48 protein-coding genes and 2 tRNA genes (2 of these 50 only partly in view) are annotated in these 57,399 nt (G+C 72.0%); 9 read left to right on the top strand and 41 right to left on the bottom strand.

Going from position 1 to position 57,399, the window contains the following annotated elements; all coding sequences use genetic code 11:
- On the bottom strand, window positions 1-1,021 hold the 5' portion of the coding sequence (locus ACIBG6_RS11460) for an ATP-binding protein (RefSeq protein WP_399222343.1). Its footprint begins 326 nt before the window's first position; only the first 1,021 of its 1,347 coding nucleotides appear in the window; it begins with the start codon at window positions 1,019-1,021; its stop codon lies beyond the left edge, outside the window.
- A gap of 75 nt (window positions 1,022-1,096) precedes the next feature.
- Between ACIBG6_RS11460 and ACIBG6_RS11455 the strand changes: the two genes are divergently transcribed.
- Entirely contained in the window at window positions 1,097-1,546 is a 450-nt protein-coding gene (locus tag ACIBG6_RS11455) for a hypothetical protein (RefSeq protein WP_399222342.1), read from the top strand.
- Here the strand turns inward: ACIBG6_RS11455 and ACIBG6_RS11450 are convergent.
- From ACIBG6_RS11450 to hrcA, 4 genes are all read right to left on the bottom strand, one after another.
- Window positions 1,456-2,199 (bottom strand): 16S rRNA (uracil(1498)-N(3))-methyltransferase, encoded by a 744-nt coding sequence (locus ACIBG6_RS11450; RefSeq protein ID WP_399222341.1) that lies wholly within the window; start codon window positions 2,197-2,199, stop codon window positions 1,456-1,458. The two genes, ACIBG6_RS11455 and ACIBG6_RS11450, sit on opposite strands and share 91 nt — an antisense overlap.
- A complete protein-coding gene (locus ACIBG6_RS11445) occupies window positions 2,196-3,278 on the bottom strand; it encodes a nitronate monooxygenase (protein WP_399222340.1) in 1,083 nt (360 codons plus the stop codon). Before ACIBG6_RS11445 ends, ACIBG6_RS11450 begins: the two co-directional genes overlap by 4 nt.
- 163 nt (window positions 3,279-3,441) lie before the next feature.
- Complete coding sequence (dnaJ, locus tag ACIBG6_RS11440) at window positions 3,442-4,581, bottom strand: molecular chaperone DnaJ (protein ID WP_376406000.1); 1,140 nt, start codon at window positions 4,579-4,581, stop codon at window positions 3,442-3,444.
- Entirely contained in the window at window positions 4,582-5,601 is a 1,020-nt protein-coding gene (gene hrcA, locus ACIBG6_RS11435; protein WP_317595083.1) for a heat-inducible transcriptional repressor HrcA, read from the bottom strand. It abuts the gene before it with no gap.
- A gap of 156 nt (window positions 5,602-5,757) precedes the next feature.
- Here hrcA and ACIBG6_RS11430 point away from each other — a divergent pair, with 156 nt between their 5' ends.
- Both ACIBG6_RS11430 and ACIBG6_RS11425 read left to right on the top strand, forming a co-directional pair.
- Window positions 5,758-6,486 (top strand): MBL fold metallo-hydrolase, encoded by a 729-nt coding sequence (locus ACIBG6_RS11430; RefSeq protein ID WP_399222339.1) that lies wholly within the window; start codon window positions 5,758-5,760, stop codon window positions 6,484-6,486.
- Between the two features lie 10 nt (window positions 6,487-6,496).
- Complete coding sequence (locus ACIBG6_RS11425; RefSeq protein WP_399222338.1) at window positions 6,497-7,300, top strand: DUF3097 domain-containing protein; 804 nt, start codon at window positions 6,497-6,499, stop codon at window positions 7,298-7,300.
- A gap of 148 nt (window positions 7,301-7,448) precedes the next feature.
- On the opposite strand, the gene hemW is transcribed toward ACIBG6_RS11425, so the two are convergent.
- The 3 genes from hemW to lepA form a co-directional block, all read right to left on the bottom strand.
- Entirely contained in the window at window positions 7,449-8,681 is a 1,233-nt protein-coding gene (gene hemW / locus ACIBG6_RS11420; RefSeq protein ID WP_399222337.1) for a radical SAM family heme chaperone HemW, read from the bottom strand.
- Between the two features lie 65 nt (window positions 8,682-8,746).
- A complete protein-coding gene (locus tag ACIBG6_RS11415; RefSeq protein WP_399222336.1) occupies window positions 8,747-10,624 on the bottom strand; it encodes an AMP-dependent synthetase/ligase in 1,878 nt (625 codons plus the stop codon).
- Window positions 10,625-10,859: 235 nt separating this feature from the next.
- A complete protein-coding gene (gene lepA, locus ACIBG6_RS11410) occupies window positions 10,860-12,725 on the bottom strand; it encodes a translation elongation factor 4 (protein WP_399222335.1) in 1,866 nt (621 codons plus the stop codon).
- 183 nt (window positions 12,726-12,908) lie between these two features.
- Between lepA and rpsT the strand changes: the two genes are divergently transcribed.
- Entirely contained in the window at window positions 12,909-13,175 is a 267-nt protein-coding gene (gene rpsT, locus ACIBG6_RS11405) for a 30S ribosomal protein S20 (protein WP_317595090.1), read from the top strand.
- Window positions 13,176-13,954: 779 nt separating this feature from the next.
- Here the strand turns inward: rpsT and holA are convergent.
- Window positions 13,955-14,941: a DNA polymerase III subunit delta gene (gene holA, locus ACIBG6_RS11400; protein ID WP_317595091.1), complete on the bottom strand. Its 987-nt coding sequence runs from the start codon at window positions 14,939-14,941 to the stop codon at window positions 13,955-13,957.
- A gap of 98 nt (window positions 14,942-15,039) precedes the next feature.
- Here holA and ACIBG6_RS11395 point away from each other — a divergent pair, with 98 nt between their 5' ends.
- Window positions 15,040-15,303 (top strand): hypothetical protein, encoded by a 264-nt coding sequence (locus ACIBG6_RS11395; protein WP_399222334.1) that lies wholly within the window; start codon window positions 15,040-15,042, stop codon window positions 15,301-15,303.
- A 55-nt stretch (window positions 15,304-15,358) separates the two neighbouring features.
- Here ACIBG6_RS11395 and ACIBG6_RS11390 read toward each other — a convergent pair whose 3' ends face one another.
- The 9 genes from ACIBG6_RS11390 to ACIBG6_RS11350 form a co-directional block, all read right to left on the bottom strand.
- Window positions 15,359-16,225: an arylamine N-acetyltransferase gene (locus ACIBG6_RS11390; protein WP_399222333.1), complete on the bottom strand. Its 867-nt coding sequence runs from the start codon at window positions 16,223-16,225 to the stop codon at window positions 15,359-15,361.
- Window positions 16,226-16,252: 27 nt separating this feature from the next.
- Window positions 16,253-17,521: an MFS transporter gene (locus ACIBG6_RS11385; protein WP_399222332.1), complete on the bottom strand. Its 1,269-nt coding sequence runs from the start codon at window positions 17,519-17,521 to the stop codon at window positions 16,253-16,255.
- A 5-nt stretch (window positions 17,522-17,526) separates the two neighbouring features.
- Window positions 17,527-18,156 (bottom strand): winged helix-turn-helix domain-containing protein, encoded by a 630-nt coding sequence (locus ACIBG6_RS11380; RefSeq protein WP_399222331.1) that lies wholly within the window; start codon window positions 18,154-18,156, stop codon window positions 17,527-17,529.
- A gap of 75 nt (window positions 18,157-18,231) precedes the next feature.
- Entirely contained in the window at window positions 18,232-20,742 is a 2,511-nt protein-coding gene (locus ACIBG6_RS11375; RefSeq protein WP_399222329.1) for a ComEC/Rec2 family competence protein, read from the bottom strand.
- A complete protein-coding gene (locus ACIBG6_RS11370; RefSeq protein ID WP_399222328.1) occupies window positions 20,739-21,494 on the bottom strand; it encodes a helix-hairpin-helix domain-containing protein in 756 nt (251 codons plus the stop codon). Before ACIBG6_RS11370 ends, ACIBG6_RS11375 begins: the two co-directional genes overlap by 4 nt.
- Window positions 21,495-21,864: 370 nt before the next feature.
- The gene (locus ACIBG6_RS11365) at window positions 21,865-22,710 is read right to left on the bottom strand and encodes a DegV family protein (RefSeq protein ID WP_399222326.1); all 846 of its coding nucleotides are present in this window, start codon (window positions 22,708-22,710) and stop codon (window positions 21,865-21,867) included.
- 112 nt (window positions 22,711-22,822) lie between these two features.
- Entirely contained in the window at window positions 22,823-23,533 is a 711-nt protein-coding gene (locus ACIBG6_RS11360) for a hypothetical protein (protein ID WP_399222325.1), read from the bottom strand.
- Window positions 23,534-23,665: 132 nt separating this feature from the next.
- Window positions 23,666-26,548, bottom strand: a complete 2,883-nt coding sequence (leuS, locus tag ACIBG6_RS11355; RefSeq protein ID WP_399222324.1) for a leucine--tRNA ligase — start codon at window positions 26,546-26,548, stop codon at window positions 23,666-23,668.
- Between the two features lie 282 nt (window positions 26,549-26,830).
- Window positions 26,831-26,903: transfer RNA gene (locus ACIBG6_RS11350), tRNA-Ala, on the bottom strand.
- A 124-nt stretch (window positions 26,904-27,027) separates the two neighbouring features.
- Here ACIBG6_RS11350 and ACIBG6_RS11345 point away from each other — a divergent pair.
- Window positions 27,028-28,260: a glycosyltransferase 87 family protein gene (locus ACIBG6_RS11345; RefSeq protein ID WP_399222323.1), complete on the top strand. Its 1,233-nt coding sequence runs from the start codon at window positions 27,028-27,030 to the stop codon at window positions 28,258-28,260.
- Here the strand turns inward: ACIBG6_RS11345 and ACIBG6_RS11340 are convergent.
- Window positions 28,239-28,472 carry a hypothetical protein gene (locus ACIBG6_RS11340; protein WP_024756723.1) on the bottom strand — a complete coding sequence of 78 codons (234 nt, stop codon included), beginning with the start codon at window positions 28,470-28,472 and terminating at the stop codon, window positions 28,239-28,241. The genes ACIBG6_RS11345 and ACIBG6_RS11340 overlap by 22 nt on opposite strands.
- 137 nt (window positions 28,473-28,609) lie before the next feature.
- Window positions 28,610-30,043, bottom strand: coding sequence for an MFS transporter (locus ACIBG6_RS11335; RefSeq protein WP_399222322.1), 1,434 nt, complete (start codon window positions 30,041-30,043; stop codon window positions 28,610-28,612).
- Window positions 30,044-30,144: 101 nt separating this feature from the next.
- Between ACIBG6_RS11335 and ACIBG6_RS11330 the strand changes: the two genes are divergently transcribed.
- Window positions 30,145-31,065, top strand: a complete 921-nt coding sequence (locus ACIBG6_RS11330; RefSeq protein ID WP_399222320.1) for a helix-turn-helix transcriptional regulator — start codon at window positions 30,145-30,147, stop codon at window positions 31,063-31,065.
- Here the strand turns inward: ACIBG6_RS11330 and ACIBG6_RS11325 are convergent.
- The 6 genes from ACIBG6_RS11325 to ACIBG6_RS11300 form a co-directional block, all read right to left on the bottom strand.
- Window positions 31,047-31,119 (bottom strand) — tRNA-Ala (locus ACIBG6_RS11325). The two genes, ACIBG6_RS11330 and ACIBG6_RS11325, sit on opposite strands and share 19 nt — an antisense overlap.
- Window positions 31,120-31,214: 95 nt before the next feature.
- Window positions 31,215-31,868: a histidine phosphatase family protein gene (locus tag ACIBG6_RS11320; RefSeq protein WP_399222684.1), complete on the bottom strand. Its 654-nt coding sequence runs from the start codon at window positions 31,866-31,868 to the stop codon at window positions 31,215-31,217.
- Complete coding sequence (rsfS, locus tag ACIBG6_RS11315; RefSeq protein ID WP_024756719.1) at window positions 31,865-32,329, bottom strand: ribosome silencing factor; 465 nt, start codon at window positions 32,327-32,329, stop codon at window positions 31,865-31,867. Before rsfS ends, ACIBG6_RS11320 begins: the two co-directional genes overlap by 4 nt.
- An 82-nt stretch (window positions 32,330-32,411) precedes the next feature.
- Window positions 32,412-34,133 carry an LCP family protein gene (locus ACIBG6_RS11310; protein ID WP_399222319.1) on the bottom strand — a complete coding sequence of 574 codons (1,722 nt, stop codon included), beginning with the start codon at window positions 34,131-34,133 and terminating at the stop codon, window positions 32,412-32,414.
- A 19-nt stretch (window positions 34,134-34,152) separates the two neighbouring features.
- Complete coding sequence (nadD, locus tag ACIBG6_RS11305; RefSeq protein WP_317595110.1) at window positions 34,153-34,773, bottom strand: nicotinate-nucleotide adenylyltransferase; 621 nt, start codon at window positions 34,771-34,773, stop codon at window positions 34,153-34,155.
- A gap of 51 nt (window positions 34,774-34,824) precedes the next feature.
- Window positions 34,825-34,989, bottom strand: coding sequence for a hypothetical protein (locus ACIBG6_RS11300; RefSeq protein WP_399222318.1), 165 nt, complete (start codon window positions 34,987-34,989; stop codon window positions 34,825-34,827).
- A gap of 223 nt (window positions 34,990-35,212) precedes the next feature.
- On the opposite strand from ACIBG6_RS11300, the gene ACIBG6_RS11295 reads away from it, so the two are divergent.
- Window positions 35,213-36,352: a M48 family metallopeptidase gene (locus ACIBG6_RS11295; protein WP_399222317.1), complete on the top strand. Its 1,140-nt coding sequence runs from the start codon at window positions 35,213-35,215 to the stop codon at window positions 36,350-36,352.
- Here the strand turns inward: ACIBG6_RS11295 and ACIBG6_RS11290 are convergent.
- The 7 genes from ACIBG6_RS11290 to ACIBG6_RS11260 all read right to left on the bottom strand — a co-directional run bounded on the left by ACIBG6_RS11290 (window position 36,337) and on the right by ACIBG6_RS11260 (window position 42,823).
- Window positions 36,337-37,419, bottom strand: a complete 1,083-nt coding sequence (locus ACIBG6_RS11290) for a hypothetical protein (protein WP_399222316.1) — start codon at window positions 37,417-37,419, stop codon at window positions 36,337-36,339. The genes ACIBG6_RS11295 and ACIBG6_RS11290 overlap by 16 nt on opposite strands.
- A gap of 71 nt (window positions 37,420-37,490) precedes the next feature.
- Window positions 37,491-38,057, bottom strand: a complete 567-nt coding sequence (locus tag ACIBG6_RS11285; protein WP_399222315.1) for a hypothetical protein — start codon at window positions 38,055-38,057, stop codon at window positions 37,491-37,493.
- Window positions 38,058-38,134: 77 nt separating this feature from the next.
- Window positions 38,135-39,418, bottom strand: coding sequence for a glutamate-5-semialdehyde dehydrogenase (locus ACIBG6_RS11280; protein WP_329623493.1), 1,284 nt, complete (start codon window positions 39,416-39,418; stop codon window positions 38,135-38,137).
- A 61-nt stretch (window positions 39,419-39,479) separates the two neighbouring features.
- A complete protein-coding gene (locus tag ACIBG6_RS11275; protein ID WP_384145163.1) occupies window positions 39,480-39,983 on the bottom strand; it encodes a hypothetical protein in 504 nt (167 codons plus the stop codon).
- Window positions 39,984-40,121: 138 nt separating this feature from the next.
- Entirely contained in the window at window positions 40,122-41,225 is a 1,104-nt protein-coding gene (proB, locus tag ACIBG6_RS11270; protein ID WP_399222683.1) for a glutamate 5-kinase, read from the bottom strand.
- Between the two features lie 108 nt (window positions 41,226-41,333).
- Window positions 41,334-41,828, bottom strand: coding sequence for a GtrA family protein (locus ACIBG6_RS11265; protein WP_399222314.1), 495 nt, complete (start codon window positions 41,826-41,828; stop codon window positions 41,334-41,336).
- Window positions 41,828-42,823, bottom strand: coding sequence for a glycosyltransferase family 2 protein (locus ACIBG6_RS11260; protein ID WP_399222313.1), 996 nt, complete (start codon window positions 42,821-42,823; stop codon window positions 41,828-41,830). The genes ACIBG6_RS11265 and ACIBG6_RS11260 overlap by 1 nt, the downstream gene beginning before the upstream one ends.
- A 252-nt stretch (window positions 42,824-43,075) precedes the next feature.
- Between ACIBG6_RS11260 and ACIBG6_RS11255 the strand changes: the two genes are divergently transcribed.
- Window positions 43,076-44,656 (top strand): hypothetical protein, encoded by a 1,581-nt coding sequence (locus ACIBG6_RS11255; RefSeq protein ID WP_399222312.1) that lies wholly within the window; start codon window positions 43,076-43,078, stop codon window positions 44,654-44,656.
- Window positions 44,657-44,742: 86 nt separating this feature from the next.
- Here the strand turns inward: ACIBG6_RS11255 and galE are convergent, their stop codons facing one another.
- The 8 genes from galE to ACIBG6_RS11215 form a co-directional block, all read right to left on the bottom strand.
- Window positions 44,743-45,732, bottom strand: a complete 990-nt coding sequence (gene galE, locus ACIBG6_RS11250) for a UDP-glucose 4-epimerase GalE (protein ID WP_399222311.1) — start codon at window positions 45,730-45,732, stop codon at window positions 44,743-44,745.
- A 79-nt stretch (window positions 45,733-45,811) separates the two neighbouring features.
- On the bottom strand, window positions 45,812-46,996 hold the full coding sequence (locus ACIBG6_RS11245) for a glycosyltransferase (protein WP_399222310.1): 1,185 nt from the start codon (window positions 46,994-46,996) through the stop codon (window positions 45,812-45,814).
- On the bottom strand, window positions 46,989-49,772 hold the full coding sequence (locus ACIBG6_RS11240) for a CDP-glycerol:glycerophosphate glycerophosphotransferase (protein ID WP_399222309.1): 2,784 nt from the start codon (window positions 49,770-49,772) through the stop codon (window positions 46,989-46,991). Before ACIBG6_RS11240 ends, ACIBG6_RS11245 begins: the two co-directional genes overlap by 8 nt.
- 134 nt (window positions 49,773-49,906) lie before the next feature.
- A complete protein-coding gene (locus ACIBG6_RS11235; protein WP_399222308.1) occupies window positions 49,907-51,544 on the bottom strand; it encodes a glycosyltransferase in 1,638 nt (545 codons plus the stop codon).
- A 119-nt stretch (window positions 51,545-51,663) separates the two neighbouring features.
- Window positions 51,664-53,103, bottom strand: a complete 1,440-nt coding sequence (gene obgE, locus ACIBG6_RS11230) for a GTPase ObgE (RefSeq protein WP_329623484.1) — start codon at window positions 53,101-53,103, stop codon at window positions 51,664-51,666.
- 129 nt (window positions 53,104-53,232) lie between these two features.
- Complete coding sequence (rpmA, locus tag ACIBG6_RS11225) at window positions 53,233-53,487, bottom strand: 50S ribosomal protein L27 (RefSeq protein ID WP_024756701.1); 255 nt, start codon at window positions 53,485-53,487, stop codon at window positions 53,233-53,235.
- A 13-nt stretch (window positions 53,488-53,500) separates the two neighbouring features.
- Window positions 53,501-53,821 (bottom strand): 50S ribosomal protein L21, encoded by a 321-nt coding sequence (gene rplU, locus ACIBG6_RS11220; protein WP_015033583.1) that lies wholly within the window; start codon window positions 53,819-53,821, stop codon window positions 53,501-53,503.
- 246 nt (window positions 53,822-54,067) lie between these two features.
- Window positions 54,068-57,399: the 3' portion of an Rne/Rng family ribonuclease gene (locus ACIBG6_RS11215; protein ID WP_399222307.1), read on the bottom strand. Its footprint extends 565 nt past the window's final position; the window shows 3,332 of its 3,897 coding nt (coding positions 566-3,897); its start codon lies beyond the right edge, outside the window — the gene reads right to left on this strand; its stop codon occupies window positions 54,068-54,070.

Here is a 57,399-nt window from a genome sequence, read left to right as displayed (position 1 = left end):
CGGCGGCGTCGGGCGGCAGCACGAGGAGCGTGCGGTCGAGGCGGCCGGGGCGGCGCAGCGCGATGTCCACGTCCCAGGGCACGTTGGTGGCGGCGAGCACGAAGACGCCTTCGTTGCCGGCGCCGCTGGCGATGCCGTCGAGCTCGGTGAGGAGCTGGTTGACGACGTTGCGCAGACCGCTGTGGTGCGTGCGGGAACGCTTGGCGCCGAGGGCGTCCAGCTCGTCGAGGAAGACGACGCAGGGGGCCTGGCGGCGGGCCGTCTCGAAGATGTCGTGGATGTTCTTCTCGGAGGCCCCGATCCACATGTCGAGGACGTCGGAGAGCGAGACGGTGAGGAAGTTCGCGCCGAGCTCGCCCGCGACGGCCCGGGCGATGAAGGTCTTGCCGCAGCCGGGCGGCCCGTACAGGAGCAGGCCGCCGCGCAGCGACTTGCCGTACAGCCTGCGCAGTTCGGGGTTGCGCATGGGGGCGAGGAAGGCGGCCTCCAGGCGGTCCTTGACCTCCTCCATGCCGCCGACGTCGGCGAGGCGTACGGAGCCGGGGGCGTCCACGTCCCAGGCGGCGGCGTCCCCGGCGGGCCCGTCACCGCCGTCGGCCTGCGGGTCCTCCAGGAAGCGGGGGCCGACGAGGTCCTGGACCTGCTGCTCGGCGGCGGCCCAGTCGAAGGCGGGGGCGTTGCCAGGGGCGGGGGCCTCGGGTGTCTTGGGCGCTTCGGCCGCCTGAGGCGCGGTCTGCTCTGGGGCGGGAGGCTGCACCGGAGCCGGAGCCGGGGCCGGAGCGGGGGCCGGAGCCGGGGCGGGCGCCGCGGCCGGGGGCATGCCCATCGCCCGCATCATCAGCGCGCGGGCGTCCGCGTCCCCGGGCGCGTGCTGGAGGGCGACCGCTGCCTCCGCGACGGCCTCCTCGTTGCGCCCCTCGGAAAGGAGCAGCTCGGCGAAGTGGAGGCGCAGGGGTACGTCACCGGGAGCGGCGGCAACGGCGGTGCGCAGACTGCGGATCAGAGGGGACTCGTCGGCCATGCGGCCACCCTATGAAGCGCACCGGGGCAGCCGTCCACCGGGTTCGGCAAGAACGCCGTCCCTACACTTCGGCGGATGAGACGCGAAGGCGCGCTGCGCAGGCTGACGGTGGACGGCACGGTGTGGCTCTGGAACGTCCGCCACCGCCACCCCGACTGCCGGACGGTCCTCACCCTGCGCCGCGCGGAACACCGCCACGCGCTGCTCCGGCTGGTCTTCCGGAACGCTCCGGGGCGGGCCGTGGCCGGCTTCCCGATGGGCACCGGCGAGGTCGCGGCCGGGGGCGGCTGGCTCAACCTCAACGAGCCGGGCGTGGTGCGCCGATTCCTCGAAGAGGCCCTGACACGCGGCCTCGTCCCCACCACGAACGGGGAGACGGAGGAGGACGGCTGGCCGCTCTTCGACACGCTGACGGAGGCGGATCCCTCTTCCGCTCAACTCCAGCGGCCGGTGCGCCCCAGGACGAGGGCAGCCGCCGCCGTACCCGCCGTGGACGTGCGCAGGACGCTGCGGCCCAGCCGGTAGGGCTTCGCGCCGGCCGCCTCGAAGGTCGCGAGCTCGTCCGGGGAGACGCCGCCCTCGGGGCCGACGATCAGCACGATCGAGCCCTTCGCGGGCAGCTCGGCCGTGGCCAGCGCGCCGGACGGGTGCGCACGGTCCTCGTGCAGGACGGCGGCGAAGTCGGCGGCCGCGAGGAGGGCGGCGAGCTGCTTGGTCGTCATCAGGTCGGCGACCTCGGGGAAACGCGTGCGGCGCGACTGCTTGCCCGCCTCGCGCGCGGTGGAACGCCACTTGGCGAGCGCCTTGAGGCCGCGGTCGCCCTTCCACTGGGTGATGCAGCGGGACGCGGCCCAGGGCACGATCGCGTCGACCCCGGTCTCCGTCATGGTCTCGACGGCGAGTTCACCCCGGTCGCCCTTGGGCAGCGCCTGCACGACCGTGATCCGCGGCTCCTCCGCGGCGTCCTCGTGCACCTCGTCGACCCGCACGGTCAGCTGGTCCTTGCCCTCGGCGGCCAGCACCACGCACACGGCCCAGCGCCCCCGGCCGTCGGCGAGGACGAGCTCCTCGCCCTCCCGGAGCCGCTTCACCGAGACGGCGTGCCGGCCCTCGGAACCGTCCAGGAGGAAGCTCCCGGGGCCGGGAACGGCGTCGACGACGAAGACGGGTGCGGTCATGAAGCGCTCCTGTGAGCCAGGTCGGAGAGTGCGGTGTCGAGTTCGGCGGCCAGGACCTCGACGAGTTGCCCGGCGGGGAGTTCGCGGGCGAGACGGTGGCCCTGTCCGGCCCACAGGGCCATGCCCTGGGCGTCGCCGGAGGCGGCGGCGGCCTTGCGGAGCGGGGCGGTGAGGTGGTGGACCTCGGGGTAGGCGGCGGGGGCGTACGGCCCGTGCTCGCGCATGAAGCGGTTGACGAGCCCGCGCGCCGGACGCCCGGAGAAGGCCCGGGTGAAGGCGGTCCGGGTGAAGAGCGGATCGGTCAGGGCCCGCTTGTGCAGCGGGTGCGCGCCGGACTCGGGGCAGCCGAGGAAGGCGGTGCCGAGCTGGGCGGCGTCGGCCCCGGCGGCGAGGGCGGCGGCGATCTGCGCGCCGCGCATGATCCCGCCGGTGGCGACGATCGGCAGCGCGACGCTCTCGCGGACCTGGGTGACGAGCGCGAGGAGCCCGGTCCCCGGGGTGTCGTCGTCCTCCGGGTCGTCGCGGTACGTGCCCTGGTGGCCGCCGGCCTCGACGCCCTGGACGCAGACGGCGTCGGCACCGGCCCGCTCGGCGGCGACGGCGTCCTCGGCGGAGGTGACGGTGACGAGCGTGAACGTTCCGGCACGGGCGAAGGCGGCGAGCGTCTCGGGCGAGGGACAGCCGAAGGTGAAGGAGACGACGCGGACCGGATCGTCCAGGAGGATCGCCATTTTGGCGTCGTAGCCGTCGTCGCGGCAGTCGTCGGCCTCCCCGAGGGAGGTCTCGTACCAGGTCGCCTCGCCGGCGAGCTGGTGCCGGTAGACCTCGACGGCGGCGGGATCGGCGTGCGGCCCGCCCTGCGGCATGAAGAGGTTGACGCCGAAGGGGCGTGCGGTGAGCCCGCGCACCTGCTTGATCTCCTGGTACAGGCCTCCGGCCGTCTTGTACCCGCCGGCCAGGAAGCCGAGCGCACCGGCCTCGCAGACGGCTCCGACGAGCTCGGGACAGGAAGCGCCACCCGCCATGGGGGCCTGCACGATCGGATACCGAAAGAGATCGTTCAGTGCGGTGGTGGACATACGGGCATCGTTTCATGACGGCCCCGGCGGGCCGAATCGGTACGTCAGGTCATGGAAGGCGGGCTTCCGGAAGAGGGCCGCCGGAAACGGACGGGCCTCCGGAAGTGGGAAGGGGCGGGACGGCTCGTCGCCGTCCCGCCCCTTCCCTCACGATGCCGTCCGGTCAGGTCCGCCCGTTGAAGGCGTCCTTCAGGCGCGAGAACAGCCCCTGCTGCCCGGGCTGGAACTGCCCGGTGGGCCGCTCCTCGCCGCGGAGCTTGGCCAGCTCGCGCAGGAGCCGCTCCTGCTCCGCGTCGAGCTTTCCGGGGGTCTGCACCTCGACGTGCACGATCAGGTCGCCCCGGCCGTTGCCCCGCAGGTGCGTGACGCCGCGGCCGTGCAGCGGGACCGACTGGCCGGACTGCGTGCCCGGACGGATGTCGATCTCCTCGATGCCGTCGAGGGTCTGCAGCGGCACCTTCGTGCCGAGCGCGCCCGCCGTCATCGGGATGGTCACCGTGCAGTGCAGGTCGTCGCCGCGCCGCTGGAACGTGTCGTGCGGGATCTCGTGGATCTCGACGTACAGGTCACCGGCCGGGCCGCCACCGGGGCCGACCTCGCCCTCGCCGGCGAGCTGGATCCGGGTGCCGTTGTCGACACCGGCCGGGATCTTGACCGTGAGGGTGCGACGGGAACGGACCCGGCCGTCGCCCGCGCACTCGGGGCACGGGGTCGGGACGACGGTGCCGAAGCCCTGGCACTGCGGGCAGGGCCGGGAGGTCATGACCTGGCCCAGGAAGGACCGGGTGACCTGGGAGACCTCACCGCGGCCGCGGCACATGTCACAGGTCTGCGCGGAGGTGCCGGGCGCGGCACCCTCACCCGAACAGGTGGTGCACACGACGGCCGTGTCGACCTGGATGTCCTTGGTGGTGCCGAAGGCCGCCTCGTTGAGGTCGATCTCCAGACGGATCATGGCGTCCTGGCCGCGGCGGGTCCGCGAGCGCGGTCCGCGCTGCGAGGCCGTGCCGAAGAAGGCGTCCATGATGTCGGAGAAGTTCCCGAAGCCACCGGCCCCGAAGCCGCCCGCGCCGCCTCCGCCGGAGGCCGAGAGCGGGTCGCCACCCAGGTCGTAGACCTGCTTCTTCTGCGGGTCCGAGAGGACCTCGTAGGCGGCGTTGATCTCCTTGAAGCGTTCCTGCGTCTTCGGATCGGGATTGACGTCCGGGTGCAGCTCGCGCGCGAGCCTCCGGAAGGCCTTCTTGATCTCGTCCTGGGAAGCGTCGCGGCGCACGCCGAGTACGGCGTAGTAGTCCGTGGCCACTTACGACTCCGCCAGGATCTGTCCGACGTAACGTGCCACTGCGCGTACCGCTCCCATCGTTCCGGGGTAGTCCATGCGGGTCGGTCCGACCACGCCGAGTTTGGCGACTGCTTCGCCGCCCGAACCGTAGCCGACCGAGACGACCGAGGTGGAGCTCAGCCCCTCGTGGGCGTTCTCGTGCCCGATGCGTACGGTCATGCCCGATTCCTTGGCCTCGCCCAGCAGCTTGAGGAGCACGACCTGCTCCTCCAGGGCTTCCAGGACGGGCCTGATCATCAGGGGGAAGTCGGGTCCGAAGCGGGTGAGATTGGCGGTGCCGCCGATCATCAGCCGCTCCTCGTGCTCCTCCACGAGCGATTCGAGGAGGGTCGCGAGCACGGTCGAGACCGTGGCGCGGTCCTCGAGCTCCTCGAAGGACTCGGGGAGGTCCTGCACCAGCTGCGGCACGTCGGCGAACCGGCGGCCGACCACCCGGCTGTTGAGCCGGGCCCGCAGGTCGGCGAGGGAGGTCTCGCCGAAGGGCGCGGGACAGTCGATGACGCGCTGCTCGACGCGGCCGGTGTCCGTGATGAGCACGAGCATCAGGCGGGCCGGGGCCAGCGCGAGCAGCTCCACGTGACGGACGGTCGAGCGGGTCAGCGAGGGGTACTGGACGACGGCGACCTGACGGGTCAGCTGAGCGAGCAGCCGGACCGTACGCCCGACGACGTCGTCGAGGTCGACCGCACCGTCCAGGAAGTTGTGGATCGCGCGCCGCTCGGGCGTCGACAGCGGCTTGACGCCGGCCAGCCGGTCGACGAAGAGCCGGTAGCCCTTGTCGGTCGGGATGCGCCCGGCGCTGGTGTGAGGCTGGGCGATGTAGCCCTCCTCCTCCAGCACGGCCATGTCGTTGCGGACCGTGGCGGGCGAGACGCCGAGTTTGTGGCGCTCGGTGAGCGCCTTCGAGCCGACCGGCTCCTCCGTCCCGACGTAGTCCTGGACGATGGCGCGCAACACCTCGAGTCTGCGTTCGCTGAGCATCGTGCGCACCTCCAGCTGTCGTCGTGGTTCCGGATGCTCCGGTTGCTCCGGTTTTGGCACTCACCCTGCCCGAGTGCCAGCAATCCCCCGGCCAGTGTACGGCGGCGGGCAACGCTCCTGGCAAGGAGGCGGGGGCGCAGCCGTTAGCGTCGCCCCATGGACATCGATTGGGAAGCGTACGGGTGGGAGCGGTTGGCGGACGGAGTGGGCAGGCGCCGGCTGCCCGGCTGGGACGCCACGGTGGGCCTGGTAGTGGGCACGAAGGCGGTCCTGCTCTACGACACGGGCTCGACGCTCGCGGAGGGAGCCGAGCTGCGGGCGCAGATCGCGGCGTTGACGGACGGCCGAAGAGTGACGCACATCGCACTGAGCCACCCGCACTTCGACCACGTCTTCGGCACCGCCGCCTTCGCGGGCGCGGAGGTCTTCGGCGCGGTGGGCGTGGACGAGCTGCTCGGCCGGGCCCGGGACCGGGAGGACCTGCGCAGGGACGCCATGGTGCAAGGGGTCGACGAGCGGGCGGCGACGGAGGCCGCCGACGTCCTCGTGGCCCCGCGGCACGTGGTCTCCGGGGAGTGGACGCTCGACCTGGGCGGCCGGCAGGTGCTCCTGGCGAACGTCGGCCCGGGCCACACCGGCCACGACCTGGCGCTCTGCGTCCCCGGCGAGCGCGAGGTCGTCTTCTGCGGGGACCTGGTGGAGGAGTCGGGCGAGCCGCAGGCGGGACCGGACGCGATCCCGTCCCGCTGGCCGGACGCGCTGGACCGGCTGCTGTCGCTCGGCGGCGAGGAAGCGCTGTACGTGCCGGGCCACGGAGCGGTGGTGGACGCCACGTTCGTACGACGCCAGCGCGAGGAACTGGCACGGCGCTTCTCGGTCGCATAACGTCGCCCGAATGCGCAGCTACGACCCGGACCTGACGCCCGCATGGAAGCGCTCGGCGCCCGTCCCGGAGATCCCGGCCGACCACGACCTCGTCGTCGAGGAGGTCACCACGGGCTTCTGCGGGGCGGTGATCCGCTGCGAGGCGGGCACGGTGACCCTGGAGGACCGCTTCGGCAAGCACCGCGTCTTCCCGATGGAGCCGCGCGGCTTCCTCCTGGAGGGCCGGGTGGTCACCCTGGTCCGCCCTGCCGCGTCATCGCCGGTACGCCCCACCCGCACGGCTTCGGGCTCGGTGGCGGTCCCGGGCGCGCGGGCGAGGGTGGCGCGGGCGGGCCGGATCTACGTGGAGGGCCGGCACGACGCCGAACTCGTCGAGCGTGTCTGGGGCGACGACCTCCGGATCGAGGGCGTGGTCGTCGAGTACCTGGAAGGCATCGACGACCTGCCGTCGATCGTGGCGGAGTTCGCCCCCGCCCCGGACGCCCGCCTGGGCGTCCTGGTGGACCACCTGGTCCCGGGTTCGAAGGAGTCGAGGATCGCGGCGACCGTCACGTCCCCGGACGTCCTGGTGGTGGGCCACCCGTACATCGACGTCTGGGAGGCCGTGAAGCCGTCCTCGGTGGGCATCAGCGCCTGGCCGAGGGTCCCCCGCGGCCAGGACTGGAAGACGGGCGTCTGCCGCTCCCTGGGCTGGCCGCCGAACACGGGCGCGGCATGGCAGCACATCCTGTCGAAGGTCACGACCTACAAGGACCTGGAACCGGAACTCCTGGGTGCCGTCGAGCGACTGATCGACCACGTGACCGTGCCCTGACCTCCGGTCGGCTCGTTGCGCCGACCGACGCCCGGCCCCTTCTCCGCACTCAGCGGAGGTGTTCCGTCGATCAGTTCGTCCGCACGGCCGAGCAGGTCTCAGTCCCCGCGACGGCGGGGGTACGGCTACCGCCGGCCGTCCCCCTGGCTCAGTCCACCAGGTCCCGCACGACCGCGTCGGCGAGCAGCCGACCCCGCAGGGTCAGAACCGCCCGCCCGGCCTCGTACGACGAGGGGTCGAGAAGCCCGTCCCCCAGCGCCTTCCGCGAGGCGTCGAGTCCGGCCGGCTTGAGGATCGACAGCTCGACCCCCTCCCGAAGCCGCAGCTCGAGCAGGACCCGCTCCACCCGCCGGTCCTCCTCCGAGAGGAGCTCCCGCCCGGCGCCGGGCGACTTCCCGGCCCCGAGGGCCGCCGCGTACGTACCGGGGTGCTTCACGTTCCACCACCGGACGCCGCCCACGTGGCTGTGGGCGCCCGGCCCGGCACCCCACCAGTCGGCGCCTCGCCAGTACAGCTCGTTGTGGAGGCAGCGCCCGGCCTCGGAGGTGGCCCAGTTGGACACCTCGTACCACTCGAATCCGGCCTCGGCGAAGACGGAGTCGGCGATCAGATACCGATCGGCGTGCACGTCGTCGTCGGTCATCGGCACCTCGCCGCGCCGGATGCGGCGCGCCAGCTGCGTCCCCTCCTCCACGATCAGCGCGTAGGCGCTGACGTGGTCGGGCCCGGCGCCGATCGCCGCGTCGAGCGAGGCCCGCCAGTCGTCGTCGGTCTCCCCCGGCGTGCCGTAGATCAGGTCGAGGTTGACGTGCTCGAACCCGGCCGCCCGCGCCTCGGCGACGCACGCCTCGGGCCGCCCGGGCGTGTGGGTCCGGTCGAGGATCTTCAGGACGTGCTGCTTGGCGCTCTGCATTCCGAAGGAGATCCGGTTGAACCCGCCCTCCCGCAGCTCCGCCAGGTACGCGGGGTTCACCGACTCCGGATTCGCCTCCGTCGTCACCTCGGCGTCGTCCGCGAGCCCGAACTCGTCGCGGATGGCCCCCAGCATCCGTACGAGGTCGCCGGCGTCGAGGAGCGTGGGCGTACCGCCGCCGACGAACACCGTCCGCACCGGCCGGGGGTCGTCCCCGAGCACCTTGCGGGCGAGCCGGATCTCCTCGGCGACCTGACCGGCGTAGTTGTCCCGGGAGGCGAGCACGCCCCCGGCACCGCGCAGCTCGCTCGCGGTGTACGTGTTGAAGTCGCAGTACCCGCAGCGCGTCGCGCAGTACGGCACGTGCAGGTAGAACCCGAGGGGCCGCTCGGCCGCCCCTTCCAGGGCGTGCGCGGGCAGCGCCCCGGTCTCGGGCACGGTCTCACCATCGGGCAGTACGGAAGGCATGAGCCCATTGTCCCGTACCGCCCGAGGTAAACGGTCTGCCTGTGGACAACCGAGGTCCACGCAGGTCAGGACTCGCGAGACCCCGCGTACATCTCCTCGATGAGCTCCTTGTACTCCCGCTCCACCACCGGCCGCTTCAGCTTCAGCGACGGCGTCAGCTCGCCGTGCTCGATGTCGAGGTCGCGCGGCAGCAGACGGAACTTCTTGATCGTCTGCCAGCGCTGGAGGCCCTCGTTGAGGCGGTCGACGTAGCCCTGGATGAGCTTCTGCGTCTGCGGGGCTGCGACGACGTCGGCGTACGACTTGCCCGCGAGCCCGTGGTCGGCGGCCCAGCCGAGGATGGAGGGCTCGTCGAGGGCGATCAGGGCGGTGCAGAAGTTCCGGTCGGCGCCGTGGACCAGGATGTTCGAGACGAACGGGCAGACGGCCTTGAACTGGCCCTCGACCTCGGCGGGCGCGATGTACTTGCCGCCGGACGTCTTGATCAGGTCCTTCTTGCGGTCGGTGATCCGGAGGTAGCCGTCGGCGGACAGCTCGCCGATGTCACCGGTGTGGAACCAGCCGTCGGACTCCAGGACCTCGACCGTCTTCTCCGGCAGGCCGTGGTAGCCCTCCATGACGCCGGGGCCGCGCAGCAGGATCTCGCCGTCGTCGGCGATCCGGACCTCGGTGCCGGGGAGCGGCTTGCCGACGGTGCCGGTGCGGTAGGCCTCGCCCGGGTTGACGAAGGAGGCTGCGGAGGTCTCCGTGAGGCCGTAGCCCTCCAGGATGTGGATGCCGGCGCCGGCGAAGAAGTAGCCGATCTCGGGGGCGAGCGCGGCGGAGCCGGAGATGCAGGCGCGCAGGTTGCCGCCGAAGGCCTCGCGGATCTTGCTGTAGACGAGGACGTCGGCGACCTTGTGCTTGGCGGTGAGGCCGAAGGGCGCGGAGGCGGTGCCCGTGCGGCGGAAGTTGTCCTGGCTGGCCTTGGCGTACTCGCGGGCGACCTCGGCCGCCCACTGGAAGATCTTGTACTTGGCGCCGCCGGCGGCGCGCGCCTTGGCGGCGACCCCGTTGTAGACCTTCTCGAAGATGCGGGGCACGGCCGCCATGTAGGTCGGCTGGACCACCGGCAGGTTCTCGATGATCTTCTCTACCCGGCCGTCGAGGGCGGTGACGTGACCGACCTCGATCTGGCCCGAGGTGAGGACCTTGCCGAAGACGTGCGCGAGCGGCAGCCACAGGTACTGGACGTCGTCCTGGGTGACGAGACCGGTGGCGGCGATGGCCTTGGCCATGTACGACCAGTTGTCGTGCGGGAGGCGGACGCCCTTGGGGCGGCCGGTGGTGCCCGAGGTGTAGATGAGGGTGGCGAGCTGGGTGGCGGTGATCGCGGCGACCCGCTCCTTGACGGACTCGGGGTGCTTCTCCAGGTACGCGCGACCGCGTGCCTCCAGGTCGGCGAGGGAGAGGACCCAGTCGCCGTCGGTCTCCACGCCCTCGGCGTCGATGACGATCACGTGACGGAGGTCGGGCAGGTCGGCGCGGCGCTCGACGGCCTTGGCGAGCTGGGCCGCGTCCTCGGCGATGAGGACCCGGGACTCGGAGTCGGAGAGGATGAACGCCGACTCCTCGGCGTTGGTCGACGGGTAGACCGTGGTGGTCGCGGCGCCCGCGCACATCACGCCGAGGTCGGCGAGGATCCACTCCACCCGGGTGGAGGAGGCGAGCGCGACCCGCTCCTCGGACTGCACGCCGAGGTCGACGAGGCCGGCGGCGATCGCGTAGACCCGCTCGGCGGCCTGCCCCCAACTGAGCGACTTCCAGTCGTCGGGACCGGTACCGGACGCGGCGGGAACCGGGTACCGGTAGGCCTCCGCGTCGGGAGTCCGCTCGACGCGCTCAAGGAAGAGGGTCGCCACGGAGGGCGGCCGGTTCTCGATCAGGGTCTGTGTGTCGCTCACGACGTCCTCCGGGCGGCGGCGGTGCCTGCTGGCGGTGCGTAACTACGTAACCGTCTAACCGTCTACGTAACTAACTGGCGAGTAACCTTCGATTCGGGATCAGAGTAAAGGCCCGAGGACCGGCGCGTAAGAGCTTGCAGGGCCCCGCTTCATAACGAACGGGTCCACGCGCCGACGGCGCGTGGACCCGTTAGATGCACAGAGCAGCTACTCGCTGCGCTCCCCTGCGGCCCGGCTACTTCTTCTTGCTGGAGGACTCGTCGCTCGACAGGACGGCGATGAAGGCCTCCTGCGGCACCTCCACCGAGCCGACCATCTTCATGCGCTTCTTGCCTTCCTTCTGCTTCTCCAGCAGCTTCCGCTTACGGGAGATGTCACCGCCGTAGCACTTGGCGAGGACGTCCTTGCGGATGGCGCGGATGGTCTCGCGGGCGATGACCCGGGAGCCGATCGCGGCCTGGATCGGCACCTCGAAGGCCTGGCGCGGGATGAGCTCGCGCAGCTTGGCGACGAGCCGCACACCGTAGGCGTACGCGGCGTCCTTGTGGGTGACGGCGGAGAACGCGTCGACCTTGTCGCCGTGCAGCAGGATGTCGACCTTGACCAGGCTGGAGGCCTGCTCGCCCGTGGGCTCGTAGTCGAGGGAGGCGTAACCGCGCGTCTTCGACTTCAGCTGGTCGAAGAAGTCGAAGACGATCTCGGCGAGGGGGAGGGTGTAGCGGATCTCGACCCGGTCCTCGGAGAGGTAGTCCATGCCGATCAGCGTGCCGCGACGGGTCTGGCACAGCTCCATGATCGCGCCGATGAACTCGCTGGGAGCGAGGATCGTGGCGCGCACGACGGGCTCGAAGACGTCATCGATCTTGCCCTCGGGGAACTCACTCGGGTTGGTGACCGTGTGCTCGCTGCCGTCCTCCATGACCACGCGGTAGACCACGTTGGGGGCGGTGGCGATGAGGTCGAGCCCGAACTCGCGCTCGAGCCGCTCACGGATCACGTCGAGGTGCAGGAGGCCCAGGAAGCCGACGCGGAAGCCGAAGCCGAGGGCGGCGGAGGTCTCCGGCTCGTAGACGAGCGCGGCGTCGTTGAGCTGGAGCTTGTCGAGGGCCTCGCGGAGGTCCGGGTACTCCGAGCCGTCCAGCGGATAGAGGCCCGAGAACACCATCGGCTTGGGGTCCTTGTAGCCGCCGAGCGCCTCGGTCGCGCCCTTGTTCAGGGAGGTGATCGTGTCACCGACCTTGGACTGACGGACGTCCTTCACACCGGTGATGAGGTAGCCGACCTCGCCGACACCGAGCCCGTCGGACGCGGTCATCTCGGGAGACGAGACGCCGATCTCGAGGAGCTCGTGGGTGGCGCCGGTCGACATCATCTTGATGCGCTCGCGCTTGTTGAGCTGGCCGTCGACCACTCGCACGTACGTCACGACGCCCCGGTACGAGTCGTACACGGAGTCGAAGATCATCGCGCGGGCGGGCGCGTCGGCGACGCCGACCGGGGCGGGGACGTCCCGGACGACCCGGTCGAGCAGCGCGTCGACACCGACACCGGTCTTCGCGGAGACCTTGAGGACGTCCTCCGGCTGGCAGCCGATGAGGTTGGCGAGCTCCTCTGAGAACTTCTCCGGCTGGGCGGCCGGCAGGTCGATCTTGTTCAGCACGGGAACGATGGTCAGATCGTTCTCCATCGCCAGGTACAGGTTGGCGAGCGTCTGCGCCTCGATGCCCTGGGCCGCGTCGACCAGCAGGACCGTGCCCTCACAGGCCGCGAGCGAACGCGAGACCTCGTACGTGAAGTCGACGTGCCCCGGGGTGTCGATCATGTTCAGGATGTGCGTGCGACCCTCACCCTGCCCGTCGGTCGGGGCCCACGGCAGACGGACCGCCTGGGACTTGATCGTGATGCCGCGTTCCCGCTCGATGTCCATCCGGTCGAGATACTGGGCACGCATCTGCCGCTGGTCGACCACACCGGTGAGCTGGAGCATCCGGTCGGCGAGCGTGGACTTGCCGTGGTCGATGTGCGCGATGATGCAGAAGTTGCGGATCAGAGCCGGGTCGGTACGGCTCGGCTCGGGCACGTTGGTAGGAGTCGCGGGCACGCAGGGTCTCGTCTCGGGGCGATGTCGGATCGATACGTAGGCTCCATGGTCCCATGCCCGCCGCCCTGCGCCCGGTTTGGGCGGCCCCGAGAGTGACTGATACTGTGGACAGCTGTGCCTCGTGTGCCCTCTCAGCTGCGAGTCACACTCCAGAAGGAACATCGAACCTGTAAAGGCTCTTTCGTGGCGAACATCAAGTCCCAGATCAAGCGGAACAAGACCAACGAGAAGGCGCGCCTGCGCAACAAGGCCGTCAAGTCGTCGCTCAAGACCGCGATCCGCAAGGCCCGTGAGGCTGTCGCCGCCGGCGACCTCGAGAAGGCCACCGTTGCCACTCGCGCCGCCTCGCGTCAGCTCGACAAGGCTGTCTCGAAGGGTGTCATCCACAAGAACGCCGCCGCCAACAAGAAGTCGGCGCTGGCGATCAAGGTTTCCTCCCTCCAGGGCTGAGCTCTGATGTAACCGGTCGTACGGGACCCAGCGGGCCCTCTCTCCCGCTCCCGCCCGACCACCAGGACTCGCACGCGGACGCGTTCGCCACGCGGGTGCGAGCCCACCCAGCTGTACGCCGAAGGCCCCGCCGCCTCCACCCCAGGAGCCGGCCGGGGCCTTCGCCGCACCCCCACCCCTACGCGCAGCCGCCCCCGGGCGCGGGGCCACGGCACGCGCAGCCGCGACGGGGGCGGGGACGCGGCCGTACGAACGCCACGCGAAGCCGCCGTGAAGTGCACGCACCCCGGAAACCCGGGCGAAGCCGCAGCAGGACCCAGGCAGAGGCCGGACCAGCGCGGCAGCCAACCCCGGCTGGCCACATACCGCCACGAAGCCACGGCACGTGGCGCAGCCCAACGGTGCACGGCGCGAAACCACGGCATGGGGCGCAGCCCAACCCGGGCGCCATACCGGCGCGGAGCCACGGCACGGGCGCAGCCCAGTTGTGCGCGGCGCGAAGCCGCCGCAGGGGTTCGGGGCGCAGCCCCATCGTGCGCGGCGCGAAACCGGCAGGGGGGGGCGCAGCCCCATCGTGCGCGGCGCGAAACCGGCAGGGGGGGCGCAGCCCCATCGTGCGCGGCGCGAAGCCGCCGCAGGGGTTCGGGGCGGAGCCCCGGGGACCTCAGCCCCACCAGCCCCCGGCAGGGTTTCGGGAAGGGGCGGGGTGGGGGAATCAACCGTCCCGGCGCAACGCACCCGCACCCGCACCCGGCCCCGCACCAAGACCCACCGCCCCCCTACCTCCGCAGCCGCGCCGCCCGCGCCACCGCCACCACCGCCTTCTCCAGGGCGTACTCCGGGTCGTCGCCCCCGCCCTTCACCCCCGCGTCCGCCTCCGCGATCGCCCGCAGCGCGAGGGACACCCCGTCCGGGGTCCATCCCCGCATCTGCTGCCGCACGCGGTCGATCTTCCACGGCGGCATGCCCAGCTCCCGCGCCAGATCCGCCGGCCGCCCGCCCCGCGCCGACGAGAGCTTGCCGATCGCCCGTACGCCCTGCGCGAGCGCGCTCGTGATGAGCACCGGCGCCACTCCGGTCGAGAGCGACCAGCGCAGCGCCTCCAGGGCCTCCGCGGCCCGCCCCTCCACGGCCCGGTCGGCCACGTTGAAGGACGAGGCCTCCGCGCGGCCGGTGTAGTAGCGCCCGACGACCGCCTCGTCGATCGTCCCGTCGACGTCCGCCGTCAGCTGCGCGCACGCGGACGCCAGCTCCCGCAGGTCGCTGCCGATCGAGTCCACCAGCGCCTGGCACGCCTCCGGCGTCGCCGCGCGCCCGAGCGCCCGGAACTCCTGCCGTACGAACGTCAGCCGTTCCGCCGGCTTCGTCGTCTTCGGGCAGGCCACCTCCCGCGCCCCCGCCTTGCGCGCGGCGTCGAGCAGGCCCTTGCCTTTCGCGCCGCCTGCGTGGAGCAGGACGAGCGAGATGTCCTCGATCGGGTCGTCGAGGTAGGCCTTGACGTCCTTGATCGTGTCGGCGGAGAGGTCCTGCGCGTTCCGCACGACCAGGACCTTGCGCTCGGCGAAGAGCGAGGGGCTGGTCAGCTCCGCCAGCGAGCCGGGCTGGAGCTGGTCGGAGGTGAGGTCGCGCACGTCCGTGTCGGCGTCGGCGGCCCTCGCGGCCGCCACCACCTCCTGGACGACACGGTCGAGGAGCAGGTCCTCCTGCCCCACCGCGAGCGTCACGGGGCCGAGGAGGTCGTCGGGGGAAGTCTTTCTGGTGGCCATCGCGATCCAGCATCCCACGGGCCACCGACAGCCCTGCCCGACAACCGTGCCCGACAATCCCACCCGACAACCGCACCCGTCGGCTACGCCCGACAGCCATGCCCGAGAATGACCGAGTGAGCGAACGACGACACGTACTCGTACTCCCCGACCGCGACGCCGCCGAGGAGGTCGCCGAGGAACTCTCCGACCGTTTCGGCGTGGCCGAGGCACCGCAACTCGTCCGGGACGCCCTGGCCGGTGAGGACGACGCCGAGGACGCCCAGTGGCTGGTGGTCGTCGAGGACCCGGAGGGCCGACTCGACGCGGCGGCGCTCGACGAGTTCGCCGCCGAGCACGAAGGCTGGCTGGAAGCCCCGTAACGACGCGCGCTTCGGCACGATCCGGCCGTTCGGCGATTCGTTCAGCGACTCCGCATCAAGGATTCGGCTGCGCGACGACCGGCAGCTCGTCGAGCGCGATGCCGAACAGATCCCGGTACGCGCCCCGCACCTCCTCGTCCCCGTCGAGCACCCGCTCGACGCGCTCCCCGTGGGCGCGGGTGATCAGCTTCCGGTCGCTGAGGGTGATCCGTCCCTCCTCCGTGAGGAGGGAACAGACGAGGGACCGCGGGAAGTGCGAGTCGGGCGAGGTCCGGTGGTACCAGGCCCCGGCCGTGAAGTCCGCGAGCTCGCGGGGCCGCAGCTCCAGCCGGTACTGCGGCTTCCCGTCCCGCAGCACCTCCAGATCGCCGTCGGCCGCCTCCTGCACGCGGAACCGGCCGCCCGGGTCCTCCTGGTCCCCGCGCTCGTCGAAGGCCAGCGGGTAGTGGCTGTGGTCGCCGAAGCCGACGTCGGCCAGCCACCGCTCCCCGTCGGCCGTCTCCACGAGGAGCGCCATGTGGTCGTACGGGATCCCGAGCTTCCCCTCCTCGTCGACGACGCGTGCCTGGAGCAGTGACACCCGGTAGCCGAGCTCCCGCAACAGGACCGCGAACGTGGTGTTGATCTCGTAGCAGAAGCCGCCCCTGTGGCCGCCGACGACCTTGTCGACCAGCGCCTTCTCGTCCAGGACGATGTCCTCGCCAAGGTGGATCGAGAGGTTCTCGAAGGGCACGCTCAGCAGGTGCCGCACATGCAGTTCGCGCAGGGCCTCGGCGTCAGCGCGCAGGGGCCGCCGCGCGCCGATCCGCGCCAGATAGGCACCCGCGTCCGGGAGCGCGGGCGCGACGAGGTCAGGCGCGGCAAGGCCGGGCGCAGCCGCGGTGGGGGCCGTCGGGGCAGGGGCATCCGTTGCGTCACTCATGCGGCCAGTCTCCCTCCTCTCGCGGCATCACAACGCCCCCACCGGGGTCGACTCCTCACCCCTCGTGGGCAGTTCGCGCATCCGCGCCAGCGGCGAGGGCAGCAGCCAGAGCACGGCGAAGACGGCTCCTGCGGTGGCGATCCACAGCGTCGGGCGCAGCCCGATCGCGGTGCCGAGCAGGCCTCCGGCGAGTGCGCCGAGGGGACGGAAGCCGTGGTTGAGCGTGCGATACGCGCCCATGACCCGGGCCCGTATCGCATCGGGGATCGCCGCCATCTGGAACGATCCCGCCGCGATGTCCACGATCATCACCCCGGCGCAGGAGAGGAACTCCGCCGCGAAGAGCACGGCCACCACCAGCGGCAGCGGCCCGTCGGCCAGGGGTATCAGGAGCAGGGGCAGCGTGAACCCGAGGAAACCGGTCACGAGCGAGGCGCCGACGCCGATCCGCCGGACGACCGCTCCGCTGCACGCCGCTCCGATGAGACCGCCCACCGCACCGGCGCCGAGGATCAGGCCGAGCAGTCCGGCGCCGATGCCGAGTTCGGCGGTCGCGTAGAGCACGAAGAGGGTGTGGAACATGTAGTTGAAGAACTGGACCGTGCCGGAGGCGGAGAACAGCGCGCGCATCGAACGGTCCCGGACCACCCAGCGCATCCCCTCGGTGAAGTGCCCCTTGGCCACGGCGGCCGGCGGAGGTTCGACCGCCTTGACCCGGGCCAGGTAGCCGGCCGACACCACATAGGTGAGGGCGTCGGCGACCAGGGCGAAGGGCGCGGTGAGGACTTGTACGAGGACGCCGCCGATCCCGGGTCCCGCGAGCCAGGACATCGAGCGGCTTCCGTTGACCAGCGAGTTCGCCTGTACGTACCGCTCGGTGGGGACGAGTGCCACGAGGAGCGTGGCGTTGCAGACCTCGAAGAGCACCGTGAGCGCGCCGATCCCGAAGGCCACCGCGTACAGCTGACCAAGTGTCAACGCGTCGAGCGCGTACGCCACCGGGAGCGTCAGCATCAGCGCCGCCCGCCCGAGGTCGGCGACGATCATCACGCGTCTGCGGCGGGCCTGCCGGTCCGCCCAGGCGCCGAGCGGCAGGTTGAGCAGGAGGGCGGGGAGGAGTTCGGCGGTCTTGAGCCAGCCCATCTCGGCGGCGTCCGCGCCGAGGATCAGGACGGCGGCGAGCGGGATGGCGATGAGCGAGATCTGGTCCCCGACGAGCGAGACGGTCTGCCCGGTCCAGTAGCGACGGAAGGTCCGCTCGCGCAGCAGTGCCGGTATGCGTTCCACGAGGGCCATCTCGCTCACTCCTCTTCGGGTTCTTGGCGGTGGGGGACGTCCTGCTCCAGGTAGGCGATCCGCAGGACGCTGACGGCCCGGGCGCCCTCGGGCCTGAGGGACGGGTCGGACTCGCGCCCCTCGAAGGCGCGGAGCAGCTCCTCGATCCGCTCGCCGAGACCGGTCAGCTCCTCAGGAGTGAGGTAGAGCAGGTAGTCGCTGAACTGCTCGGCCTCCCGCCACTCCCTCGGCAGCGTGTGCCGGCGCTCGATGGCCCGGGTGACGCGCTCGAAGTAGCGCTCGGTGACGGCGGCCGTCAGGGCGCCGGCGGCCTCCGCGACCGTGTCGTCCTCGCTGTACTCCGGCCACTCCGTGTACCGGGCGGTGGTCCGCCAGGGCTTCTCCCGCCCCCGGCCCCCCGGCGCCTCCTCCACGAGGCCGTACTTGGCGAGTATCCGCAGGTGGTAGGAGCAGCTGGCCACGGACTCGCCGGTCAGTTCGGCGGCCTTGGTGGCGGTGAAGGGGCCGCTGCTGCGCAGCAGTCCCACCAGGGACATCCGCAGGGGGTGGGCGTAGGCGCGCAGGGCGCGCGGGTCGGTGAGGCGGATGCTGCGGGGCTGCTCGCCCTCGGGTCGCGGTTCGCTGATCTCCGGCATAATGAAAAGCTATCTTTAGAAAGACTTCTTTACAAGGACTTCTTTACATCGACTCGCCTCCCTCACTCCGATGGCTCACCCTCCCCTCGGTACGGCCACGAGCCCGCGCCCCGCACCCACCACCGCGATCGCCCCGTCCTCGTCCGTCCGCAGCACCCGCGCCCCGCCGGCCCGCAACGCCTCCACGGTCCGGGGCGACGGGTGTCCGTACGGGTTGTCGCGCCCTGTCGACACCAGCGCGAGGCGCGGCCGCGCCGCCCACATCAGCCCCGGGTCCTGGTGCGCGGACCCGTGGTGGGCGACCTTGAGGACGTCCACCGGGCCCAGCCCAGGACTGCTCCTCAGCAACGCGCGCTGAGCCGGTGGTTCGAGGTCGCCGAGGAGCAGCAGACTCACCCCTCCGGCAGCACGGACGAGGAGCGTGACACTGGCGTCGTTCGCCCCACCGGCCGACCCTCCGCCCGACCCGCCGGAACCCGCCGGCGGCCACAGCACCCGCCACTCCAGGACCCCGATCCTCCGCTGCTCCCCCGATCCCGCACGGATCAACGGCACCCCCGCGGCGGCCGCGATCCGCCGCACGAACGCGGCCTGGGCCGGCGGTTCTTCGAGCCCCGTGGTCTGGATCGCCCCCACCGACCGCCCCCGCAGCACCCCCGTCAGCCCTGCCACGTGGTCGGCGTGGAAATGCGTGAGCACCAGCAAAGGCACCCGCCGCACCCCGAGCTCCCGCAGACAGCGGTCCACCGGTACGGGATCGGGGCCGGCGTCCACCACGACGGCCGCGTCCCCGCCCGCCGCCAGCACCGTCGCGTCCCCCTGCCCCACCTGGCACATCGCGAACACCCAGCCCGGCGGCGGCCACCCGGTGGCCCACCGTGCCAGCGGCACGGGCCGGACGACCACGAGGAGAAGCAGCCCGGCGACGAGCGCGACGGCCCACCCCCGGTGCGGCAGTCTGCGCGCCCCGAGCAGCACGAGCCCCGTGAGCAGCGCGAGGACCAGCCCGCCCCACCACCCGCCGGGCCAGGCCAGCTGGGCTCCCGGCAGCTCCCCGCCCGCGCGGGCCACCCCCGCGATCCACCCGGCCGGCCATCCCGCCACCCACGCCACCCCCGCCGCGGCCGGCTCCCACACCTGCGCCAGGGCCAGCGCGGCGAACCCGAGCACTGTCGCGGGCGCGACAGCCAGTTCGGCGAAGAGGTTCGCGGGAATCGCGACCAGACTCACCCGGGCGGCGAAGACCACCACGACCGGCGCGCACACCGCCTGCGCCGCGAGGGCCGCCGCCAGCGCTTCCGCGAGCCGCCCAGGCACCCGGCGCCGCCGCAGCGCCTCACTCCACCGCGGAGCGACCGTCAGCAGGGCCCCGGTGGCCAGGACCGAGAGCAGGAACCCGTAACTCCGCGCCAGCCAAGGGTCGTAGAGCACCAGAAGCAGGACGGCGGTGGCCAGGGCCGGGATCAGCGATCTCCGACGCCCCGTGCCGATCGCCAGGAGGACGACGAGCCCGCAGGCCGCCGCGCGCAGCACGCTCGGATCGGGTCGGCAGACGACCACGAAGGCCAGCGTCAGCGCTCCCCCGGCCACCGCGGTCGCCCGCAGCGAAAGACCGAGCCGGGGAGCGAGCCCGCCCCGCTCCACCTGGTGCGCCCGCCCGGGCCGCCCCACGAGCAGCAGCAGCACGACGGAGAGATTGCTGCCGGAGACCGCGAGGAGATGGGTGAGGTCGGTGGCCTCGAAAGCGTCCCGCAGTTCGGGGCCGATCCTGGAGGTGTCCCCGACGACCAGCCCGGGCAGCAGGGCCCGCGCGTCCGGAGCGAGCCCCTCGGTCGCTCTCCGCAGCCCGGCCCGCAGCTCGCCCGCCGTGCGTTGCGGAGCGCTCGGCGCACCGACGATCCGCGGCGGCCCCTTCCCATCGACCTTGAGCACCGCGGCGAACGGCTCACCGGAGCGCAGCGGCGGCGCCAGCCGGGCTCCGACCCGCAGCCGGGTCGAGGGAAGGAGCCGCAGCCACTCCTCCCGGCCCTCCCCTGGCGGCACGATCAGCAGCACCGGCGTACGCGTCCGGTGCGCCGCACCGTCCGACCGCTCGACGCGGGTCACCTCTCCGTCGAGGACGACCGAGACCGGCGCCATCGCGTTGCCCCGCACCCGGGGCCGGGTGAGCCGTGGATCAGAGGTCACGGTGACCTCCATCTGCGCCCGGACGTACTCCCGCGCCAGGGCAGGCACGGGACCGCGCCGCAGATCCGCCGCGTGCAGCCCCGCCGAGGCCGCCCCGGCCGCGGCACAGAGCAGGACCCCCGCACACGCGGTCGCCCGCAACCGCCACCCCGGCGACACCGGAGGGGTCCCCGGCACGTCCGGCTCCCCTCCTGAAGCACCCCGGGAACCACCCGCACCGCCGAGCCGCCGGGCCAGGCCCGGAGCCAGCAGGACGGCCGCCCCCACCAGGCAGAGGGTGACCCCGGCCACCGTCCACCACCCGGCGACGCCCACGGCACAGGCGGCGGCCGCCCAGGCCGCCAGCGCGAGGGGCACGAGCCGCAGGTCGGCCGGCCCCTCCGTCCCGGCCCGGTTCACGGCCGGACCAGGGGTTCGAGGTCGGCGAACCGGCGCTCCCCGATGCCGTTGACCTCCCGAAGCTCGGCGACCGACCGGAAACCGCCCTGCTCCGTGCGATGGTCCACGATGTGCCGGGCGAGGACGGGACCGACGCCTGGCAGGGTGTCGAGCTGTTCCACGGTGGCCGCGTTGAGACTCAGCGGCGGCCCCGGCCCACCGGCCCCGGAGCCGGGACCGGAACCGCCCACCGGCAGCCCGGGCACTCCCGGCAGCCCGACCAGGACCTGCTCGCCGTCCATGAGGACGCGGGCCCGGTTGATCCCGGTGAGATCGGCCCCGGGTTCCGCTCCGCCCGCGGCCCGCAGCGCGTCCGCCACCCGCGAGCCCGCGGGCAGGGTCAGCACCCCGGGCCTGCGCACCTTGCCGCCGACGTCGACGACGACCTTCGCCCCACCCGCCCCGGGCCCGGGACCCCGCTCGCTCCCCGGCCCGGCCCGCGCCACGGATGCGGCGGGCGTGGCCGCCACGGGGGCGGCACGGACGATCTCGGGGGCCCGTACCGGCTCCGGCCGTCCCGTCCAGAAGTACCCGCCGGCGAGGCCCGCGGCCGCGAGCAGGATCACGGTCAGCGCGGCCAGCGCCCTCGGTTCGAGCCCGCAGCACGTCTGCACCCACAGCGGAGTCCGCTCCCGTAACGCCGCCGCCAGCCGCTCGCGCGCCCGGGTCGGAGAACCACGCTCCGGCGCCTCCGGCGCCTCAGGCCGCCCCATAGCCGGCACCGAGGGCGCCGGCTGTGCAGGCCGCGCCGCCGGCGGGAACAGGGCGTCCCCCCGCCGCCGCACGACGGCCCCGGGCACCTCGGAGACCCGGCGCACCCTGGTGCGCCTCCGAGCCCGCCCAGGAGGCGCGCCGCGCCCTCCGGGACGGCTGCGTCCGTCCGAACCCGGCGCCCTCCCGGGCCCGCTCGTCGGAGCCCCCGGCCTGTCCGCGACTCCGGTGGTGATCGATGCGATACGTGTACGAAGTGCCATGCTCGTGACGGTAGAGATCACGACCGCCCCGTGCGGGACTCACCCAAGTCCCGTGGAAAAGACTCCGGTTGTGGATATCTCCGTCACTCGTACGGGGAGGCGAGGACGCTCAGCGCGGCGAGACGACGACCGCGAGCAGCCCCGGGCCCGTGTGCGCGCCGATGACCGCCCCCACCTCGCTGACGTGGAGTTCCTCGATGCCGGGGATCCGCTCCCTGAGCCGGTCGGCCAGCACGGCGGCCCGCTCCGGCGCGGACAGGTGGTGCACGGCGATGTCGACGGCACCGGAGCCGGCCCGCTCCACGGCGATCTCTTCCAGGCGCGCGATGGCCTTCGAGGCCGTCCGCACCTTCTCCCGGAGCTCGATACGCCCCCCGTCGAGTTCCAGGAGGGGCTTCACCGCGAGCGCGGAGCCGAGCAGCGCCTGCGCGGCGCCGATGCGCCCGCCCCTGCGCAGATAGTCGAGCGTGTCGACGTAGAAGTAGGCGGAGGTTCCCGCGACGCGCTTCTCCGCGGCCGCGACCACCTCGTCGAGGGAGCCGTCCGCCTCCGCGACCTCCGCCGCGGCCAGGGCGCAGAAGCCCAGCGCCATGCCGACCATGCGGGTGTCCACCACGCGCACCGGCACGGGGGCGTCCTTCGCCGCGAGCACGGCGGCGTCGTACGTCCCGGAGACCTCGGCGGACAGATGGAGCGAGACGATCCCCCGCGCCCCCGCCTCCGCCGCCTCGCGGTAGGCCTCGGCGAAGGTCTCGGGGCTCGGTCGCGAGGTGGTGACGGGCCGCCGCTTCTGGAGGGCCTCGGCGAGCGACCGGGCCGAGATCTCGGTGCCCTCCTCCAGCGCGCGGTCGCCGATGACGACGGTCAGCGGGACCGTCGTGATGGCGTGCCGCTCCCTCGCCTGGGGTGGCAGGTAGGCCGTGGAATCGGTGACGATCGCGACATGCCGGGACATGAGCGGGAGGTTACCCGCCGAAGCCCCGGCACGGCAGCCCGGCCCCCGCCGGACGCCCCCCACGTCCCTCCCGGCACCACGAACACCGGGGGCCTGGAAGGATCAGATCAGATCAGGTGGTGGTCTCCGGGCGGGCCGACTTCTCCCACGGGTAGGCCGTGCGCCGGGGATCACGCGCCGTGATCGCGGGCGGCTCGTCCCCGGCCTGCGGGCCCGCCGTCCCGGCGGGGCTCCCCCACTCTTCCGCGGCACCCGACTCCGGCGCCGTCTCCGGAACGTCCCAGTGACGCAGGGCGCCCGCCTCGACGTCGATCTGGGCGCTCAGCGACGACAGATCGTCCTCGGCGAACTTCAGCGCCCGGTCCCGGGCAGCCCGGCGCAGCGCGTCGGCCGACCCCGTGATCTGCTCGGTCCGGCGCGCGAGCTCGGGAAGCTGTCCGGCCACCCACGCCTTGTCCGGCTCCCGCTCCATGCGCTTGAGGTCCTCGTCCAGCTCGAGCCCGTGCGCGCTGAGCCGGTGGAACAGGTCGAGCGACTCCTTCAGCGAGGCGTCCTCGCCGACGCCCGCCTGCAACGCCTCCTGCGTGGCCCGCATCGAGGTGCGCAGCGAGAGCCGCATCTTGGCCAGCTCGCCCGCGACCCCGGCCTGACCGAAGCTCTTGGCCCGCAGCGTGGTGTCCTCCACCGTGCGCCGGGCCTGGTCCAGGGTGCGGTCCACCCCGCGCTTGGCCGCCCTGGCCACCTTCACGGTGGCGTAGACCCCGAGCGCCACGAAGGCGAAGAAGAGCAGCGCCATGATCGTGATAATCGCGGCAGCTTCCATGTCCGCCCCTCCGGCATCCGTCGAGTCCCCACGACTGTGGTTCCTCCACCGTAAACGGAACGGGCAGGCCAGTGGTTCCATCGGAACCCCTAACCTGCCCGTAGGGGAAACCCCCCATACCTCCGTCAGCCGTCAGCCGGCGACGATGTTGACCAGCTTCGGCGCGCGGACGATCACCTTGCGGATCTCCGCGCCGCCCAGCGCCCCGACCACGTGCGGGTCGGCCAGCGCCAGCGCCTCCAGCTCCGCGTCCGTGATCGACGGGGAGACCTCCAGGCGGGCCTTGACCTTGCCCTTGATCTGCACGACGCAGGTCACGGCCTCGTCGACGACGTACGCCGGGTCGGCGACCGGGAAGCCCTGGTGGACGACCGACTCGGTGTGGCCCAGCTTGCGCCACAGCTCCTCGGCGATGTGCGGGGCCAGCGGGGCGACCAGCAGCACCAGCTGCTCGGCGACCTGCCGGGACAGCGCGCCACCGGTCTTCGTCAAGTGGTTGTTCAGCTCGGTGACCTTGGCGATGGCGGTGTTGAAGCGCATCGCCGCCATGTCCTGCGCGACACCGTCGATCGCCTTGTGCAGGGCGCGCAGCGTGTCCTCGTCGGCGGCGGTGTCGACGACGGTGACCTCACCGGTCGACTCGTCGACGACGTTGCGCCACAGCCGCTGCAGCAGCCGGTACTGGCCGACCACGGCGCGCGTGTCCCAGGGACGCGAGACGTCCAGCGGGCCCATCGCCATCTCGTACAGGCGCAGGGTGTCGGCGCCGTACTCGGAGCAGATCTCGTCCGGCGTCACCGCGTTCTTCAGGGACTTGCCCATCTTGCCCAGGACGCGGCTGACCTTCTCGCCCTCGTACCAGAAGGCGCCGTCCCGCTCCTCGACCTCGGCCGCCGGCACGGCGATCCCGCGGGCGTCCCGGTAGACGAAGGCCTGGATCATGCCCTGGTTGTACAGCTTGTGGAACGGCTCGGCCGAGGAGATGTGGCCCAGGTCGAACAGCATCTTGGACCAGAAGCGCGCGTACAGCAGGTGCAGGACGGCGTGCTCGGCGCCGCCGACGTACAGGTCGACGCCACCGGTCGGCATGCCCTCGCGCGGGCCCATCCAGTACTGCTCGACGGCCGGGTCGACCAGCTTCTCGGAGTTGCGCGGGTCCAGGTAGCGCAGCTCGTACCAGCAGGAGCCGGCCCAGTTGGGCATGGTGTTGGTCTCGCGGCGGTAGCTCCGCGGACCCGCCCCGTCGCCCAGGTCCAGGGTGACGTTGACCCAGTCCTCGTTACGGGACAGCGGGGTCTCCGGCTGGGTGTCCGCGTCGTCCGGGTCGAAGGTGCGCGGCGAGTAGTCCTCGACCTCCGGCAGCTCCAGCGGCAGCATCGACTCGGGCAGCGAGTGCGCGACGCCGTCCTCGTCGTAGACGATCGGGAAGGGCTCGCCCCAGTACCGCTGTCGGCTGAACAGCCAGTCGCGCAGCCGGAAGTTGACGGTGCCCTCGCCGATGCCGCGGTCGGCCAGCCAGGAGGTGATCTTCGCCTTGGCGTCGACGACGCCCAGACCGTCCAGCGAGATCTCGCCGTTGGCCGAGTTGACCAGCTTCGCCTCGTACGAGGCGAAGGCGTCGTCCCAGACCGACGGGTCCGTGCCGCGGTCGTCCGACGGCTCGACGACGCAGCGCATCGGCAGCTCGAAGGCGCGCGCGAAGGCGAAGTCGCGGGTGTCGTGCGCCGGGACGGCCATGATGGCACCGGTGCCGTAGCCCATCAGGACGTAGTCGGCGATGAAGACCGGGACCTGCTCGCCGCTGACCGGGTTGGTCGCGAACGCGCCGGTGAAGACGCCGGTCTTGTCCTTGGCCTCGGCCTGACGCTCGACGTCGGACTTGGAGGCGGCCTGCTTGCGGTAGGCGTCGACGGCCTCGGACGGGGTGGCGTGTCCGCCGGTCCACACGTCGTGGGTGCCCTCGGGCCAGACGGCCGGGACGATCGTCGCGGCGCCGTCGACCAGGGGGTGCTCCGGAGCCAGGACCATGTAGGTGGCGCCGAACAGGGTGTCCTGGCGGGTGGTGAAGACGGTGATCGCGCCGGTGTCGCCGACCTGGAAGTCGACGCGGGCGCCCTCGGAGCGGCCGATCCAGTTCCGCTGCTGCAGCTTGATGGCCTCGGGCCAGTCCAGCGCGTCCAGGTCGTCCAGCAGGCGGTCCGCGTAGGCGGTGATCCGCATGTTCCACTGGCGCAGCTTGGACTTGAAGACGGGGAAGTTGCCGCGCTCGGAGCGACCGTCGGCGGTGACCTCCTCGTTGGCCAGGACCGTGCCCAGGCCGGGGCACCAGTTGACGGGCGCGTCGGACGCGTACGCCAGGCGGTACTCGCTCAGGATGTCGGAGCGCTCGGCGGCGGTCAGCTCGCTCCACGCGCGCGTGCCGGGGACCTCGCGCGTGCCGTTCTCGAACTGCGCGATCAGCTCGGCGATCGGACGGGCCTTACCGGCCTCGTCGTCGTACCAGGAGTTGAAGATCTGCAGGAAGATCCACTGGGTCCACTTGTAGTACTCCGGGTCGATCGTGGCGAACGACCGGCGCTTGTCGTGGCCCAGGCCCAGCCGGCGCAGCTGGACCTTCATGTTCTCCATGTTGGCCTCGGTGGACACGCGCGGGTGCGTGCCCGTCTGCACGGCGTACTGCTCGGCCGGCAGGCCGAAGGCGTCGAAGCCCAGGGTGTGCAGCACGTTGTGACCGGTCATGCGCGCGTGGCGGGCGTAGACGTCCGTGGCGATGTAGCCGAGCGGGTGGCCGACGTGCAGGCCCGCACCCGAGGGGTACGGGAACATGTCCATGATGAACTTCTTGGGACGGGCGGCGACCTCGGGGTCGCCCGCCAGGTCACCGGAGGGGTTCGGCGCCTCGTACGTGCCCTCGGCGTCCCAGAAGTCCTGCCAGCGTGCCTCGATGTCGGCGGCCATGGCTGCCGTGTAGCGATGCGGGGCCGCCGTCTCGGCGGTCGTATTGATCTCGGTCATGGTCCTTGAAGCTCCATCGATCGTCTCTGCCCACTGCCACGAACTGCCGCTAAATGAAAAAGCCCCTCGCACAGGAGGGGAAGCCGCGCCGACTCCGGCGGGATGACGGTCGACGGGGCGACGGTCATGCGCCGGGACTGATCAGCGCGGCTCGGTAAGCAGGAGGCGTACGGCACGCATGGCGCCAGGGTACCGCAGCGCCCGCACGGGCCGCACCGGCATTCCACGCGTGGACACACGAAGAAGCGGGCCACCCGATCCGGGTGACCCGCTTCCTTTCTGTGGAGCTAAGGAGAATTGAACTCCTGACCTCCTGCATGCCATGCAGGCGCTCTACCAACTGAGCTATAGCCCCTTGCTGTTTTCCGTCTCCGTTTCGGTTTCCCTCGCGGCGACAGACAGAACATTAACCGGCTCCCCGGCAGATCTCCAAATCGATTCTCCGACCCCCTCCGACCTGCCCGGTAGGGTCGCCGACTGTGTCCGTCTCCGTGCTCTCCAGAACCCGCGCCCGGCCCTGGCCCCTGGCCACCGCCGCGGCTGTCTGCCTGCTCTCCTTCGTGTCCTTCTGGGTGGCGCAACGCCTCGCCCACGTGAACATGCTCGACGTGATGGTCTACCGGGCCGAGGGCGAGACGGTACGGGCCGGCGGAGACCTCTACGCGATGCGCGCCACCTCGGCGGACCTCGCGATGACCTATCCGCCGTTCGCGGCCCTGTTGTTCGTCCCGCTGACCCTGGTGAGCGTCCCCGTGATGCGGACGCTCGCGACCGCGGGGAACCTGCTCCTGGTGATCGCCCTGGTCCAGCTGTCGATCCAGCTGGTCCGCCCGGCGCTGTCCCGGACGGACCTGTGGCGTACGACGCTGTGGGTCGCCGCGGCCGTGGTCTGGTGCGAGCCTGTGTGGACGACTCTGCGGTACGGCCAGATCAACCTGCTCATAGCGGTGGCGGTCCTCTGGGACCTCACGCGCCGCGAGGGCAGCCGCTGGGCCGGACTGGGCATCGGTCTCGCGACAGCGGTAAAGCTCACACCGGGGCTCTTCGTGGTCCTGCTGCTGGCCGCCGGTCTGCTGCTGTGGCGCCGGGACCGCGGCTGGAACCAGTGGCTGCGCACGGGAGTGACGGCGACCGGGGTGTTCCTGGCGACGACGCTGGCCGTGGCGCTGGCCCTGCCGGCGGACTCGAAGAAGTTCTGGACGGAGACGCTCTTCGCGACCGGCCGGGTCGGCTTCGCCGAGGAGACCGCGAACCAGTCCATCAGCGGCGTCCTGGCCCGGCTGATGCACACGGACTCCCCGGGCATCTGGTGGGTGCTGACCGCCGCCGTCATGGGCGGTGCGGCGATGTTCCTCGCGGTACGGGCCGCCGTCCGCGGCGACAAGGCGGTGGCCGTGATCATCTGCGCGTTCACGGCGCTGATGATCAGCCCGATCTCCTGGTCCCACCACTGGGTCTGGTGCGTGCCCCTGCTGATCCTGCTCGCGGACCGCGCCACGCGCGCGTGGCCGGTGACCGGTGTGGTGGCCGTGGCCTTCACGTCGTTCGCGCTGTGGTGGGTGCCGCACGACCCCGGCCGTCCCGAACTGGACCAGAACGCGGGCCAGATGCTGCTGTCCGCCGTCTATCCGCTGACGGCTACGGCCCTGCTCGTGGCGTACGTGCTGGCGGAACGGCGTCAGGCTCGGGATCAGGCTCTGGCGAAGGAGTAGAACCGCTTGAGGGTGCAGTGCTCGTCGAGGAGCCGGCCGTAGATCGGCTCCCCCTCCAGCTCGCGGTACGTCTCGATGGGGTCGCCTTTTATGATCAGCGCCCGCGCGCACTCCTCGCACCAGTACTGGAACTCGGGATTGACGGGGTCCATGTCGCGCACGATGGGCGTACCACTGCCGCACCAGTCGCATTTCCGCCTGTGTGCACCCATCAGTCAGCTCCAGCTGTGGCCGCAGGCCGTGCACCCATAGGACACCCTGCCGTTGTCGCCGAGCACTTGGGTCACCCTCCCGTCCGGATCCTCGTCCCCCTCCGGCCGTCCGATTCTGCCATGGCCCCGCAAGGGGGTCAGCGCGCTCGCCGGGGCAGCCCGGCCAGGGCGCCCACGACCGCCGCGGCGGCCAGGGCGAGGGCGGTCGCCCACAACGCGTCGGCGGACCCCTGCGCTCCGGTGGTCGTCAGCCGCCCCAGGAAGACGGTGCCGAAGACGGCGACCCCCGTGAGCTGGCCGAGCTGGGTGACGGTGGCGAGCAGTCCACTGGCATCGGCCGCGTCCCCGGGCCGTACGGTGGCCAGCGCGCCGGTCAGGGCGGGGCTGAAGGCCAGGGCGATGCCCACACCCACTCCGCACAGGGCCGGGTAGAGCGCCCAGCCGCCGGTGCCGCCGTCCGCGAGGGACAGGCCGAGGGCGAGTACGGCGGCCGCCGCGAGCAGGAATCCGCCCGGGATCAGCGCGCGTTGCGTCCGGGCCGGCCAGCGCCGCCAGGTCAGTCCGACGACGCCGAACGCGACGGCGGCGGGACCGAAGGTGAGCCCGGCGCGCAGGGCGCTGTGGCCGAGCCCGCCCTGCAGGTGCAGGGTGAGGGTGAACAGGAACCCGGCGTTGACGCCCATCGCCACGGCGATCCGGAGGACCGCCCGCCCCATGCCGGGAACGCGCAGGACGCGCGGGGCGATGAGGGGCGCGCCACCACGCCGGGCGAGCCCCGCTTCGTACGCGCCGAACACGGCGAGGAGCACCAGGGAACCGCCGAGCGAGACCCACGACCACAGCGGCCAGTCCTGCTCCTCCCCGAGGACCAGGGGGACGGTCAGCAGGGACACGGCGGCCGCGAGGAGCAGCAGTCCCGGCAGGTCGAGGCCGCGGGCGCGCCCGGGCCCGCCGGGGGCGTCGCGCGGGAGGGTCCGGGCGCCGAGGACGAGCAGGGCGAGCCCGATCGGCACATTGACCAGGAAGACCGGTCGCCAGCCCATGCCGAACAGGTCGGCGCTGACGAGGACGCCGCCGACGACCTGGCCGGCGGCGGCGCCGGTGGCCAGGACCGCGGAGTAGGCGCCGAGCGCCCTGACCCGGTTCTCGCCGGTGAAGTTCCGCTGGATGAGGCTGAGCACCTGCGGGATCATCAGGGCGGACCCGGCGCCCTGGACCAGCCGGAAGGCGATCAACTGGCCGGTTCCGGCGGCGAGTCCGCAGGCCAGCGAGGCCGCGGTGAAGAGGGCGAGGCCGCCGAGGTACATCCGGCGGTGGCCGAGCAGGTCGCCGAGGCGTGCGCCGGTGATGAGCAGCACCGCGTAGGTGATGGTGTATCCGGCGACGACGAGCTGAAGCCCGGCTCCGGACGCGGAGAGTTCGGTGCGGATGGTGGGGGCGGCGACGTTGACGATGAAGACGTCGAGGAGTGCCATGAACTGGGCGGCCAGCACCACTCCGAGCAGCGGTCCGGGGCGATTGTCGGTGCCGGCGTCTTTACTGAGTACGGGACGTGTTGTGGTCGAGGGCATGCGAGCAGCGTGCCCTCGGTCTGATACGGGTAACGAGAGCCCGCCGATACGGGTACTGACACCACCTGGCAACGGCGGCACGGGGACTCGACCATGGGGGTGTGACGACTTTGGCAGCTGTACCGATCCAGCCGCGCCGACGGCCTGAGCTGGCCTCGTTCCTGCGCAGCCGCAGGGCCCGGGTGACCCCGGAGGACGTCGGCATGCCGCCGGGCCTCCGCCGTCGCACACCGGGGCTGCGCCGCGAGGAGGTCGCCCAGCTCTCCGGGGTCGGCGTGACCTGGTACACGTGGCTGGAGCAGGGCCGCCCGATCAACGCCTCGGCGCAGGTGCTCGACGCCGTCGCCCGTACGCTCCGCCTCGACCGGCCCGAGCGCGAGCACCTCTACCACCTCGCCGAGGTGCCGTACGCGCCCGGCCACACCACCCCCGACGTCGAGGTCGTCAGCCCCGAGATCCAGGGCATCCTCGACGCCCTGGACCCGCACCCGGCGGTGCTCTACAACGCGCGGTACGACGTGCTGGCGACCAACACCACCTACGAGCGGCTCTTCCTGTGGGAGGGAAGCCGGATGGACACGGGCCCGTTCGGTTTACGCAACGTGCTGTGGGCGTTGTTCACGGCGCCGGAGCCGACGTGCCCCCTGGTCAACCGGGAGCAGGAACTGCCGCTGATGGTGGCCCAGCTGCGGGGCGCCTACGGACGGCATGTGGGCGAGCCTTCCTGGGAGGCGTTCGTCCGGCGCCTGGCGGAGGCCAGCCCGCTCTTCGCGCGGCTGTGGCGGAGCGGCGACGTCGTCCCGCCGGGGACCCGGGTGAAGACCTTCCGTCACGAGGCGGTCGGCGAGATGCGGATGACCTCGGTCTCCCTGTCCGTCAACGGGATGCCGGAGTGCCGGATCGTGACGTACACGCCCAACGACGAGGAGAGCCGCCGCGCGATCCGGGGGCTGGGCGGAAACGACGAATCCCGCCCCCTGTCGGGGACGGGATTCGGTGACTGTGGAGCTAAGGAGAATTGAACTCCTGACCTCCTGCATGCCATGCAGGCGCTCTACCAACTGAGCTATAGCCCCTCGTGTTCTTCGCGCTCTGCGCTGCGAACAAGAAGAACTTTAGCCTGTGACCTGCCGGAAAGTGAAATCCGGGTCCGGCAGGCCGCTCACGTGCCTCAGTCGTCGTCGCCGAGGACCGGCTCGGGCAGCGTGCCCGCGTTGTGCTCCATCAGGCGCCAGCCACGGGCGCCCTCTCCGAGGACGGACCAGCAGCAGTTGGAGAGCCCGCCCAGGCTCTCCCAGTGCTGGGCCTCCAGGCCCAGGAGTCGGCCGATGGTGGTGCGGATCGTGCCGCCGTGGCTCACGACGACGAGCGTGCCGTCCTCGGGAAGCTTCTCGGCGTGTCCGAGGACCACCGGAGCGGCCCGGTCGGCCACCTCGGTCTCCAGCTCGCCGCCGCCCCGGCGCACGGGCTCGCCGCGCTTCCAGGCGGCGTACTGCTCGCCGTACCGGGCGATGATCTCGTCGTGGGTCAGCCCCTGCCACTCCCCCGCGTACGTCTCGCGCAGCGCGGAGTCGTGGGCGACGGTGTGGCCGGTGAGCACGGCGAGCTCGGCGGCGGTGGCCGCCGCCCGCTTCAGGTCGGAGGCCACGACGGCGTCCGGCTTCAGCGCGGCGAGCAGCCGGGCGGCCCGGCGCGCCTGGGCGACGCCGGTCTCCGTCAGCTCGATGTCCGTCGACCCCTGGAACCGGCGCTCCAGATTCCAGGAGGTCTGGCCGTGACGCCAGAGGACGATACGGCGGCCGCTGCCGCCCTTGGTGGTGCTCAGCTCAGCTCACCGTCCGGTCCCTCGGGCAGGCCGGAGCCGGCGTCGATGTCGGCACCGGTCAGGGCGGCGTGCTCGGCCGCCTTGCCGCGGGTCTTCAGGGCTTCCTCGGGCAGCGGGAGCTCGGGGCAGTCCTTCCACAGGCGCTCGAGCGCGTAGAAGACACGCTCCTCGCTGTGCTGGACGTGGACGACGATGTCGACGTAGTCCAGGAGGATCCAGCGGGCGTCGCGGTCGCCCTCGCGGCGCACCGGCTTGGCGCCGAGGTCCTTGTTGAGCCGCTCCTCGATCTCGTCGACGATCGACTTGACCTGGCGGTCGTTGGGGGCGGAGGCGAGCAGGAAGGCGTCGGTGATCGACAGCACGTCGCTGACGTCGTACGCGATGATGTCGTGAGCGAGCCGGTCGGCAGCCGCCAGAGCGGCGGCGTTGACGAGCTCGATGGAGCGATCCGTAGCGGTCACAAGCAGGCTTTCGTCGGCGGTCCAGTACCCCTCCAGGGTCTCACGGACCGCCGACGCCGCCGCCAACGTTTACCGGGGGCCGCTATCGGGCCTCCGGGACCTTGTAGTCCTGGCCCAGGACGACGGTCACCGCGGCCGTTCCCGAGGGCTTGCCCTTGGCGACCGAGCCGGCCGGGAGACCCAAGGTCTTGGCCACCTCGGCCGCCGTCGCCTTCTGGGCCTCGTCACCGTAGATGACCTGCGACTTCTCCTGGGTGTCCGTCTCGGATCCGCCGATGAAGGCGTAGCCGCCGTTGATCAGGACGACCCGGACCGCCTCGGTCGCGTCCTTGCCGGATCCGTCCCGCAGGGAGACCCGCGGCACATCGCCGGCGTCGGGGGCGGAGACCTTGCCGCCGAGGATGTCCTTCACCACGCTGTCGCTCGCACCCTCGGTCAGCGTGCCGTCCTGCGCGACCGGCAGCAGGGCCGTCTTGTGGGCGCCGATCTTGGCGTGCTCGGCGAGCTTGGCGAGGGACGCGCCGAGGTCCTTCTCGGGGAGCGACGGGTCGAGGATCTGGACCAGGGACTCGACGGTGACCGTGGCGGCCTTGGGGTCGTCGGAGATCTTCCGCAGCACCCCGTACATGACCTGGCCGAAGCGCTGGAGCTGCTTGGCCTCGGCCTCGCCGGGGGCCCGGTAGGTCGCGTAGGCGACGGCCGCGCGGCCGTTCAGGGTCTGCTTCTCGCCCTTCTGGACGAGCGGCCCCGCACCCTTCCTCGTGTCGGGCACGGCCGTGTCCGTGTCGACCTCGATGCTGCTGACCAGCTCGACGAGGTTCTCCAGGAACGGGGTGTCCAACCGCCAGGTGCCGGTGATCTTCGCACCGAGGAGGTTGCCGATCGCCTCGCGGGTGCCGCCCGAACCGTCTTCCTCGACCGACTTGCCGAGGGTGGTCGCGGAACCCTCTCCGTCGGCAACGGCGAGGTTGTTGGGCAGCAGGATCGTGGTGCCCTGCTTGGTGGTGGTGTTGTCCACGAGCAGGGCGGTGGAGGTCCCGCCGCGCCTCGTGTCGTGGAGGTGGACGACGATCGTGTCGCGCTTCTGCGGGCCGGTCGCCGTGTTCTGCTGCTGCTCCGGGGCGGAGGTGCCGGGGAGCATTCCCGCGGACCAGAGGTAGCCGACACCGCCCACGGCGGCGAGCACGAGGACGACCACGAGCGCGACGATCCGGTTACGGCCTCGCCGCCTGGCCTCCTCGCGCCGCTCCGAGCGGCTCTCGGTGAACTTCAGCCAGTCGATGACGTCCTCGGAGTCCTCGTCGGGCTCCTCGATGAACGAGAACTGCTCGGTCCGGTACTCCCGGTCGTCGTCGTCCTGCCGTGCCGGGCCGGGCCGCTCGGACGCGGGGCGCTGACCGGGGACACCGGCCGGGGCCGCGACGGGAGCGGCGGGCGGGGCCTGCACCGCCTGCGTGGTCGGCATGGCCTGCGTCGTCGGCATCGCCTGCGTGGCCTGTACGGGGGCGGGCTCGGCCCACTGCTGCCCGGTGTCCGTGTCGTACGAGGGGTAGGCGTAGCCCTGCTGCCCGTACGGGTCGTACTGCGGCTGCTGGGCGGGCTGGGCGGGCTGCTGCTGGGCGTAGGGGTCGTAGCCGTACGCCTGCTGCTGCGGCTGCTGCTGACCGCCGTACGGGTCGTAGTGCTGCTGACCGGACTGCTGCGGTGGCTGCGGCTGCTGGTACACCGGCTGCCCGTACTCGTCGTAGCCGATGATCTGCGGCTGCGGATAGTACGGATCGTACGGATTCTGCTGGTCGTTCACCGGTGGCCCTCCCCGAAGCTCACTCGCCGCGGTACAACTGGCGCTTGTCGATGTAGCGCACCACACCGTCCGGGACGAGATACCAGACGGGATCGCCCTGCGCGACCCGCGCCCGGCAGTCGGTGGACGAGATGGCGAGCGCGGGAACCTCGACCAGCGAGACCCCGCCCTTGGGCAGTCCGTCGTCGGTGAGGTCGTGGCCCGGCCGGGTGACGCCGATGAAGTGCGCGAGCGAGAAGAGCTCCTCGGCGTCGCGCCAGGTGAGGATCTGCGACAGCGCGTCGGCCCCGGTGATGAAGAAGAGGTCCGAGTCGCTGTTGAGAGAGCGCAGGTCCCTCAGGGTGTCGATGGTGTAGGTCGCGCCGGGCCGGTCGATGTCGATCCGGCTGACCGAGAACTGCGGGTTGGACGCGGTGGCGATGACCGTCATCAGATAGCGGTCCTCCGCCGCCGACACGGTCTTGTGCCCCTTCTGCCACGGCTGCCCGGTCGGCACGAACACCACCTCGTCGAGGTGGAACAGAGCGGCCACCTCGCTGGCGGCCACCAGGTGACCGTGGTGGATCGGGTCGAACGTTCCGCCCATCACGCCGAGTCGGCGTTTGCCGCGGCCGCCGGTAGACACTTCCTGCTCTCCCATGCGTGCAGAGCCTACTGGCACCGCGGCGGACGCCGGATCAGCGGTCCCGGATCAGCGGTCGCGGTTGAAGCGCGTGGTGATCCACAGCAGCAGGAGCAGCGCACCGAGGGCGCCGAGGCCGGTGAGGTAGGGGTTGAGGCTGTCGTGGTTGCCACCGTGCTCGGCGGCGCCCTCGGCGAGCGTGACCAGGTTGGCGGCGGTGCTGTGGAGGCTCATCGTCAGCAGGACCTATCGATCGGGAATGGGAGCGGAGACTTCGCGCACATCGTATGCGGGCCGTCCGGGCACTCTCACGCCGACTCAGGCGTTCGCGTTGTCGACGATGTTGGTGTCGGTGCCGGCCTCGGTTATCCACAGGCTCCGGCACGCCATGGCGCCAACGCCTAGGCTGGCTTCCGTCAGGGGGACGAGCACCGACTCGTACGAACAGGGGGCATCCATGACCGGGAACGACCAGGGGAACGTGCCGAGCAGGCAGCGAAAGCGGTTCCCCGGCATCTCCTCGCGGGCCTATGAACATCCGGCCGACCGCTCGGCGCTGGTCGCGCTGCGGAAACTCACCGGTTTCGACACCGCTTTCAAGGCACTCAGCGGACTCCTCCCCGAGCGCAGCCTGAGACTGCTCTTCCTCTCCGACTCCGTCCGGGTGAGCGACGCGCAGTTCAGCCAGCTCAACGACATGCTGAGGGACGCCTGTTACATCCTGGACCTGGAGAAGGTCCCGTCGATGTACGTCACGCAGGACCCCAAGCCCAACGCGATGTGCATCGGCATGGACGAGCCGATCATCGTGGTCACCACCGGCCTGGTGGAGCTGCTCGACGAGGAGGAGATGCGGGCGGTCATCGGCCACGAGGTGGGGCACGCGCTCTCCGGCCACTCCGTGTACCGCACGATCCTTCTCTTCCTCACCAACCTCGCGCTCAAGATCGCCTGGGTGCCGCTGGGGACCGTGGCGATCACGGCCATCGTGACGGCGCTGCGCGAGTGGTTCCGGAAGTCGGAGCTCTCCGCCGACCGGGCCGGGCTCCTCGTCGGGCAGGACGTGCAGGCCTCGATGCGCGGTCTGATGAAGATCGCCGGCGGCAACCACCTCCACGAGATGAACGTGGACGCGTTCCTCGCCCAGGCCGACGAGTACGAGAAGGCCGGCGACCTGCGGGACTCGGTCCTGAAGATCCTCAACGTGCTGCCGCGCTCGCACCCCTTCACCACCGTGCGGGCCGCCGAGCTGAAGAAGTGGTCGGAGAGCCGCGACCACCAGCGGATCATGGACGGGCACTACCCCCGGCGCTCCGAGGACAAGGACACCTCGGTCACGGACGCCTTCCGCGAGTCGGCGGGGCACTACGCCGAGACGGTGCGGACCAGCAAGGATCCGCTGATCAAGCTCGTCGGGGACATAGCCGGTGGCGCCGGTGACCTCGCGGGCGACCTGGGCGGGCGGCTGCGCAACCGCTTCGGCGGCGGGCAGGGCAACGGCCAGGGCTCCAAGGAGACCGACGGCGAGCCCGGCGGCGGGGCCGCGGACGGGAAGACCGGGGACGGCAAGTCCGGGGACGGTCAGAGCGAGGGCTGAGCGCTCGGCGCCAGCGCACCGCACAGGGACGGGGCCGCGGGCCTGGTCGTGGCGTACGGGTCGGTGACCGTCGGCCCGCCCGCCTCCGGGGCCCGCGCTCCGGCCAGGAGCGGCTCCAGGGTGCCGGTGGAGCCGGGGCCGCACGCCTGCGGTCCGGCCTCCACCGTGCTGGCCAGCAGCTCGGCCCGGTGCATGCGCAGGTCCTCGCGGTCGAAGCGGAAGTGCATCACGCGGTGGACGGTGAAGAGCGACGCCGGGGCGGCCGGTCCCGCGCCCTCGGTCGCCGGGCGCAGCGCGTAGGTGAACGTGTGGTCGGCGGTGACGTCCAGCGTGTCAGGGCCGGACTCCTCGAAGCGGAGCGTGCCCTGCACGCGGGTGCCCGGGTCGGCGAGCGCGACCTGCCGCGGGTCGAAGCGGACGAGCCAGCCGGCGAGGGCGTGCCGTCCGTCGTCGGCCGGTGACTCGACGCTCCGGTCGAACTGCTCCAGCTGGTCCGGGTCGAGCAGCAGCCGCACGGGCCGCACGGTCGTCCCGGAGAGGGTGTCGGGCGCCAGGGACGAGGCGACCAGGTAGTCCTTGGCGATGCTGAGGGCGGCGACGACCTGGCTCTCGGCGAAGTGGGAGGTGCGCCCGACGACCGGCAGATTGATGCCGGCGGCTCCCGTGCGGAACTCGGCGACCGGACTGTGGTCGAAGAGCTGATCGGGTTGCCCGCCGGGGACGGTGCCCTGCGGGGCGAGCGGGACCACGGTGGTCCGCAGCGGTGCGGCCCGCTCGTCGACGGGGGGCTGGTACGGGTTGCGGACGCCCAGGTAGATGGCGGTGCCGAAGGCGAGGAGGATCAGCAGGACCAGCAGGACGGCCTGGCGGGAGCCGGTTCTGCCCTCCCGGCCGGCTCGGGACCGGACGGCCTGGGCGTACTCGCCCATCCGCTCCTGGGCGGAGAACTCCTGGAGGCGGGCAGCACGGACGAACGCCTCGTCGAAGACGACGGATCGGTATTCGTCCTCACCACCGCCGGGGAGACCCTCGGGTGTCCCCTCAGGCGGGTCGCCACGCCCTGCCATACCTTCAGGGTAGGTCGGCGGAGGCTTTGGTAAACGCCGAGGTGCGCGACAACTTCGGAAGAGTTCCGCCGTCAGGGTGTACGGGGAGCGACGGAGACCCGCGGCGGCGCGTATGCGGCGGACGGGGCCGGGGCCGGGTTCGGGGTGTCCACGCCGGTGGTGGCAGGCGGGGGGATCCGGTCCTGGCGATTGGCGACGGCGCCGCGGTAGACGGCGCTGAAGGCGAGGGCGACCATGCCGATGCCCATGAGGAGGGCCAGGGCCCAGGCGACGGGCCGGTGCCAGCGGGGGCTGCCCCGGTAGGGGCGCAGGGCGCCGCCGTGGCGGCCGTAGGGGCTGGCGTCGTCCCCGATGTCGTCGGGCTCGTAGGTGAGGCCGACGGGGTCGCAGCCGTCCTCGTAGGGGTCGTCGTCGGACGATCCGCCGCCGGCGCGGGCCCGGGCGGATTCGGCCTCGGCGCGGGCCTGGGCGGCGGCGAGGAGTCGCTCGACAGCGCTCGGCTCGTGCACCGCTGCGGCCCGTACGAAGGCCTCGTCGAAGACCACGGTGGCGTAGTCCTCGGACGCGCCTCCGCGGTCGACAGAGTCCTCAGGGTCCCCGCCGTCCGGAAACGGCGTGCCCCCCACGTCGTCCGGCACGGTTTCAGAGTAGACCCGGGAGGTGGTTTTGGGCAGGGAGCGTGCGAACCCTCCCCGCCCGTACCGAAAGGAGCCGGTTATCGAACGTGACCGTCGCCGGTGACGATGTACTTGGTCGACGTCAGCTCGGGAAGCCCCATGGGGCCCCGGGCGTGGAGCTTCTGGGTGGAGATGCCGATCTCGGCGCCGAATCCGAACTGCCCGCCGTCCGTGAACCGGGTGGAGGCGTTCACGGCCACCGTGGTGGAGTCGACCAGCTGGGTGAAACGGCGCGCCGCGGCCTGCGAGGTGGTGACGATCGCCTCGGTGTGACCGGACGACCACGTGCGGATGTGCTCCACGGCCTTGTCGAGGGAGTCGACGACGGCGGCGGCGATGTCGTAGGAGAGGTACTCGGTCTCCCAGTCCTCGGGCGTGGCCGGTACGACGGTGGCCTTGGAGGCCGGGGCGTGGGCGAGGACGCGCTCGTCGGCGTGGACGGTGACGCCGGCCTCGGCGAGGGCGTCGAGGGCCCGGGGCAGGAAGGCGTCGGCGATGTCCTGGTGGACGAGGAGGGTCTCGGCGGCGTTGCAGACGCTGGGCCGCTGGGCCTTGGAGTTGACCAGGATGTCCACGGCCATGTCGAGGTCGGCGTTGGCGTCGACGTAGACGTGGCAGTTGCCGGTGCCGGTCTCGATGACCGGGACGGTGGACTCCTCGACGACGGTGCGGATGAGGGAGGCGCCGCCGCGCGGGATGAGGACGTCGACGAGGCCGCGGGCGCGCATCAGCTCGCGGACCGATTCGCGGGACTCGCCGGGGACGAGCTGGATGGCGTCGGCGGGCAGTCCGGCGCCGCCGACGGCGTCGCGCAGGACCTTCACCAGGGCGGTGTTGGAGGCGTACGCGGAGGACGAGCCGCGGAGCAGGACTGCGTTGCCGGACTTGAGGCAGAGGGCGGCGGCGTCCACGGTGACGTTGGGGCGGGCCTCGTAGATGATGCCGACGACGCCGAGCGGGACGCGGACCTGGCGGAGGTCGATGCCGTTGGGGAGGGTCGAGCCGCGGACGACCTCGCCGACGGGGTCGGGCAGCGCGGCGACGTGGCGGACGTCGGCGGCGATGGCCCGGACGCGCTCCGGGGTGAGGGTGAGACGGTCGATGATGCCCTCGTCGGTGCCGGCCTCACGGGCCTTGGCGATGTCCTCGGCGTTGGCCTCGACGATCTCGGCGGTACGGACTTCGAGGGCGTCCGCGATCGCCAGCAGGGCATCGTCCTTGGCCGAGCGCGGGAGTGGCGCGATTTCGGCGGCGGCGCCACGGGCCCGGTAGGCGGCCCGGGTGACCGGGGAGAGGTTGTCGAGGGGCGTGAGCGAGGTCATGTCCGCAGGGTACTGGCACCCCTGCGGACATCCCTCACGTATCCCGCACTCCGAGACACCCTCAGTAGGGGTGGACGCCGACCGGGGCGGCCGGTGGCGGGCCGTAGCCCTCCGCGATCCGCTGGTGGTAGGTCTCGCGGTCGATGACCTCGAGGCCGACGATCTCCCAGGGCGGCAGCTTGGCGGTCTGGCGGTGCTCGCCCCACAGGCGCAGGGCGACGGCCGCGGCGTCGTGCAGGTCGCGGGCCTCCTCCCAGTACCGGATCTCGGCGTGGTCGTTGGCGTAGCGGCTGGTCAGCAGGAAGGGGTGGTCATGGGCCAGCTGTTCGAGCCCGCGCCGCACCTCCTTCAGCGGTGACTCCGCTCCGGAGACGCTGAGGGTGATGTGCCAGAGTTTGGACAGGGGCCGCTCCTCGGCGCGTGATTCCCGTGTCTCGGTGGTGGTCTCGGTCTTCGTGTCCGTGGACCTGCCCCGTGCCTCGTCGAAGTCGGCTCCGGCCTCGACACTGGTCAGGGCGCGTTCGGCAGTCCCGCGGGGCGGTGCCCCAGGGCGCGCTCGTCTCACCGGCGGCCTCCTGTGTGATGCGTGTGGTGCTGTACCCCGCCTTGCTGCTTACCCCCGAGACAAAGTTGACCAGCCCGAGGCGGCAGATGGGGCGGTTTTGGTAAACGTCCCTTCCGGATGGCCGTACTTTCAGCCGTTTCAGCGGATGACGACCAGGTCGTCGCGGTGGACTACCTCGCGCTCGTACTCAGGGCCGAGTTCCCGGGCGAGCTCGGGGGTGGACCGGCCGAGGAGCTGGGGGATCTCCTTGGCGTCGAAGTTGACGAGTCCGCGGGCGACGGCCCGTCCCGCGGTGTCGCGGAGTTCGACGGGGTCACCGGCGACGAAGTCGCCCTCGACGCCCGCGATACCGGCCGCGAGCAGGGACTTCTTGCCCTCGACGACGGCCCGTACGGCTCCGTCGTCCAGGGTCAGGGAGCCCTGCGGGGTGGAGGCGTGGGCGAGCCAGAGGAGCCGGTCGGCGGAGCGGCGGCCGGTGGGGTGGAAGTACGTGCCGGTGTCACGGCCCGCGAGGGCGTCGGCGGCGCGACTCGCGGAGGTGAGGACCACGGGGGTGCCGGCGGCGGCGGCGATCCGGGCCGCTTCGACCTTGGTGACCATGCCGCCGGTGCCGACGCCGGCCTTGCCCGCCGCGCCGATCTCGACGTGGGCGATGTCCTGGGGGCCGGTGACCTGCGCGATCCGCGCGGTGCCGGGCTTGGCCGGGTCGCCGTCGTACAGCCCGTCGACGTCGGAGAGCAGGACGAGCAGGTCCGCCCGGACGAGGTGGGCGACGAGGGCGGCGAGCCGGTCGTTGTCGCCGAAGCGGATCTCGTCCGTGGCGACGGTGTCGTTCTCGTTGACGACGGGCAGCGCGCCCATGGCGAGGAGCTGGTCGAGCGTCCGGTAGGCGTTGCGGTAGTGGGCGCGGCGGCTGGTGTCGTCCGTGGTGAGGAGGACCTGGCCGACGCGGACGCCGTAGCGGGCGAAGGAGGCGGTGTAGCGGGCGACGAGGAGGCCTTGGCCGACGCTGGCGGCGGCCTGCTGGCGGGCGAGGTCCTTGGGGCGGCGGGTGAGGCCGAGCGGTGCGAGACCGGCCGCGATGGCGCCGGAGGAGACGAGGACGATCTCCTTCTCGCCGCCGCTGCGGACCTTGGCGAGGACGTCCACGAGGGCGTCGACGCGGTCGGCGTCGAGGCCTCCGGAGGCGGTGGTGAGCGAGGAGGAGCCGACCTTGACGACGATCCTGCGGGCCTCCGTCACGTACTGCCTTGCCACGTCCGTCTGTCCCGTCACCTGCGTCGTCACCTGCGTCGTCCTCACTCGGCTGTCCCACGCGCCGCGTGTGCCCCGCTGCGGCTGCCAGGCAATCTACGCGAGCCGGGAGGGCTGCCGCTCGTCCATTCCGTTCTCTGGACCGGACCCGTCCGGGCCCTCGGGCGGCTTGCGGGGCACCAGGATCCGCTGGGAGATCAGATAGGTGAACGGGATCGCGACGACGGCCGCGACGAGGGGCGCGATCCTGTCGTCCATGCCGGCCCAGGTGACGAGCGCGTACAGGCCGACGCTCTGCACCAGGTAGTTCGTGACGTTGGTGAGGGGGAAGAGGGCGAACTTCTTCCAGGTCGGCCGGGTGCGGTAGGTGAAGTAGGTGTTCAGGAAGAAGGAGCCGACCATGCTGAGGAGGAAGGCGAGGGAGTACGCGGCGAAGTACGGCATCCAGGGGTGGAGCAGCAGGTAACACCCGAAGAACGTGCAGGTGTTGACGCCGCCGACCAGCGCGAACCGGAAGATCTCGGCCAGCCGCGCCCGCCGCGCGCCCCCCACGGCCCGCGCGCCTCCCGCGCCGGACGCGCCGGACGCCATCAGTGGTCCCTGTCGGTGGCCACGACGCGGATGCGCTCGGCGGCGGCACGCTCGGCCGCCCCGCGCCCGAAGGAGCGGTGGGTCTCCTTCACGAGGAAGTGCGGCCGCCGTTTCGTCTCGTAGTAGATCCGGCCGATGTACTCGCCGATCAGGCCCAGCATCACCATCTGCACTCCCCCGAGCCCCACGATGATCGCGACCAGGGTGACGTATCCGGGTGCGGTGACGCCCTGGGTGATCGCCGCGACGGCCACCCAGGCCGCGTACAGGACGGCGAGGCCGCTGAGCATCATTCCCAGCCAGAGCGCGATGCGCAGCGGGCGGTTGTTGAAGGAGATCAGCCCGTCCATGCCGTAGTTGAGCAGGGAGCTGAACTTCCACTTCGTCTCACCGCCCTCGCGCGCGGCGTTCTGGTAGTCGAAGGTGACGGTGTCGAAGCCGATCCAGGAGAAGAGACCCTTGGAGAAGCGGTTGTACTCGGGCAGCGAGAGCAGGGCGTCGACGGCGGGGCGGGACAGCAGGCGGAAGTCCCCGACCCCGTCGGTGAGTTCCACGTCGACCCAGCGATTGACGGCCCGGTAGTACACGCGGCTGAGCGCCGAGCGGAGCTTCTTGTCCCCCTCACGGGTCCGCCGCGCCATGACCTGGTCGTGACCCTGCTGGTAGAGGTCCAGCATGCGCGCGAGGAGCTCGGGCGGGTGCTGGAGATCGGCGTCCATGATCACCACGGCGTCACCAGTGGACTTGCGCAGGCCGGCGAGCATGGCGGCCTCCTTGCCGAAGTTGCGGCTGAAGGAGGCGTACTGGGTGCGGTGCGGGTGCCGGGCGGCGATCGCGCGCAGCTTGGCGAGGGTTCCGTCGGAGCTGCCGTCGTCCACGTAACAGATCTCGTACCCGACCGGGAGGCCGTCGAGCACCTGGCGCATGCGCGCGTCGAACCGTTCGACGACGTCCTCCTCGTTGTAGCAGGGGACGACGACGGAGAGCCTGGTCATGGAACGGTCACTCCAGAGGGATGAGCGAGAGTACGTCCTGAGGGACCGCCACCGAACTCTGCTTCGAGCAGCGCGGCCACGGTACGGAGCGGCGGTGACCGCCGGGCGTCTCCCGGGTGACCTCTCCCGGTCGGCATGTCGTCCATGCAGCAAAGCATGCGGGGAAGATATTCATATACCGGGCATCCATACCCATTTGTCACCCATAGAGACGCCGTGCCCGCGAACCTTGACCACCTGGAGCGATGACCGGTGAGTAGGACGACCCCTCCGGAGCACAGTGATGCACCGCTCCCCACCGACACCAGGGACGAGGACGGAGCCGGGGACGGGCGTAAGGGCGGGGGCACGGTCGGGCCCCGGCGGGCCCTGTCCTGGATCGCCCTCGTCGTCTCCGCCGGGGCGGGCGCGCTCCTCTCGGTCGGCGCCTTCCTCGGGCTCTACGTCCGCCCCACGTCGGACGACTGGTGCGCCCTGTGGAAGGCCCGCGACATGGGCGTCCTGGGCATCACCTGGGACTTCTACCGCACCCAGAACGGGCGCGTCACCAACGCCTTCCTCACCGGCCTGATCTACTCCGACGACATGCGGGGGCCGAAACTGCTGCCCACCCTCCTCGTGGTCACGCTCGGCGCCGGACTCCTCCTCCTCGGCCGCGCCGCGCTGCGCGCCCTGCGCCTGCCCGGCCCTCCCCCGGTCCTGCTCGCCGCCGCCGCGGCGCTCCTCTCCGCGCTGCTGTTCTTCGCCGGCACCCGCTCGTACCAGGTCCTGCTCTGGGCCCCGGCGACCATCTCCCACACCCTGCCGAGCGTGATCGGCCTCGGGGCGGTGCTCTGCGCCGTCCGGGCGGCGCAGAGCGGCCACCGATGGGCCCGGACCACGGCGGTGGCCGCGGCGTTCCCGACCGGGGCGGCGCTCGGCATGCTCAGCGAACCCTTCGCCATGGTGGCCGGGCTGCTCGCGGGCACCACCGCTCTCCTCTGCCTGCCCAGGCTCGGCTGGACGAAGGACCGGTACGTGCCGACCTGGTGCGCGTCGGCCTGCCTCGGGCTCGCCACCGGCCTCGTCCTGCTCTCCACGTCACCCGGCGCGCGGTGGCGGCGCGCCCAGCATCCGCAGGAGCCGCTGACGGCCGCGGTGGTGGGAGAAACGTTCCGCGACTGGTGGCACGTGTGGGAGACGATCGGGGGCCAGGGGGCGTACGCGGGCGCAGCCGCCGTCGGCGCGCTCCTGGGCCTCGGCCTGGGCATGACCCGCGCCCCGGGCGACGCGCCGGGCCGCGCCCCGGCGCACGGCGGGACCGCCGCCGGGCTCCCCCCGCGCCGGCTCTTCCGGATCGCGGTGCTCCTGCCGCTGCCGCTCATCGCCCTCGCGAGCCTGGCCGTCACGTACGGGCTGCGCACCGGCTACGGAGACGTGGGCTGGACGTACGGGCGCACCTGGACGAGCTTCCTGCTCCCGCTGCTGCTCGCGCTCTGCGCGTACGGAACGTGGGGCGGGTACCGGCTGGGGCTCCTGCTCCGGGCGCCCGGCCGGCCCGCCGCCCGCGCCGCGGTGCTGGTCGCGGTGGGCGCGGTCGCCGTCGGGAGCACGGCCGCCCTGGTGCGGCCGGTGTACGAGCTGACCACGAGCACGGTGGTACGCGCGACCGCCTGGGACCGGCAGAACGCGCGGATCCGGGCGGAGGTCGCGGCGGGCGCCCGCGAGGTCGCGTACGAACCGCTCCTCGTCGGCGGGCTGACGGAGCCGCTGTTCGCCCGCACGTACGAGCGGGACTGGGCGGCGCAGTGCGCGGCCACGTACTACGGCGTGGACCGCATTCACCGCCCCTGACGGCACGGCCCGCGACACGACGGAGTGGGGCGCCCCGGACCTGACCCGGGACGCCCCACTCCGTACGACGAGCTGACAGCTACGAACTACGCCGTGCGGGACGACCGGTTCGCGCCCCAGCCCTCCCAGGCGGAGCTGATCATGGAGCGGACGTCGTGACGGGCCTTCCAGCCGAGCTCCGACTCGATGCGCTCCGCGGAGGCGACCACGCGGGCCGGGTCGCCCGGCCGGCGCGGGGTGACGAGGGGCTCGACGCTGTGACCGGTGATCTCGTTGATCAGGTCGACCATCTCGCGCACCGACACGCCCTCGCCGCGCCCGATGTTCAGGGTCAGCGCGGCCGTCTCGCCGGCCTCGCCCGCCGCGGCGAGCGTGCGGGCCGCCGCGAGGTGGGCGTCCGCGATGTCGGCGACGTGGATGTAGTCGCGGATGCAGGTGCCGTCCGGCGTCGGGTAGTCGTCGCCGAAGATGCGCGGGGACTCGCCGGCGTCGAGCCGCTCGAAGACCATCGGCACCAGGTTGAAGACACCGGTGTCGGCGAGCTCGGGGGCCGCGGCGCCCGCCACGTTGAAGTACCGCAGGCAGGCGGTGGAGATCCCGTGGGCCTGGCCGACGGCGCGCGCCATCCACTCGCCGACGAGCTTGGTCTCGCCGTACGGGCTGAGCGGCAGGCACTCGGTGTCCTCGGTGACGAGGTCCACGTCGGGCATGCCGTAGACGGATGCGGAGGAGGAGAAGAGGAAGCTCTTCACCCCGGCGCCGGCGGCGGCCTCCAGGATGGTCTGCAGGCCCGTCACGTTCTCGCGGTAGTAGAACAGCGGCTGCTCGACCGACTCGCCGACCTGCTTCTTGGCCGCCAGGTGGACGATGCCCTCGACCGCGTGCTCGCGCAGCACCCGGTCGAGGAACTCGCGGTCCAGGACCGAGCCCTTCTCGAGCGCGACGCCCTGCGGGACGCGCGCCGGGTTGCCCGTGCTGAGGTCGTCGACCACGACGACACGCTCGCCGGCCTCGGTCATTGCTTTGACGACGTGGGAACCGATGTATCCGGCGCCGCCGGTGATGAGCCAGGTCATTCCGACAGTTTAGCCACAGGCCGGAGGCCGCCCGGCGGACCGCGGAAAGGTCCGCCGGGGGCCGCGCACCACCGCTTCCCTAGCGTTCGATCTCCGCGAACACCGCGTCCCACCGGTCGAGGACGCTCGGCAGCGACAGGCGCGCGACGTGCTCCCGCCCCGCCGCGCCGTACCGCCGCCGCCGCCCGGCGTCGTCCATGAGCTCGCCGAACGCGGCGGCGAGCCCCGGCACGTCCGCCGGCGGCACCAGGGTGCCCGTGACACCGTCGTCGACGAGCTCCCGGACACCGCCCGACACGTCGAAGCTCACACACGGCACCCCGCACGCGGCGGCCTCCGCCAGGGCCATCGGGCGTCCCTCGCGCTCACTGCTGATCGCGACGACGGACAGCTCGCGGTAGGCGGCCGCCATGTCCTTGACCGTGCCCCGCAGGACGACCTGGTCGGCGACGCCGAGGTCCTCGGCCTTCATCCGCAGCTCGTTCTCCAGCGGACCGTCGCCGAAGAGATGCAGCTCCCAGCCCTCGCGACCCGCACCCTTGCGACCCGCGCCCTTGCCGCCCGCGCGGGCCTGCGCGAAGGCCTCGATCATCCGGTCGTACCGCTTGATCGGGTCGAGCCGGCCGACCGCGCCGATCTTGCGGGTGTCGAGCGGAGCCCGCTCGTCCGGGTAGAACGGCAGCGGGTTCGGCATGACCCGGACGTTCGGCACGCGCTGGTTGACGAACTCGACGGCGTCCCCCTGGGAGAGGACAAGGGTCTGCTCCAGGGCCGGGTAGTGGCGCCGGATCAGCTTCAGGTTGGCGCTGCGCCGGGCCTGCGCGAAGGACTCGTGGTACTGCCCGATGCCCTTCAGATGACGCCAGTCCAGCGGCATGACCCAGTCCACCGCCCACGGCGACCCGAAGACGATGTAGCCGTCCTCGACCGCCGACAGCCTGCGCTGCATCTCCGCCCGCGCGTGCTCGCGGGCGGCCCGCGCCCGGCGGGCGTCGGCGCGCCGCGCCAGGCTGAGCCGGTCGCCGACCGTCCGCACCGGCGGCCTGGGGGCCGCGGCCGGCGGGTAGAGCGTCGCATGGCGGTACGCGCGCGTGGCGTTGTACGGGAAGGGCTCGGCGCTCGGCCGGATGCCGATCAGCTCGACGCGGTGGCCCCGCTCGCCCATGCCCTGGGCGAGGGTGTGCAGCACCCGCTGGGATCCGCCCATCGAGTCGACGTCGACACCGACGAAGAACACGTTGCGGGCAGGGGAGGCCTCAGTCATGGGTGCCGCCTTCGAAAAAAGCGTCGACCACCAGCTTGCTCGCGTGGCCGGTCTCGTACGAGCAGAACATCTCCTGGAAGCGCGCGTAGCGCTGGGCGTGCCGCTCCCGCACGCCCTCCAGGTCCAGCACGGCGGCGGCGAGGTCCTCGGTGGTCGTCAGCATCGGCCCCGGCGCGATGTCCTCGAGGTCGTAGTACGTGCCCCGGTCGCCGCCCTTGTAGTCCTCGTAGTCGTCCGTGTACAGCAGTATCGGGCGACCGGTGTTCGCGTAGTCGAACATCAGCGACGAGTAGTCCGTGAGGACCGCGTCCGAGATCAGCATCAGGTCGTTGACGTCGGCGAACGCCGAGCCGTCCCGGAGGAAGTGGCCGAGCTCCGGAGCGACCGTGAACCGGTCGTACGGGTGGGCGCGCACGACGACGGTCCACTCGTCGGACAGGTACGGGGCCAGCGCCTCGAAGTCCACCCGGATCGACTGTCCGGTGCGGCGGGCCGCGTCCCGGAAGGTCGGCGCGTAGAGCAGCACCTTGCGGCCGGCCGGGATGTCCAGGGCCTCGCGGGCGGCGGCCGCCCTGGCCCGCTGCTCCGGCTCCGCCCAGCGCACGAGCACGTCGTTGCGCGGGTAGCCGGAGCGGATCAGGTCGGCCTGGACCTCGAAGGCCGGGACGAAGGTCCGCTCGAACTCGGCGCTCGGGCAGACGAGCGCGTCCCAGCGGCCGACGGCGGCGCGGAACCGCCCCTTCTCGATCTCCGAGGCACCGCGCAGCGACGGGACGTCGAAGCCCATCGCCTTGAAGGTCTGGCCGTGCCAGGTCTGGAGGTACCGGGTGCCCTTGGGCTTCGCGTACAGGTACGGCAGGTTGTGCGAGTCGACCCAGTACGTGGCCCGGGCCAGCGCGCGGCCGTAGGCGAAGCTGCCGCGCTTCACGAGCGTGACGTCGTCGGGGAAGGAGTCCCGGCTTCCGGAGTAGGCCCAGACCACGTCGATCGGGAGGGCGCGGCGCTTGAGCTCCTCGTAGACGTAGCGGGGGTTGTCCGCGTAGCCGCGGCCCTCCACCGCCTCGAAGACGGCCAGGCCGCGCTTGCGCGGGAGCCGGGCGACGGCGTCGTAGGCCGTGGCCTTGCCCTCGTTGCCGACGAGGATCTTCTTGACCTTGCCGACCTTGGCCTTGGTCTTGCGGGCGTAGGGGCCGAGCGGTTCGAGGGACTTCAGGACGCCGGAGCGCTGCCAGGTCACCTCGAGGCGCCCCGCGCCCTTCTGTTCGGCCTGGACCCGCAGGTGGTGGATGCCGAACTTGTGGTACCTGAGGGTGGCGCGGAAGTCGGGCTGGTCGTGCTGGGCGAGCAGGATGTCCGTACGCCGCGCGCCGTCCTGCTCCAGGGCGATGACCGGGTGGCGGCGGGTCGCCACGCCGACCTTGCCGACCGGGACCTTCCGCAGGTCGAGCTCGGCCTTGGACACGTACTGGCCGTGGCCGTCCGGGACGAGCGTGAGCGGCACCGTCAGCGGCGTCTTGTGGGCGGCCAGTTTGGCCGACGCCTGGGTGTCCTCGGTGATCAGGCCGACCGGGTCGTACGTACGGATCTCCAGGCGCAGGACCGGGCCGAGCATCGACACGGAGGTCAGCTCGTGCCGCAGGCGCCCGCTGCCGAGGGACTGCTCGCGCAGGTGCCACTCGCCGAGGTCCAGCTCGCTGCGGCTCGCGTCGTCGGCGGGCGCGACGTCGCCCCAGTAGGGGACGCCGTCCACCTCGGTCACGGCACGCGGCGCGAGCTGCGGCCTGCCGAACTGGCGGGCGGCCACGGCGGCCTCCTCCAGCCTGCCGGTGCGCAGCAGGTGGAGGCAGACGCGCTCCTCGCGCGAGAGCCGCTCGTAGGTCTCGTCGGCGATCTCGTCGAGGTACGGGGTGACCTCGTCGGCGAACTCCGCGATCCAGTCGCCGTCACGGAACGGCAGGTCGCCGAGGTACAGACGGAAGTCGTGGCGGAGGAATTTGTGGTCCTTCTCGGCGCGGAGCCCGGTGTCGCCGCGCTCCTCCAGCCAGGCGTCGATCAGCCGGGCCACGCCGATGCGGTCGCGGACGTTCTGGATCTTGTGCCGGCTCGACGAGATGGAGACGCTCTCCGGTGCGAGGCGCCAGGTGTAGACGGACCACGGCACGACGGCGAAGGTCTCCGCGAGCGTGTACGCCTGCGCGGAGAACAGCTGGTCCTCGTAGTGGATGCCCTCGGGGAAGGCGAGTCCGTTGTCCCGGATGAAGCCGGTGCGGTAGAGCTTGTTCGTCGACAGGTGGTCGAAGAAGTACTCGGGCCGCTCGGCGATGCCCGCCACGACCCGCTGCTCGGCGAAGAGGTGCGGGTACCACAGGCCCGTCGTGTCGGACGCCTCGTAGAGCCGGGTCACCTCACCGGTCACGAAGTCGACGCCGGTCTCCTCGGCGACGAGCAGCATGCTCTTGCAGGCGTGCCGCGGCAGTTCGTCGTCGCTGTCGAGGAACATGACGTACGGGGCGCGGGCGATCGCGATGCCGCGATTGCGGGGGGCGCTGCAGCCGCCGCTGTTCTGCTCCAGGCGCGCGTAGCGCACGCGGGGGTCGGCGGCCTCCAGGGCCCGCGCGACGCGCTCGGTGCCATCGGTCGAGCAGTCGTCGGCGATGATCACTTCAAGATTGTTCAGGGTCTGGTCGAGTACGGACCGAACCGCTCGCGGGAGCCGTTCCTCATCGTTGTAGACGATGACGACGACGCTCACATCGGGGACGTCGCTAGTCGGCATCCAAGTCCTCTCACACAGGCATGCGGTAGTACAGAGCGCGCTCACAGTTGATTGATGAACGCCCCCGCCGACCGCCAAGTCACGACCCGGCGGGAAATTGTTCCGAAACCAGTCTCCCCCTCATCGGGTGATGTTCACCCCTTCGCCAGGAGCCTCCTGATTCGTCCGGACACCACCTGGCGGGCACCCGCCGCGCCGCCCGTGAGCCGGAGGGTCAGGCCGCGCCGCGCCGAGGCCACGACCTGGACGAGGAGGACGCGGCCGAACCTGCCGAGGACCACGCCGCGCCGGCCGGCGAACCCCTCCGGGGCCCTGACCTCGGCGCAGCCGGTCGAGCCGTCCGCGTAGCGCAGCTCGGCGCGGAGCGACCAGGAGGCGAGCCGGCCGGCGCGGAGCAGCTTCGCGGTGGGGACGCGGACGGTGGCGGTCCAGCCCTCGTCGGCGGGGAGCAGCGGGGCCTCGGCGGAGAGCGTCGCGGCCGATACGCGTTCGGTGAACCCGACCCGGACGGAGACGGGGCGCAGGGCGCCGACCCGCCCGTACAGCTCATGCACGGTGAGGGTCACCCGGGTCCCCCCGCCGACGGCGACGGCGCCGTCCACGGCGACCGGCAGCCGGGCGGGGGGCAGCTCGGCGAGACCGTCCAGCGGTACGTCGGCCGGGGCGGCGGCCAGCACCGGGGCGCCGTCCCCGGCACGGCGGTACGGCGGGACGAGCCGCGGGCGGCCGGCGGCGAGCTCGGCGAACCGGGTGAGTTCACGCCCTTCGGGTACGGCGGCGAGGGCCGTGATCCCGGCGTACAGCCAGCGGTTCGGCGCCGGGGCGGCGGCGACCGCGGCGTCGTCGAAGCCGGCGAGGTGGTCACGGGTGAGCGTCCACCAGTCGGCGCGGTAGGCGGCGGTCCGCCGCGGCAGTTCGCGGAGGTACATGGGGAGGTCGTAGTCGAGGAACTTCGTCTGCGCGGCGACGGCGAGCGCGGGACGCTCCGCCTTGCGGAACACCTCGACGACGGCGCGGTGCGCGGCGACCCGGTGCTCCCAGTTCGCCAGGGAGGCCTGGCGCAGCGAGATCGACAGGTTCGCGGCCCGGCGCCGCACGTGCCAGACGTACAGCGGCACGTCGGTGACGGCGAGCCGGGGGGCGGCGGCCTGGACGCGGGCGCCGAAGACGAAGTCCTCGTAGTGGAAGGCGCCTTCGGGGAAGCGGATCGCATGGTCGTTCAGGAAGTCACGGCGGTAGAGCTTGTTGACGGAGAGGGTGTCGAGGACCAGTTCGGGGTGCCCTTCGACGCCGTCGAGGACGGCGCCGGGGAGGGTCGCGCCCCGGGAGACGTCGTACAGCGAGGCCGCCCAGACGGTCTCGCGGCCCTCGGGGAGCTCGCGCCGCACGCAGAGGCCGGTGACGACGTCCGCGCGCTCCTGCTCCGCGACGGCGAGGAGCGCGTCGACGCCGTCGGGGATCAGCACGTCGTCGCTGTCGAGGAACAGGACGTACGGGTGGACGGCGGCGGCGATGCCGTCGTTACGGGGGGTGCCGCAGCCGCCGCTGTTGACGTCGCGGAGCAGCGGGCGCACCCGCGGCTCGCCGGCGAACCCGGCGATCACGTCGGGCGTCGCGTCCCGGGAGGCGTCGTCGACGACGACGACCTCGCCGACGGCCTCGCCCTGGGCCAGGGCGGAACGGATCGCGTCGCCTACGTGCTCGGCGTCGTCGTACGCGATGACGACGACACTGACCCGTGCCGCGCCGAGTGGCCTGGGGGGCTCGATCATCCGGGCATCGTAGCGGCGCGCACACGGAACGTGAGCACGGAAGGTGAAAAGAGAGGGCCGCCGAAAGCATCGGCGGCCCTCTCCTCGCGACGGACCCCCGGGAAGGGGGCGAGCTCGTCCTAGAAGGGGTCGAACTCGTCGTACTCGCGCTGCGCGTCGTCCCGCTGCGCGTCCCGGTCGCGGCGGCGCTGCGCCGCCGGACGCGGGGCCTCCAGACGGTGGTCCTCGCCACGGCGGCCGAGCATCTCGGCGCCCGCCATCATCGTCGGCTCCCAGTCGAAGACGACCGCGTTGTCCTCGGTGCCGATCGCGACGCCGTCGCCGGCGCGGGCGCCCGCCTTCATCAGCTTGTCCTCGACGCCGAGGCGGTTGAGGCGGTCGGCCAGGTAGCCCACGGCCTCGTCGTTGTTGAAGTCGGTCTGGCGGACCCAGCGCTCGGGCTTGTCGCCGCGCACCCGGTAGACGTCCTCGGCCTCGTCGTACGTGACGGTGAAGCCCGCGTCGTCGACGGCCTTCGGCGTGATGACGATCCGGGTCGCCTCCTCCTTCGGCTTGGCAGCGCGCGCTTCCGCGACGATGCCGGCGAGGGCGAAGGAGAGCTCCTTGAGACCCGTACGGGCCACGGCGGAGGCCTCGTACACCTGGTAGCCGCGCGCCTCCAGGTCCGGGCGGATCATGTCCGCGAGGTCCTGGCCGTCCGGGATGTCGATCTTGTTGAGGACGACGATCCGGGGCCGGTCCTCGAGACCGCCGTACTGCCGGAGCTCCTCCTCGATGATGTCGAGGTCGGAGACCGGGTCGCGGTCGGACTCCAGCGTCGCCGTGTCCAGGACGTGCACGAGGACCGAGCAGCGCTCCACGTGGCGCAGGAACTCCAGGCCCAGGCCGCGGCCCTGGCTGGCGCCCGGGATCAGGCCCGGCACGTCGGCGATCGTGTAGACGGTCGAGCCGGCGGTCACCACGCCCAGGTTCGGGACGAGCGTCGTGAAGGGGTAGTCGGCGATCTTCGGCTTGGCGGCCGACAGAACGGAGATGAGCGAGGACTTGCCCGCGCTCGGGTAGCCGACGAGCGCCACGTCGGCGACGGTCTTGAGCTCCAGGACGATGTCCCGCGACTCGCCGGGCTCGCCGAGGAGGGCGAAGCCGGGGGCCTTGCGGCGGGCGGAGGCCAGCGCGGCGTTGCCGAGGCCGCCGCGGCCGCCCTGGCCCGCGACGAAGGTGGTGCCTTCGCCGACGAGGTCGGCGAGGACGTTGCCCTGCTTGTCGAGGACGACGGTGCCGTCGGGAACGGTCAGGACGAGGTCCTGGCCCTCCTTGCCGGAGCGGTTGTCACCGGCGCCGGGCTGGCCGTTGGTGGCCTTGCGGTGCGGCGAGTGGTGGTACTCGAGCAGCGTGGTGACCGACTGGTCGACGACCAGGGTCACGTCTCCGCCGCGGCCACCGTTGCCGCCGTCGGGTCCGCCGAGCGGCTTGAACTTCTCCCGGTGAACGGAGGCGCAGCCGTGGCCTCCGTTACCCGCGGCGACATGCAGCTCGACGCGGTCCACGAAGGTGGTCATGGTTGTGCCTCCAGTTTGGGGGTACCCCCGGCCGAAGGGTGGGGGAGTACGGAATGTCTATCTAGTAACACGCGAAAGGCGGACCCGCTTCCCGTACGGGAAGTGAGGTCCGCCTCCGCAAAGATCCGATCAGGCGACCGGAACGATGTTCACGACCTTGCGGCCACGGTGCGTGCCGAACTGCACCGAGCCGGGCAGCAGGGCGAACAGCGTGTCGTCGCCGCCACGGCCGACGCCCGCGCCGGGGTGGAAGTGGGTGCCGCGCTGGCGGACGAGGATCTCACCAGCGGAAACGACCTGACCGCCGAAGCGCTTCACGCCGAGCCGCTGAGCGTTGGAATCGCGCCCGTTCCGGGTGGACGATGCGCCCTTCTTGTGTGCCATGTCTCAGTCCCTCTTACTTCGCAGCCGCGGGGATACCGGTGACCTTGATCGCCGTGTACTGCTGGCGGTGACCCTGGCGACGGCGGTAGCCGGTCTTGTTCTTGTAGCGCAGGATGTCGATCTTGGCGCCCTTGTGGTGGTCCACGACCTCGGCCGTGACCTTGATACCGGCCAGGACCCACGGGTCGCTGGTCACGGCGTCGCCGTCGACAACGAGCAGGGTCGAGAGCTCGACCGTGTCGCCAACCTTGGCAGTGGAAATCTTGTCAACCTCAACGATGTCGCCGACAGCAACCTTGTGCTGGCGACCACCGCTGCGCACGATGGCGTACACGCGGATCTCTCTCTCACTCGGGATGAAAACCTCTGAAGCCAGCCGCTCACACGGACCCGAGGGCCCGCGGCGTTCCGGGAATCGGACGAGCGGCCTCTCCCGACGAGCGGGAGGGAGTTGCTCAGAGGCGCGACGCGTCCAGTCAGACACGCCGACGGTCTAGGTTACGGGCGGCTGCCACAAGGGGTCAAATTCGCCCGACCGGGTGCGGGCCGCCCTTGAAGGGGACGGCCCGCACTCGGGGGATCAGTCCTGGGCCGGAGCCGTGGTCTTCTCCGCCGCCTTCTTGGCCGGGGCCTTCTTGGCGGTGGTCTTCTTCGCCGCGGTCTTCTTGGTCGCCGCCGTCTTCTTGGTGGCGGCCTTCTTGGCCGTGGTGGTGGCCTTCTTGGCGGTCTTGCGCGCGGCCGTCTTCTTGGCCGGCGCGGCCTCGGGCTCGGCCTCGGCGTCCGCCGTGGCGGCCTCGGTCTCGGCCGGGGCCGTGGCGACCACCAGGACGGCGGCCTCCTCGGCGCCCGCGGGGGAACCGGCGGGAGCGGTGGCCTTGCGGACGACCCGGCGACGGGCACGCGGCGGGGCGGCCACGGGGGCCTCCTCGACGGCGGGCTCGGGCGCGGTCTCCACAGCGGTCTCCACAGCCGCCTCCACGACGGGCTCCGGCTCCGTGGCGGCCACGGGGGCCTCCTCGGCGACCGGCGCGGCCACCGGCTCGACGACGGCGGGCTCGGCGGCCTCCGTGGTCGACACGACCGGGGACGTCACCCGGCGCGTGGCGCGACGGCGGCCACGCGGGGCCGGGGCCGCGGTCTCCTCGACCACGGGCTCGGCCACCGGCTCGACGGCCGTCTCGACCTCGGCGACGGGGGTCGGCGCGACGACCGGCTCCGGCTCCACCGGCTCCACGACGTAGGTCTCGGTCTCCACGACCGGGGCCGGGGCGACCGGCGCGGACACCCGGCGGGTGGCGCGGCGGCGGCCACGACCGCGCGTGGCGGCGGCCTCGGCCTCGGCGATGCTGCCGTACAGCTCCTCGTCCGGGGCGATGGGCTCGGGCAGGGCGACCGGCGCGGCCAGCTCCGCCGCGACCTCGGCCTCGGTCTCGGTCTCCGCCTCGGCACCGGACTCGACGGTCTCGTGCTCGTGCTCGTGGACGTGCTCGGCGCCACCGCGGCGCTTCTTCGCCCGCTTGCCGCCACCGCCGCCGGCGGCCGCCGGCTGCTCCATGTGGACGATGACACCGCGGCCGTTGCAGTGGACGCAGGTCTCGGAGAAGGACTCCAGGAGGCCCTGGCCGACCCGCTTGCGGGTCATCTGGACCAGGCCGAGCGAGGTGACCTCGGCCACCTGGTGCTTGGTCCGGTCACGGCCCAGGCACTCCAGGAGGCGGCGCAGCACCAGGTCGCGGTTGGACTCCAGGACCATGTCGATGAAGTCGATGACGACGATGCCGCCGAGGTCGCGCAGGCGCAGCTGACGCACGATCTCCTCGGCCGCTTCGAGGTTGTTCCTCGTCACGGTCTCTTCGAGGTTGCCGCCCTGGCCGGTGAACTTGCCGGTGTTGACGTCGACGACGATCATCGCCTCGGTCTTGTCGATCACCAGCGAGCCGCCGGACGGGAGCCAGACCTTGCGGTCCAGCGCCTTCATGAGCTGCTCGTCGATCCGGTACGTCGCGAAGACGTCGACCTCGCTCGTCCACTTGGACAGGCGGTCGGCCAGGTCCGGGGCGACGTGCGAGACGTAGCCGTGGATGGTGTCCCACGCCTCGTCGCCGCTGACGATGACCTTGGAGAAGTCCTCGTTGAAGATGTCGCGGACGACCCGGACGGTCATGTCCGGCTCGCCGTAGAGCAGGCTCGGCGCGCTCGTCGAGATCTGCTGCGCCTTCGTCTGGATGTCCTCCCACTGCGCCTGCAGTCGCTCGACGTCGCGGCGCAGCTCGTCCTCGCTCGCGCCCTCGGCGGCGGTGCGCACGATGACACCCGCGTCCTCGGGGACGATCTTCTTGAGGATGGTCTTCAGGCGGGCGCGCTCGGTGTCCGGGAGCTTGCGGCTGATGCCGGTCATCGAGCCCTCGGGCACGTACACGAGGTAGCGGCCGGGCAGGGAGACCTGGCTGGTCAGACGGGCGCCCTTGTGGCCGATCGGGTCCTTCGTGACCTGCACGAGGACCGACTGGCCGGACTTGAGGGCGGTCTCGATGCGGCGCGGGCCGTGGCCCATGCCGAGCGCCTCGAAGTTGACCTCACCGGCGTACAGGACGGCGTTGCGGCCCTTGCCGATGTCGACGAACGCGGCCTCCATCGACGGCAGGACGTTCTGGACCTTGCCCAGATAGACGTTGCCGACGTACGAGGTGGCCTGCTCCTTGTTGACGTAGTGCTCCACGAGCACGTTGTCTTCCAGGACGCCGATCTGGGTGCGCTCGCCGCTCTGGCGGACGACCATGACGCGCTCGACGGCCTCGCGGCGGGCCAGGAACTCGGCCTCGGTGATGATCGGGACGCGGCGGCGGCCCTGCTCGCGGCCCTCGCGGCGCCGCTGCTTCTTGGCCTCCAGGCGGGTCGAGCCCTTGATGGACTGGACCTCGTCGGCGCTCGTGCCGGCCTCGGCCTTCTCGCGGGCCGGGCGGGGCTCGCGGACCTTGACGACCGTACGGACGCCTTCCTCGTCGGTGCCCTCGACGTCGGCGGAGGCGTCCCCGCTGCGACGGCGACGGCGGCGACGGCGACGGGAGCTGCTGGAGCCGCCGGCGTACGCCTCGGCGTCGTCCTGCTCCTCCTCGCCCTCCTCGGCCTCGGTGTCGTCCTCGGCGCGGAGCTCGTCCGACTCCTCGGACTCCTCGACCTCGGTGAGCTCACCGCGGCGACGGCGACGGCCGCCACGGCGGCGACGGCGGGACGGGCGGTCGCCGTACTCGTCCGTCTCCTCGGCCTCCTCGGTCTCCTCGAGCTCGTCCGCGACGGCCTCGACCTCGGGCTCGTCGGCGACGGTCGCGGGGACGGGCTCGACGGCGACGGGCTCGCCGCGGCGGCGGCGACGACGGCGGGAGCCGGCCTCGGCGCGCTCGGTGGCCTCGGGGATCTCGATGGGCCCGGCCGGCTCGACGGCCTCGGCCTCGACCTCGACGGTCTCGTCGAGCTCGTCCTCCTCCGGCTCCTCCGGCTCCACGACCTCGGCGGCCGCCATGGCGGCCGTCTCCGGGGTCTGGAACATCGGCTCGGAGAAGACCGGGGCCTGGAAGACGGCGACGGCGGGACGCTCGGCGCGACGGGCGCGGGACGTCTCCGGCTTCGTGACCGGCTCGGAGGTGAACTGCGGCGAGGTGGCGCGGCGGCGGCCGCGACCCCGGGTGGCGGCGGTCTCGGCGGCGGCGACCTCGGCCTCTTCGGCGGCGATCTGCGCGACGGCGGCCTGCGGCAGCGACTCACCGGTGCTGGCGGCCTCGACGGCGGGCTCGGGGGTCGCCTCGGGGGTCGCCTCGGGCGAGGTGACCCTACGGGTGGCGCGGCGGCGGGTGCGCGGGGCGGGCGCGGCGGCCTCTTCGACCGGAGCGGCGGCGGTCTCGGCGACCGGCGCGG

The sequence above is a fragment of the Streptomyces sp. NPDC050842 genome (assembly GCF_044456565.1).
GTDB lineage: Bacteria > Actinomycetota > Actinomycetes > Streptomycetales > Streptomycetaceae > Streptomyces.
The sequence above is the reverse complement of the archived record's forward strand: the minus strand, read 5'-3'. Positions and strand labels throughout refer to the sequence as shown.

Coding starts and splice junctions, on each gene's coding strand:
- ACIBG6_RS11370 (WP_399222328.1), bottom strand. CDS start 21,494: ATGGGGCGGCCTGAGGCGCCGGAGGCGCCGGAGCGTGGTTCTCCGACC.
- rpmA (WP_024756701.1), bottom strand. CDS start 53,487: ATGGCACACAAGAAGGGCGCATCGTCCACCCGGAACGGGCGCGATTCC.
- ACIBG6_RS11340 (WP_024756723.1), bottom strand. CDS start 28,472: ATGGGTGCACACAGGCGGAAATGCGACTGGTGCGGCAGTGGTACGCCC.
- nadD (WP_317595110.1), bottom strand. CDS start 34,773: ATGGGAGAGCAGGAAGTGTCTACCGGCGGCCGCGGCAAACGCCGACTC.
- ACIBG6_RS11430 (WP_399222339.1), top strand. CDS start 5,758: ATGGACATCGATTGGGAAGCGTACGGGTGGGAGCGGTTGGCGGACGGA.
- holA (WP_317595091.1), bottom strand. CDS start 14,941: ATGGCCACCAGAAAGACTTCCCCCGACGACCTCCTCGGCCCCGTGACG.
- ACIBG6_RS11385 (WP_399222332.1), bottom strand. CDS start 17,521: ATGGCCCTCGTGGAACGCATACCGGCACTGCTGCGCGAGCGGACCTTC.
- ACIBG6_RS11360 (WP_399222325.1), bottom strand. CDS start 23,533: ATGGAAGCTGCCGCGATTATCACGATCATGGCGCTGCTCTTCTTCGCC.
- ACIBG6_RS11365 (WP_399222326.1), bottom strand. CDS start 22,710: ATGTCCCGGCATGTCGCGATCGTCACCGATTCCACGGCCTACCTGCCA.
- ACIBG6_RS11450 (WP_399222341.1), bottom strand. CDS start 2,199: ATGACCGCACCCGTCTTCGTCGTCGACGCCGTTCCCGGCCCCGGGAGC.
- obgE (WP_329623484.1), bottom strand. CDS start 53,103: ATGACCACCTTCGTGGACCGCGTCGAGCTGCATGTCGCCGCGGGTAAC.
- ACIBG6_RS11390 (WP_399222333.1), bottom strand. CDS start 16,225: ATGAGTGACGCAACGGATGCCCCTGCCCCGACGGCCCCCACCGCGGCT.
- ACIBG6_RS11240 (WP_399222309.1), bottom strand. CDS start 49,772: ATGCCGACTAGCGACGTCCCCGATGTGAGCGTCGTCGTCATCGTCTAC.
- galE (WP_399222311.1), bottom strand. CDS start 45,732: ATGACCTGGCTCATCACCGGCGGCGCCGGATACATCGGTTCCCACGTC.
- leuS (WP_399222324.1), bottom strand. CDS start 26,548: ATGACCGAGATCAATACGACCGCCGAGACGGCGGCCCCGCATCGCTAC.
- ACIBG6_RS11395 (WP_399222334.1), top strand. CDS start 15,040: ATGCCCGAGAATGACCGAGTGAGCGAACGACGACACGTACTCGTACTC.
- ACIBG6_RS11265 (WP_399222314.1), bottom strand. CDS start 41,828: ATGGCGTCCGGCGCGTCCGGCGCGGGAGGCGCGCGGGCCGTGGGGGGC.
- ACIBG6_RS11280 (WP_329623493.1), bottom strand. CDS start 39,418: ATGACCTCGCTCACGCCCCTCGACAACCTCTCCCCGGTCACCCGGGCC.
- ACIBG6_RS11235 (WP_399222308.1), bottom strand. CDS start 51,544: ATGATCGAGCCCCCCAGGCCACTCGGCGCGGCACGGGTCAGTGTCGTC.
- ACIBG6_RS11380 (WP_399222331.1), bottom strand. CDS start 18,156: ATGCCGGAGATCAGCGAACCGCGACCCGAGGGCGAGCAGCCCCGCAGC.
- hemW (WP_399222337.1), bottom strand. CDS start 8,681: ATGCCTTCCGTACTGCCCGATGGTGAGACCGTGCCCGAGACCGGGGCG.
- ACIBG6_RS11425 (WP_399222338.1), top strand. CDS start 6,497: ATGCGCAGCTACGACCCGGACCTGACGCCCGCATGGAAGCGCTCGGCG.
- ACIBG6_RS11290 (WP_399222316.1), bottom strand. CDS start 37,419: ATGGCAGGGCGTGGCGACCCGCCTGAGGGGACACCCGAGGGTCTCCCC.
- ACIBG6_RS11245 (WP_399222310.1), bottom strand. CDS start 46,996: ATGACTGAGGCCTCCCCTGCCCGCAACGTGTTCTTCGTCGGTGTCGAC.
- ACIBG6_RS11260 (WP_399222313.1), bottom strand. CDS start 42,823: ATGACCAGGCTCTCCGTCGTCGTCCCCTGCTACAACGAGGAGGACGTC.
- ACIBG6_RS11445 (WP_399222340.1), bottom strand. CDS start 3,278: ATGTCCACCACCGCACTGAACGATCTCTTTCGGTATCCGATCGTGCAG.
- ACIBG6_RS11295 (WP_399222317.1), top strand. CDS start 35,213: ATGACCGGGAACGACCAGGGGAACGTGCCGAGCAGGCAGCGAAAGCGG.
- ACIBG6_RS11455 (WP_399222342.1), top strand. CDS start 1,097: ATGAGACGCGAAGGCGCGCTGCGCAGGCTGACGGTGGACGGCACGGTG.
- ACIBG6_RS11300 (WP_399222318.1), bottom strand. CDS start 34,989: ATGAGCCTCCACAGCACCGCCGCCAACCTGGTCACGCTCGCCGAGGGC.
- ACIBG6_RS11335 (WP_399222322.1), bottom strand. CDS start 30,043: ATGCCCTCGACCACAACACGTCCCGTACTCAGTAAAGACGCCGGCACC.
- hrcA (WP_317595083.1), bottom strand. CDS start 5,601: ATGCTCAGCGAACGCAGACTCGAGGTGTTGCGCGCCATCGTCCAGGAC.